Below are 57,671 nucleotides of genomic sequence, written 5' to 3'. Positions count from 1 at the left end.
GCGCAACTTTAGGGCAAAATCCAAATGTAGCAGTTGCCACAGCACAAAGCATTGGCAGTCAAGGTAACGATAGCCAAATTGACCTCAACCTTGCCGCTCAACTTGTGGAAAATCAAACTAATATATTGGGTTTGCGGGCACGCTATCAAAGCCTGGGAGAAAAACAGGAGCAGTTACGCAACAGCCTCAAACGCTTCCCCGCCCTGCTAGCTGAATATAATCGTCTGAAACCGGCGGCTGAACTCACCCGCGAGCGTTATGAGCAGTTGGTGAGAACAGAACAGCAATTACGCCAAGAACTTGATAAAGGACAATTTGATTGGAAAGTAGTTGAAAAAGCTGCACCTGGTGATTTTGTGGGTCCAAACCTCCAACAAAACTTGATGTTAGGTGGAGTTGTGGGATTAATTTTGGGTGGAATTGCCGCAGCAATGCGCGAAGCTTCTGACGACTCAGTTCACACGACAGCTGAGTTAGAAAAACAAATGGCTTTACCATTGTTGGGTACAACTCCCAAATTACCACCCGCCAAAACCAGAGAATCCATAATTAAGTTACCTTTTGGAAAACCAGAAGCCACATCACCCTGGACAATTCAAGTCCTGCAATCACCACCCCGTTGGGAGTCTTTAGATTTAATTTACAAGAATATTGAACTTGTAAATACAGTTGCGACTATCAAATCAATGATGATTACTTCAGCTTTAGCCGATGAGGGTAAATCAGCTCTGGCTTTGGGACTAGCAATGAGTGCAGCACGCTTACACAAACGTGTACTCTTGATTGACGCAAATCTACGTGAACCAACTTTGCACAAACAGCTGAACTTGCCCAACGAACAAGGGCTTTCCAGTCTATTGGCAAGTGATACCGATTTATCCCACCAAATTAATCTGCAATCATCAGGTTCGTCATTCATTGATATTCTAACTGCGGGACCAACACCTGCCGATCCTGCCAATCTTCTCAGTTCCCCTCGGATGAAACAGCTGATGGCTGCATTTGAAGAGAACTATGATTTGGTACTGATTGATGCACCTCCTGTTTTGGGGCTAGTTGATGCTTTACTCGCTGGCTCTGCATGTCGTAGTACGGTGATGGTAGCAAGTATCGGTCGTGTCACCCGCACCCAATTATCCCAAGCAACGGCAATGCTCAGTAAGTTGAACTTAATTGGGGTTGTCGCCAATGGAGTCTCAAATGCCTCTAGCACTTATATTCCCTATCCCAGACAAGATAGATTTGCTCTCCAAGAAGCGGTCGAGAAATAAAATTCCATAGTATTAATTATCACTATGGCGCGGAAGCTCCTGCCATGACAAAATTCCACTTAAATTTCGTCAGGTAGGTTTCCGTGCGATCGCTTGAGTATTAAAATATTCAAACCAGTAATTATTTAGGTTCAGCTAAGATACTGACGATATAACCAAGGTGGAGAATTTTTTAATCACAAGCTTTGGTTGCAAATATAGTGTGAGTCAGTACAAAACTCTATAAAGTATAAAAAGTGTCAACTATAAAATTAAACACTACAAAATCAACTGTTTTATTGGCAAAATTAGTATTTTTAGTTTTATCGTTTGATATTTTTTATCTCGCAAACAAGCTGAAAAACTCTTTTTGGAATTTGAAAACAAACTAATTGAAATTAATTAAATTCGTACAATTATCAAATTTTTAGTAATTAAATTTATATCTCAATAATTATTCAAACAGCTAACAATATTAACTTTCACCAATACTTCATCAATACTATGCGACTCTTGAAAATAGCTTCCAGATTGGCGGATAAACGTTACGTACTTGCACTAGTCAATGATTCATCATAACTTAATAATTTCAGTTAAAAGAGAGTTTTTGTTTAAAGACTAAATAAAGAAGCTAGCTAGCGAATGCTTATTACTACACGTTCTTATATCCTAGTTATTAAATCTACTTCTCCAAAAACCAGAGAGTAAATATTTTTTAGATAAATCTGAAAATGTTATTTTGCTTTTTGTGTATTTTTCTAAAAAGTAAAACTAGATTAGTCAACCTAATTAAGTAAAAAAGCTCCTAGAGCAAAATTGCTAAAAATACTGGTAAATATTAACACCAGATAGTTTTTGCAAAGACACAACTTGTTGCTAGCTTTCAGTTCTTTGCTTTTGAAAGCTAGCAACAAACATATCAAAAATTGACTATAGCAAGTCTATTACTTGTGTACTCTGGTTATCCATGAGCCTTCTCGGCAAGCAAAAATGGCTGCAAATCTTTGATTTGAAGGCTATCGCCATTATACGAATTATCTACATCACTATAAGTCTGAATAAATTTATGACAAGCACAATAATCGCCAATTTGCGGAATTACTATGCATCTGCCCAGCAAGAACAGAACAATTGTTCCTCTTACTGCACTTTAAAGTGGCGACGAGGACAGCTTCTTGTTCAACCTATTGGGCAAAACAAACAACCGTACTTAGCGACGCTAGATACACATGAATCTTTAGTCGAATGTCTAAAACATTCCTCGACACACTTAGTTCGCATCGATACAAGGTTAGGCGAAGCAAAACTCAGATTATGGGCAAATGCTTGCGAAGAAGCACAGAAGCCATTATTTCTGACTATCCCAAATACCCATAGTCTATCCAAACAGAATCTTGTGTTGGCTAAGTGGTTGAAGTTTGCCTTAAACTGGATTGTTGCATTTATATTTTTACTTGCAGCTAGTCCGATTCTGCTGGGATTAATGGCGATAATTCGTATGTATTCATCAGAGTCATTATTTTTGCGTGAATGGTATGTGGGAGAAAGAGGCAGATTATTTCGAGCAATTAAGTTTCGCACCGCATTTACTGAAAATACTAATGCACCTTCCTCTAAAGTTATCGCTCACTGGATGCGTAAGTCTGGTTTAGATAATTTGCCCCTGCTATTCAATGTTCTGCGTGGGGAGATGAATCTAACTGGACGACGCAACTGGAAATTAGAAGATACACTCAAACTCAGCACAACAGAGCAAAAGCAACTGAATCAAATTCCTGGTATTGCAGCTCTGTGGCAAATCGAAACAGACACAGAAACCAATATCTTACATTTAGATAGTCAAACCATGTAAAGCTGAGGATTGTTGAGAGGACGTAGGTAGAGTTAGGAAGGGTATAGTAACTTCGTAACTTATACTATTACGTCTCTCGATCACAATTTTAAGTATATCTTTCAACAATCTCTAAAATTAACGGCGTTCTCAGTACACGTAGTAAAAAATATTTCCAAAGTTGATTGATGCCCGTTATACTAGATGCCAGCCCCAACTAGTTCTATTCGACTTTGTAAAGCAATTTTGATAATTTACTTTACAAGGGTTTTTCTATAGTTATTTTGCTTATTTATCATCGGTTTTGGAAATGTTAACGCATCTCAAACTTCCGCATTCTGTTCGTAATATTCTCAAGGCTTCCACATTTTGGCAAGAAAATTATTTGATTCTCAGAGAATTTAGAAATTTTCGCAAAATTACAATCCTATCAGTAATATTTACATTATTTGCTGCCATTTTTGAAGGGGTCAGTATTAGTTTTTTACTTGCTTTCTTACAAAGTTTAACTAATCCTAATTCTCCTGCTGAACAAACTGGAATTATTGGTAAAGTTTCTATTCTGGTTTTAGGTGCTGATGCATCCCCAAATAGTCGTCTTTATTTAATATCAATTCTGATTCTTGTAAGCACTTGGATTCGTGCAGTATTCAATTATTTTTCCGGAATATACACCGAAAAATCTGAGTTAATTCTTGCAGATTGTTTGCGAAAACGAATGTTTGAGCAATTACAAGCATTACCACTCGGTTACTTTACAGAATCCCGTTCCGGAGAAATTGTCAATACCATGACAACGGAAATTGAGCGGCTGAAACAAGTATTTGGTGGAATTGGTTTTATATTTACACGAGGTCTAGTTATCCTAGTGTACTTTATCTGCCTTTTTTATATATCGTGGCAGATGACAATTATTTCTATATTTGTTTTTTCTCTCTTAGCGGCTGGACTTACCACCCTAAATCGTCGAGTTCGAGAGGCAAGTTTTGGGATTTCTGAAGCCAATGGCTTATTTAATACCAATACTCTTGAACTGGTAAATGGTATGCGTACAGTTCAAATATTTGGAAATCAAAGTTTTGAGCGCGATCGCTTTTACAAAACGAGCAATAAATTACTCAATGCTTCCATTAAGGTTGCATACGCTTGGACATTCGTGAAACCGATTGCTGAGTGTATTATCATGACAGCAATGATTTGCCTAATTATTGTTTCTTTTACTAAGTTAACTATTCCAGTTTCCTCGCTATTAACATTTTTCTTTGTACTAGTTCGAGTCACTCCCAGTATTCAAGATATTAATGGTACGCTAGCTTATTTAAGCACTTTGGCAGGTTCATTAGAAAATGTGAAAACATTTTTGAGAACTGATAATAAAACCTACTTTGAAAATGGTGAAATTCATTTTCCTGGCTTTAAGCGTTCTATAGATTTAGTATCGGTTGATTTTGGCTACGATCCCAATCACTTAGTTCTGCATAATATTAAGCTATCAATCGAACGTGGCAAAATGACTGCATTAGTGGGTCAATCTGGTTCAGGTAAAAGTACGTTAGCCGATTTAATTGCCCGTTTTTATGATCCCATCGAAGGACAGATATTTATCGATGGAGTTGACTTGCGAATGCTCGATATTAATTCCTATCGAGAGAAAATTGCTGTAGTTAGTCAAGATACTTTTATCTTCAACACTTCAATCCGAAATAACATTGCTTACGGCAAGCTAGATGCTACAGACGCAGAAATTCGAGAAGCTGCAAGATTGGCAAATGCGCTCGAATTCATCCAAGATATGCCGGCGGGATTGGATACTATACTTGGCGAACGTGGGGTGAATTTATCGGGAGGACAAAGACAGCGTATAGCCATTGCTCGTGCTTTGATTCGTAACCCAGAAATTTTGATTCTTGATGAAGCTACCGCAGCTTTAGATACTGTTTCCGAACGGTTGATTCAAGAATCAATTGAAAACATATCTCTTGGTAGAACTGTAATTGCGATCGCTCATCGACTTTCCACAATTGCTAAGGCAGATAAAGTTGTTGTTCTGGAAAACGGATATATTGTCGAGCAAGGGCAACATGCAGATTTATTAGAACTTCGCGGTAAGTTTTGGAAATATTATCAACTCCAACAAGAGTCTGGTTTGAAGGGATAATTTTTCTCTTTTCAAAGTGTAATTTTCAAGGTTTAATTTCAAGACTTCGGAGTTGAGAATCTTCAATTCCGGAGTTTTAAACATTGAAATTTCATGAGCTAAACTTTTGATTCTTTACAAAGAGCTTATATATATAAAGTTGATATTTAATATATGTATTTATACTAGTCAATCTTCAGCAGAGCGGATATACTGACAACAATCCTGTATCAAAACATTACATATTACGATTTGGCAGAAATAAAATAGAATTCTCAATTCAGAATACAGACATCAGCAGAAATCAAGAATGCGGTTTGATACGCATCTTTTCTGAGAACCTTTGAGGAGATAAATAAATTTTCTCGTCCCTTGCGAATTAAATTCCGCAAGTAGATTTCTCTGCAAAAAATTGAACAAATATCTATTTGCAGTTTCCAAAAGTTACTCAATTCCTTGCCTCGCTTTGTTGGGATGTTAAGACAAAACCAACTCTGAATAAGTGAGGTTTCTTAATACTCAATTCTTTCGCATCTCGTTGCTTAATATCACGCGATCGCTTGTACGCCAGCTTTTGAATAGCAATCCTATGAGTCAAAAAAATCCTCACTGTCCAACTCTTAAACCCGTTCCCACAGGAATTAAACGTCCTTTGTGGTCAGTAATGATTCCTACTTATAACTGTGCAGAACTTTTGCGGGAAACATTGACGACTGTCTTGATGCAAGACCCAGGAGTTGATTTTATGCAAATTATGGTGGTTGATAATCACTCAACCAAAGATGATCCGGAAGCTGTTGTTAAAGAACTTGGAAAAGGTCGGGTAGAGTTTTTTCGTCAGTCAGAAAATATAGGTAGCGTAAAAAACTTTCAAACCTGTTTGGAACTATCTCGCGGACAGTTAATTCATTTGTTGCATAGCGATGATTTGTTGTGTCAGGGTTTTTATGAAAAACTGGCAAAGCCTTTCATTGAAAATCCTGACTTGGGAGCGGCATTTTGTCGAAGCATATTTGTTGATGAAAAGTTAAATTGGGAAGGTTTTTCCTGTTTAGAATTATCTCAAAGTGGTATATTACCTCCCAGATGGATTGAAAAAATTGCCGAACTTTGCCGTATCTCAGTACCTTCACTTGCGGTTGTACGACGTGAGGTTTACGAAAAATTAGGTGGATATGATTCCCGATGCGGGATGAGCGGTGATTGGGAATTTTGGGTGCGAGTTTTTGCTAACTACCCAATGTGGTTTGAAGCTCAACCATTGGCAATGTGGAGGAGACACTCAAACTCAACTAACTCAACCAACGCCTACAAAAGCACCTTTATCCAAGAAAATTTCAATACAATCAGAGCAATATTGTCCTATCTACCGGATGAGTCGCACCAGAAACTCGCGAAAAAACTCAAACAAAATTGTGCATTTTTAGCGCTTGGTTCTGCCAAAAGCTTGAAGAAGAAGGGAGAATTAGCTTTAGCAATAGTAATGCTTCTCCAAGGGTTTAAGTACAGTACCTCTTCCCCTGTTCTCATGTCCGCGATTAAAGTTATTCTCCAAACAGGTTAAAAACGTCTATATAGCTATTAGCCGTTAGTTTTATGACAATACTAAACCAACAGATAGTAGTCCAAAGGATACTGGGTTAAATCAGTAATTAGGCAAAACCCTACGTAATTAATACTACACAGTTTGCAATTCGCTCATATTTTCTCATTCGATTCCTCACACAAATTTTGTGTATATGAAGCTATTGTTTAGGTGCGTACTCATGACTAATCAATCTACCCAAAAACGCATAAACTTGAAAAGACATTGTAATTACCATGGAAAGAGTCTGGATATTAAAACTTTATGGTCATAAAAGATGAGATAAATTTGCAACAACCTCTAGTAAGTATTATTACACCTACGTATAATCGTCTAGGTTATTTAAAAGAAGCGCTTGCCAGCGCAGTTAACCAAACTTACCGTAATATTGAAGTAATTGTTTCTGACAATTGCAGTCCCGAAAATCCTCAAGCGCTAGTTGAGTCATTTGCTGATTCACGCATTCGCTTTTCTCGCAACGAAACAAATATTGGTATGTTTGCCAATACTTTCAAAGCTTTTCAAATGGCACGGGGAAAGTATGTAGCGGCTTTGCTTGATGACGATGTGTGGGAACCTGACTTTTTAGAAAAACTGATTCCTCCCCTGGAAGCTCATCCTGATTTGAGTGTTGCTTTTTGTGACCATTACATTATTGACGCTCAAGGTGTAATTGATGACAAAGCGACACAGGAATATTCCAGCGTTTACAAACGTTCTGATTTACAAGAAGGTATTTATCAGCCATTTTATCGACTAGCACTAGTTGATAATGCGGTATCAACTGCAACTGCGGCTGTAATTCGTCACGATGCGATCGCTTGGGACAAGATTCCTGCGGAAGTAGGTGGTTCTTGGGATATATATCTCAATTACCTCTGCTGTCGTTCGGGTGCTGGAGCTTACTACTATCCAGCCAAACTCACACGCTATCGTTCCCACGAAAATACAGATACCAATCAAAGCGGGAGTGCTAATTATCAAGCAAAAATCCGTAAAGCCAAAGCAGACATCTTCTGTTATGAGCAATTTATGGCAGATGAAAACTTGCAGGAATTGCGATCGCATTTTCAAGAGCGCTGGGGGCATATCAACACAACTTTAGGAATTGGTTTACTGCGGGCTAAATTACCCCAAGAAGCCCGTCCTTATTTTTGGCGATCGCTCAATCACAGTTTTAGTTGGCGAACAATTGCAGGATTGTTATTGAGTTTTACATCTACAAAAGTAACTGCCAAATTTTAAACAGCAAACGCCAAATAGCAAATATTTATTCATATTTTTGATATTTATTACCCTCTAGATATTGGGAAAATTTTATTTTAATTGAGGTCAAGAATCATGCGAATATCAGCTTGTATCACCACTAGAAATCGTCCAGAAGCTCTTGAAGCTTGTCTCAAAGCATTATGGAATTCCACTACTCAGCCCAATATGGTTATTGTTTCTGATGACTCGCCAATTGAGGAGATTCAGCAAATTAATTCAGATATAGTTAACAAATATCCAGGGACAAAATACATTTTGGGACCTCGGATTGGGGTATGTGGGAATCGCAACAATGCAGTCAATGCAATTCCACCTTCAGAAACTGATTTTGTTGCTTTTGTTGATGATGATATTTGTGTTGAACCCAACTACTTGACACAAGCTAGAGAGATATATCAAAAAATGTCTGTGGAAGAACAACAGCAGACAATTCTTTCTGGAGTGAGTCGAAATCCTCAAGGGAAAGAAGAAATGATGGGGGGAGAACTTAATTTCCGGGGATATTTTCGTACCACCAGAAATACTCCGCAAACAGTAGCGATTCATGCGACTTTATTTCCGCGTGTTTTTTTTGAGCAAGAGCAGTGGGATGAAAATATATTTTTTGGTTACGAAGATGCAGAACTCAGCTTACGAGCATTACAACGCGGTTACAAGATTAAACACTGTCCAGAATTACGAGTCATTCACCCTGGAGAAAATGGCGTAAGTGTTTTGGATATTCCAGATATGGGTACTTTAACAAATTACGAAATCTCGATTGAAGCCGCTCGACTTTACGTTGGGATTAAACGTTATAAAGACTTATTTCCTAGTCCATTAAAATTAATTATTTTCCTAGTTATGTATTTTGTGCATATGACATTTTATTTATTTAGACGCAGAACTATTCAAGCTTTGCCAGAAATTGTCCGTCGTTCTCGCATTCACAAGTTATGGCAACCTTCTTTAAGTATTTAAAAATTCATTAATCATGACTTGATAGTTATTCAGATTTATATTGCAAGCAGGTTCAGTTATGAAATTTTGTATTGTTACACCCTATGTCATTAAAGGCGATGGTCAAGGTCGAGCGAATTATGAAATTGTTTGGGAAGCAATTCGTCGCGGTCATCAAATGACTTTAGTCGCCAGAAAAGTTGCTCCCGAACTTGAGGAACATCCTTTAGTTAGGTGGGTTCACTTTGATGTAGAAAAATATCCCACCGCATTAATTAAAGAAATGGTATTTTCGAGTCAGAGTGATGGATGGTTGCAAAAACATCGCCATGAATTTGATTTAGTGCAGGTTTATGGTGCTGTCACTTCGGCTCCTGGAGATGTTAATACATCGCAGTTCGTGCATACCTCTTGGCAACAGTCGCCCGTACATACCGCACGTATTCACAAAAATATCTACGGAATTTATCACTGGGCTTATAGTGCTTTAAATGCTCATTGGGAAAAGCAAGCATTCCAGCAAGCGAAGGTAGCAGTTGCCGTGTCAGATAAAATCAAACAAGAGTTAATTGACGACCTGGGAATTGAAGACTCACGTATTCAAGTTATTCATAATGGCGTTGATATTGAGGAGTTTACTCCAGGAAATTCCAACCGCACGGAACTTGGTTTACCGGAGGGTGTAAATTTAGCATTATTTGCTGGTGATATTCGGACTAATCGCAAGAACTTGGATACAGTTTTGCACGCTTTAGTGAAAGTATCAGATTTGCATTTAGTTGTCGTGGGGAATACTGAGGGTAGCCCATATCCGGCAATGGCAGCGACTTTGGGATTAAGCGATCGCGTCCATTTTCTTGGTTTCCGTCGCGATATGTCCAAAATTATGCAAGCTGTGGATATGTTCGTTTTTCCTTCCCGTTACGAAGCTTGCACCTTGGTGTTACTCGAAGCCATGGCATCGGGATTACCAGCGATTACAGCCACGAGTGCTGGAGGTGCGGAATTGGTGACACCAGAATGCGGGTTTGTTTTAGAAAACTCCGACGATGTTGAGGGATTGGCAACTGCCTTAAAGACTTTAGCAGGCGATCGCCAACTCAGAACTCGCATGGGGCAAGCATCTCGTGCTGTGGCTGAACGTAATACTTGGGTTAGTAAAGCCCAACTCTACATGGATTTGTTTGAGGGAATGGTTAATGACAAGCATCACCGTAATAATACCGACTTATCGCCGTCCACAAGACCTAGCACGGTGCTTGGAAGCGCTTAAACACCAAACTCGTCCAGTTAATCAAGTCATCGTCACTGTCCGCGATATTGATGCCGAGACTTGGCAATTTTTAGCCAGCTATAACCGCGAAATCACTTTGCCATTGCAAACAGTGACAGTTACGGTTGCTGGTGTTGTCGCTGCTATGAATCAAGGTTTGAGTGTTGCCAGTGGAGATATTATCGCCTTTACCGATGACGATGCTGCACCCCATCCTGATTGGTTGGAACGTATGGAAGCACATTTCCAAGCAAATGCGAAAATTGGCGCAGTTGGGGGACGAGATTGGCAGTATATCGGTACCCGGATTAAGGAAGAAGGCGAGAGGGAAGATGTTGGACGTTTGCAATGGTTTGGCAGGGTAATTGGCAATCATCACTTTGGCGTAGGGAAAGCCCGTGAAGTTGATGTCCTCAAGGGTGTAAATATGGGGTTTCGCCGGAGCGCTATCCAAGGAATGCGTTTTGATGAACGGATGCTGGGAACTGGTGCCCAAGTTCATTTTGAATTGGCGTTTAATCTTGCTTTACGACGTAGGGGTTGGAAAATAATTTTTGACCCCTTAGTTGCTGTTGACCATTATCCCGCAGTACGTTTTGATGAAGATAAGCGCGACCAATTTAACAGTGTTGCTTGGTCAAATGCGGTACACAATGAAACCCTTGTGTTACTCGAACATTTTTCCCTATTGCAACGGACAATCTTTATTTTCTGGGCATTTTTAATTGGGACACGGGAAGCATTGGGTTTGGTACAATTGTTACGATTATTACCTAGCGAAAGTAATTTGACTGTACAGAAATGGATCGCATCTATGGATGGTCGAATTAAAGGCTGGCAAAGTTGGTTAAATTATCGCAATGTCACAACACCAAAAGAAGTTGCCACCACAAAATAGTTTTTTATCCCAATCCAAAATCTCAAATCGATATGACTTACAGGCAGTCAATTCCCGGAAATCCCCACATTGGTAATATCGATACAGAACAGCAGCCTATTCTAGCTTGGTTGGCAATTTCAGCACTGGTGCTATTTACAGCAGTATGCTTAATTGGTGGCATCGGCTCAATTTTCCGTCCTGCCTACATCCTGCTATCATTTGCTGTCGGTGTTTTGCTGTACGCACGATATCCCACTTTTTACTTAGGTTTCACTTGGTGGATGTGGTTTGTCACGCCATTTGTCTCCCGTGTGATCGATTTTCGCACAGCTTTTGATGAAAGTCGTTTGCTATTGGTTGCCCCATATCTGGTTACGCTAATAACTTTATATGGTTGTTTAAAAAACTTGCCTCGATCTTATCGTGAGGGTGGGTTGCCATTTGTTTTGGCTCTGATTGGTGTTAGTTATGGTTTTTTGATGGGAATGGTAAACACTTCAGCGTTTACTGCTGCGCGAGCGATGCTGGATTGGTTAACACCAATTAGTTTTGCTTTCTATTTATTTATTAATTGGCGCAACTACCCCCGATATCGCCAAGTTATCCAGACAACTTTTGTTTGGGGTGTATTGGTGACAGGTGTATACGGCATATATCAATATATTGTTGCTCCGGAATGGGATAAATTTTGGCTCATCAGCACAAAACTAGCCAGTATGGGAAACCCTGCGCCCTTCCAAATTCGGGTTTGGAGTACGATGCATTCTCCGGGACCATTTGCTGTGATGATGATGGCAGGATTGTTATTATTACTCAATGGAAAAGGATTTTTAAATTTTCCAGCTGCGGGAGCAGGATATCTGGCATTTTTACTTTCAATGGTGCGAGTGATGTGGGGATGCTGGGTAGTGGGATTGTTAGCGATGTTTACATCAATTCGACCAAAGTTACAAATGCGCCTGATTATTACAATGCTAATTATGGCGCTTTGCGTTATCCCTTTGAGTACCATGGAGCCATTTGCAGACGCAATTAACGATCGCTTGCAAACTTTTAGTAATTTAGAAAAAGACGATAGCACCCAAGTTCGACAGAAAATTTACGAAAATGGACTGAATAGCGCTTTGAGCAATGTTCTTGGTAACGGCATTGGGAACACTTTTATTGTCAACAAGGAAGGTAAGTTAGAGTCAATAGTAGTTGATAGTGGAATTCTCGAAACTTTCATTACCCTGGGTTGGTTTGGAGCAGTGATTTATGTAGGAGGGTTAGTTTTATTACTCCTCAAAGTGTTACAAGCTACGGAATTACAATACGATACCTTCTTGGCTGCTGCCCGTGCAATTGGTTTCGGATGCGTGATTGGGATACCAATATTCAGTATTATGCTCGGCAATTCTGGAATGATTATGTGGTCTTTTTTAGCGATCGCATTGGCTGGACATAAGTATTATCAACATCAACTAATTAATCGAGTTTAAATTATTACCAAGTAAAAAATAAATAGAGACTTTGTATGAAAAGTCTCTATCTACGTCTATTTACTATATTTTGCTGTTATATCATGTTCGGATAATCACTTACAATTAAAATTTCTCCGCGTCAGTCTTAATAAGAAGTATTCAACCGGACATGATATTATTGATTATGACTATTTTGGCATTTGGTACATGATCACTTTGCCTTTAAAATCCTCTTCCAAAAATACAAGATATTCGCCATTTTTACGTCGAAAAGCGCGAACACCATAGGCAATATCAACCCATCCCAATTCACCAGAAACTTCTGCCCCTGGTTTTAAGGTGCGGACGAGTTTTCCTGTGGATGTGCTGTATACATGGGTTTCCCAGGTTTTGACGGTGGTGACAAATATGTAATCTCCAGCAATACTCATTGAAGTCGGTGTCAAAACTTCAGGAGGGGCGCTTTTATCTGTAGGTAGGACTATTCGCCAGCGAGGTTTGAGATTCCCTTGACTCCAATTATCAATGCGGACAATCTCCGAACCAATCAACTTGGCATAGTCGCCATTAATCGCGGGATGCTGTTCTGTATATCCCGATAAATACATTGTGTCTGTATCTGGGTGATATTCAATCCGCCGTAAATCGCCGATAAACTTGGGATGCGATCGCTTTTGCATCGATTTATAGCTGTATATAGGATTCCCATGACTATCAAGTCCTTGCAATGGATAATGACGAATACCTATGCCATCTTGAGTGCGTAAAGCTTTCCAAATATCCCCTTTACTATCAATCCAGCATCCGCCAATATAAGGATGGTCTTCACTGCGATCGTATTCATCTGCTTCAAATTTACCATTCCCATTTTTATCCCGCCAAATCCATTCTCCACTTTGAGGTTGAAAGGGGGGCCATGTTCCTGAAAAGGCAGGTTTTTTATCTCCGTCTCGACTACCAACGAACATGCCTGAAGGAATAGCGATTTCACCATCAGTAGTTTTGTTGAAGCGGTAAATTTGAATTTTAGTACCGTACATATCCATAAGGAACATGAACAGTTTACCTTTGATGCGACGTATAATAGCAGCATCGGGGTCAACGTGCAAGCGGGGGTCTTGGGGATATTTAAAGGGATTTAATGTATGACCTTTGTAAGTCCATTGCTTACCAGCAGGCTTGCTGTAGTCCATCACAAAGCGTTCTTGTTTGGTAAATACGCTGTTGCCGTCGCTGATGGGATCGACATCGGCATTATCAATAAAATGCAAGCCTAACAATTGCCATTGCAACTTGCCATTTGGGGATAGTTTGCGTAAGTCTACCCCAGAACGATTAAAGCCATCATTGGCAACGTAGATATTACCACTAGTGTCACTACCAACTCCGTGAATGCCGTAAAATTTGAGGTCTTTAATTTTACCAGAAATCCCTGCGTATACTCCACCTTTAACACCAAATGTACCAACTTGTTTTGGTTGATTGGTAATATTGTAAATAAGTATTTGCTGGTTCTTGCCGTTCTCGGCAACTAATAACCGACCTTGATTATCAACTGAAATGGCATTGGGATTTTCTATATCTGCAATTACCCCTGATAATTCTTTGCCTGTTGGGGAATAGTGGAGAATTTTGCCAGGTTTGGTATTATCTTTTGATTGAATTACCCATAGTGTCCCTTGTTTATCAACAGCAATTTGTCCGGGATTTTTAACGGCAAAACTTTGAATTTTTTGCAGATTGTTCTGATTGTAAATATGAACTTGATTTGCACCTTTTTCACTGACGTATAACTTATCACCTACAGTTGCCAACCCTGTCAATTCACTTTTTGTACTGACGATTAACATACTTTTATCCCAGCCACGTCCACCAGGAAATGGTGCAGATTTACCGGACAAATCATAGCGTCGCACGCAGTACCAATTAGTTTTCGCAGGTGGATAATCTTCTCCAGGATTGCCACTATGCTGTTGTTGCATAGCAAGGTAGATATACTTGCCATCGACTGTCACCGCTACACCACCCAGTCTACCCCAACCATGCAAATCTTCAAGTTTAGCGATCGCATCTCCATTTTTATATATTCCCGCTTCCCTACCTGCCTCATCCCAATAGCTATTGGTATAAACAGTGCCATCGGGTGTCACATGCATCCCATTAATCTGAATTTGCACCCACTTTTCGTTATTCCCAAAAGTATTCCCAATCCAGGATGTTTTGTGAGTTTTAGCTGGTGGAGCTTTGGCTAGTTGATTCTTTAGTGGTACTGCACTAGTCGCTAAATAGATTGCTAGTAACAATGAAGCCAGTAACCCAACAATCATCAAGATGAAAAAACTAATTCTTCGCTGACTCCCAACAATCCGAATTTTCAAAATTTTGTTGAAGAATGATTTCAGTATAGTGTTTGTATTTTTTAATTGAGAGAATAGCTGTTGTTTCATATCAAGCAATGAATAGAAACTCAAAATTGATAAGTAATCTTAGTTCAGTTTTCACTGTCAGTTGATAAAGATACGGTTAATATTTTAACAATTATTGAAAATCAAATTGCTGAGGTTCTATCCAAGTCCGAATATCCCGAACCAACTATTTGGCGTTCATCTCCAATTACCTCTGTCGCCAATAACTTCGACAAACTTTATATTTCTTCAGATAGTTTCAGGACTTATGCATGTGAAGCCAGAAACCCGGTTTTTTCGTCGATATCTGGTTGTCAAAACAACGATTTTGCATAGAAACCGGGTTTATTTGCGTAAGTCCTAAGTTTATTGCGATCGCCCAAATATACGGTTATGCTTCTGGTTGGGGAATTGAATAGACTCCCAATATTAGTTAAAGGGATAGATGATATTCGCTGATTGCGAAACACCCATCCCCAAATAGCTGCCCAGATGATTAACCTGGAACCATTACGCCCAGTGTCTAACAAACCTAGTATCTGCCGAGATTTGTCGATTGTCACTGGTGTAGATACTGAAATAGAGGATATTTGCGAAGAAATTGTAAAGGTATTGGGTAATGAAGTAGAACTAAGGGAAAATATTTAGCGGTTTGTACCCCACATAGCCAACAAGGCACTGCCATATGCAGCTTCATTATTGATTGAGGATACTATCGGTACTTGTAAGTATCCCTGGCGAATTTTTGTCCATTTGTCATTTGCAGCACCTCCACCTGCTGTATAAACCCGACTTAATTTATCTGCACCTAATTCCTGTAATAATTCATAGCCCTTGGCTTCGATACGAGCAATACTTGCCAATAATCCATGTAAAAATTCCACATCATTTTCCGGACGAGGTTCCAATCGTGGCTGTAAATTTGCATCGTTAATTGGAAAACGTTCACCAGGTTGCAACAATGGATAATAATCTAATTTGCTGCTTGTTTCCGCATGAATTTCCCGACTCAAGTTCTCTAATTCCAGGTTGGTGAAGAAATGACGTAATACTGCACCACCCGTATTAGAAGCTCCTCCAACTAACCATAAATCTTCTGGTGTTCCCAGTTTACTAAAATCGGGAAAACGGTGGCTGTAAATCCCGTATCTTGAATTCTCAATCCGGTGACGACTGAGTAATTTCACAGCGAGGGTAGAACCAAGGGATGTGACGGCTTCTCCAGGAGATGTCGCACCACTAGCAAAAAATGCGGCGATACTGTCGGTTGTTCCGGCGCAAATGAGGCAATCTGGAGGAAAATGAAAGCGAGTAGCGATTTCGGGAGTAATAGGGGCGATCGCATCTCCCGGTGCTACAATTTTCGGCAATAGAATCGCGACATCTAACTGCGCTAACCAATCTGGATATTTTAACTTTTCTACGTCGTACCCCAACTTTAAAGCATTATGGTAATCACTAATACCTAATTGTCCATGCAACAAAAACCCTAGCCAATCGGCTTGATGTAGGAAATATTTGGCTTGTGCAAAAAATTCTAACTGCGAAAACCATAGTAATTTTACTAAGCTCGAAGTTGCGCTCAATACAGTATTATTTGCTGGCGCTATCTTTTGCAGTTGCTCTAACAAACTAGCTCCCCGTGCATCGTTGTAGAGCAAGGGAGTGCCTACAGGCTTTCCTAAGCCATCGCACACCATCACGGTAGCAGAAGTTCCATTAATTGCGATCGCCTGGATTTCTTGCCTCAAATCCAGGGGAATTCCCTCTAATAGTGTCAATAGTGCTTGATACCAGCAACTAGGTAAATCTGATTCCTGTACCATATTCCAGGGATAACGCCCCTCTACTTGGACTTTTGCTTCCCCATCGATTACTGCACACCTGGCACCAGAAGTTCCAAAATCAATGCCCAAATACAAACTCATATTCTTGAATAGTATTTTAATTTTTAATAAAAAAACTTGACAAAAGTCAAATGTTTAAAATGGACAAATAAGCATTAACTATTAACAAATAACTAGGTTATGTTGCATCTTGTAACAAGCTATTCCCCAATTTTGGCAAAACAAGGAAAAGTAGTAAATGAATTCTTTAAAATAAGTTGGTAAATCTAGGAGGACTCACGCGATGTCATTATCAGATACCCAAGTCTACATTGCTCTTGTTGTTGCTCTGATCCCAGGCTTATTGGCTTGGCGTTTAGCAACTGAATTGTACAAAAACTAAAATTTACTAACATTTGCCTAATCGTAAATGTTTAGTCACCTGGCAGAAAAGCTGGTAATTTCTGGGAATTTTCGTTAATTCTAGTGAAAATACTGACTAATACTGCCAGGTTTGCTTTTTCACAGTGAAATTACCGTAGCAAAATCTGAAAAATACAGTAATATGACAGCAAAACTAAACCGCATTCGTTAGAATAAATGCTGTTTGCGGTGTAACCGTTTTCGAGAGCGAGGTTTCTCTTCTTAACAATTATGAATGCCATCCAATCTTCCAGCCCTCCGCTACAACAGCCAAAACAAAAAAGTCGCGTCACTCCCAGACCACATCGACATCTTCGCCAGCGATCGTATCGAGTGATGGCACTGGAAACAACTGTCAAAATTGGTGTGAATATTGCCATCTCAACTGCGGCTATATCAGCTTTGGTACAAATATTACCTACTCATTGGACTCAACAAGAAAAGTTACGGGCTGTTCGCACTGAAGTCAACCAAATGGAAGCTCGTGTCGATATCCTACAGGCTGAGTTTAGTCGTAACTTTGACCCGCGACAGACTCAACGTATTATGCAGCAGCAGGGATATCGTTTTGATCCCAATCAGCGCCGAGTCGTGTTGATGAATAAAGAAGTGAATGATTTAGACCAATCAAATGTATCTCCTTGAAAGCACAATACTATAGAACTAGTAGTTAGTAACTAGGTAGTTTATATCTTTTTAGTTATGTAGTTATTGTCTATTGGTGATAGCAAAATTAAAACTCCAAAAATTATTTTCAGGTTATTAAGTCATAAGAAATTGCATATTTTTAAATCAAAGAACCCCGTTTTTGCTAGTTGTGAAAACGGGGTTCTTCTAATTTGCAATTTGTAACTTTATGGCTTATCGATATGCTACTTGTGGTCCTGCCCAAACTTGTGTTGCTTGCTTGCCAAAAGTAACAGGTTGGTCTCTCTCAATTGCATTTGCGGTTTTACCGTCATCAGCAACGCTAAGTAATGACCAGTCCTCTTCACCTAGTTCACCTGTGCGGAATAATACATGGTTGGGTTGTGACTTGCTCCAGCCTAACAGGATCGAAATTTTTTCGTGTTCTTCCTTTTCCTGGGCGGGTCCAACAATATTTGTCCGGTCTTGATCACGATGCCAAATTACTGCATAGTCGGATACATCAGATGTATTCATGATCCCTTCAAATCGACGTGCCAAGAAGCGATCGCCTTTTTCTGACCAACTAATAGGAACTAATACACCGATTGTTCCTTCACCGTTAGCATCAGGTGCAGATTTGACATTAATTAATACATCACGGTTACGGGATGTTGATGTCACAACCCGCAATTGTTTAGTTTGCCGGTCTTCGATAAATAAAACACTACTGACACGACTGTTGTGCAATTCTGGATTAACTTCAAGTTGCACACGACTGTATACTGCATAACGACCGTCAGGGGAAATTACGGGAACACTTCGATAATAACCAACACCACCCCCCTTAGGTCCCATAGATTCTTGGGTTTGAGAAATCCATTTCATCGGTATGGGATAAGCACTACCTAATGGGTCTTCCGATTGCTTTTGTTCAGCAACATCAGTTTGCCCTGGTGCTGTAATTTCGGCAATATTTGCGCGGGAGCCGCGAATAACTGGGTCAATTTTGGCTGCGTGTAATGAAGTCTGATTTTCGTTTGTTAAACTCCTAGCTGCTCTTAATCTTTGGATTAAATCGTTTTGGCTCGTCTTCTCACTTAATCGCAGTTCGGAATTATTTGCTGGCGGAGCTAATTCAACAGCTGCAAATGGGTCTTTCTCTAGCTTGTTCCCCGCTTCCAAACCAGAACTAGTCCTATTTCCTAACAGATGTGGTTCGATAACAGCAGCCATTTCCATCGGCATTGGCCCCATTATTTCTGCCGATAAATTATCTTTATTTTGATTAGGTTGTAATATTTGGTTCATCGCAGAGTCACCAACACCTCCTGTTTCTACCATCGTAGAGTCGGTACTTTTGGTGACAGAAGCAGAACCACTTGTTGCTGCTTCTGACTGCGTGAGCGATGTGGCGTGACTGCTAGCTGCCACGAAAGGCGCAATGAGCATGACAACTACAACATACTTAAAAAATGGTTGTACGCGAAACCATCCTGACAACAAAAGGGTTTTCAGCATCTGTTGACTCTCTAGAAGGGGGTGTTGCTGTGTGAAGAGAAATGCCGAGACAGCTAAATCAAGACAAACCTATTACAGGTATAACAGGAAACTTTAGCTTTGAACAAAATTTTTGCATTGTTTTACATAAAAACAATGTGTATCACGGATACACCTCTTGAGACTGACTAACTATACATACAGTTTGGTATCCAGCAATTCCTGAAAACAAACGGTATTTTCCCGAATCTATATTCACTTAGTTACACTGAAAACAAAAAGTATAAAATACACCTGCAAAATAATTAGTATATAGATGTGTGGGCAAAAAATGACAAAATTAGAGCTTTTGAGACTCGCAGATTTTTTGTAAAACCTGGTTGATATTTCCGGGTTATTACATATCTCGATTCTGATTTTCTCAATTCTGGTATTGTTTGCTGCAATCACAGCATAATTCTAAGACAGGATTAGCCAAATATAAAATATACAAGCCAAGCCTTTTTTGCTTTTCAGAAATAAATATAAGATTGAAAGAATCGGAATTACTAGTTAAGTTTCAAGCAATCAATTACTAACGACTGTGTCCAAGTTTTAGTTCTGAAGTCTTAGCTTTGGCGGATTGATAAAGTAGATTCTGAGAAAGGGACTTATATGAACTATTCTTAAAAACATTTTGGAGAGCAGAAATTAGTAAAAGCAGGTGTGGTAGATGTGACTAAATCTTGTATGCAAATACATTATAGTCCTACTTGGTAGGATTACGTCACCCATGTCACAAAAAATTTTGTTTATGATTACTTCTTAGGGTCGATGTCGTAAATTCTCTACCAGGAATTGCGATCGCTCAATCAAAGTACAATCTCAAAACATATAAATTTGTAGCAAAATATACTAATTAATTGATCAATAATTTTGTGTAATTTCCAGGATGATCTTTAATTGAGATTAAATCAGCGATCGGAGAAAATTCGTAATTATGAAAATAGTATTTTTTGGTACACCACAATTTGCTGTTCCTACCTTAGAAAAACTACTTAATCATCCTAGTTTTGAAGTTTTGGCTGTTGTGACTCAACCGGATAAACGGCGCGAACGTGGGAATAAATTAACACCTTCACCGATTAAAAATCTGGCTCTCACCCATGACTTACCAATTTGGCAACCTTTAAGAATCAAAAAGGACGCAGAAACCTTAAATGAACTCAAACAGTGTGGTGCAGATGCATTTGTAGTTGTCGCTTACGGACAAATCTTATCCCCAGAAATTCTTGACATGCCCAAACTTGGTAGTATCAATGTCCATGGTTCAATTTTGCCTGAATACCGAGGTGCAGCCCCAATTCAATGGTGCTTGTATCAGGGTAAAACAGAAACAGGTATTACTACCATGCTCATGGATGCGGGTATGGATACTGGGGCAATGTTACTCAAGGCGACAACATCAATCGATTTACTCGATAATGCCAATACTTTAGCAGACAGACTGTCAACTTTGGGTGCAGATTTACTAATAGAAACTTTACTAAAACTCGAAGCAGGAGAAATTCAAGCAATTCCCCAAGATAATAATTTGGCGACTTACGCACCGTTAATCAAGAAAGGAGATTATAAACTAGACTGGTCAAAAACTGCAATTGATTTGCACAATCAAATCCGTGGCTTTTATCCCCATTGTATTACTAATTTTCGCGAACAAACCTTGAAAATTACAGCTTCTGTTCCTATTAGTGACGATAATTCCATCAAATTACCGCCACAATTTCAGGAATTACAGCAAAAATTAACAGATGTCTCAATTTCTTCATTCAAAGCTGGAGAAATTGTCAGTATTATTAAAGGGAGGGGAGCATTGGTAAAAACGGGAAGTGGCTTATTGCTACTTGAGGAGGTGCAACCAGCAGGCAAACGTCCCCAATCGGGATGGGACTTTGTGAATGGAATGCGGTTAAATCTTGGAGAAGTTTTTTCTTAGCATTCAACACTTTCATAATAGCAACAAGATTCACAAGGACCATCTGGGTTAACTGCACAGCGAACCAGTTCAGAACTTGCATTGTAGCGACATGTGGCATCGCCGATAACCCAGCGTCCTTTGACTAAAGTTTTTTCGACGGGGCGTTGTGCTGATTGAACGTAAAGCGCAATTGTCTGCAAGTGGTATCGTCCAGATTTTAATTGATATCTGTGACGACGTTCTAAAACAGCATAGGTTTTTCCTTGGAAATCGAGATAATTTCCTGGTTGTGGCATCCAATCAAGTTTGATGCTACCAAGAGATTGAAGTGGATGCGTCAAAATCACCTCGGTTGGTAAATTATCCGGCTCCATAGACTTGCATAAAGTGGTTTACATAATCATAACGTGAGTTCGACGAAACTAAAAAAGGGCAGGGGACAGCGCAGGTATGTCTTTGATTTTATAGATATATAATCTACAATTTTATCTTCTTGAACTACCAAGAATTTGACTAATTAAATATCCAAGCCAACTATATTTAACTGCGGTGGATGCTCAACTGTAAACTGGTAATAAACCTCCTGCTTCCCCTGGGGTGCTAGATTTAATAACCATTCCAATACACCCATTTCCCCAAGTTGAATTTGCGGATTGCTGCGATTTAAACTCACCTTGATTTGTTCATGACGACTCTTGGGTATTTGCTCAGTCAATATTAATTTAGTTTCTCGGCTAAGTAAATTAGTAATTACTAAGCGATAGCCAAAAGTGATTTTTCGATTACTACCAATTAATTTTTTATCAACTTGACGTTCAACCAATTCCCGTTCAATCTTTAAACCTTCATCAATACCCAAATTCACCTTAAATTCCTGTCCCGGTGCAATATTGTCTAACTGTGTCGTCCCAACAAACATATTGTCACGGAAAATGTTCGCTTTCCCAGGTAACAACGTTGCACCATTAGCAGGATTTTTCACCGTAGTTTGCAAATAAGCAAAACTTACCAAACGCGGCATTGCCACATAGGCAAAATTGCAATCAAAATTATCATTAAAAATAGTTACTTTATGCGGTGTGCGATCGCTGGGAATATTCCCACTACTATTTAATTTGAAGGATACTACACTACCTTCTCGCAGTATTTCCGCATTAATTGTTTCGGCTTCGATAAGTATTTCTTCGGCATCATTTTCCTTCATTACAGACTGAGATAATGTCCGCTTTCTTTGCACAAAGTCTGGTGTGTCTAATGATGCTGATGCTGGTGCTGCGCCTGCAAATGGCATGACTGTTCGTATATTCAAATACCAAGGCTCTAGTTTTGGAGGTAATGTCCCTAAGCCCGGTTTTGCGGTAGACAGTGTTAGCAACACATCTTCCCAGTCTTCACCGGTATTTTGTGTTACTTCTGCCAAATAACTCAAATTGACGATACTGCTGCTACTATTGACTCGGACATCATAAAGCGGTGTCCAACTGGCATAATTCACCACATAGGAAACCTCAAGCTCAAACTCTCCAATTCCCCTAGTCTCGATATCTATAACCAGCCGAAAACTCTCTTTGGGGTGTGGATTTTGGACATCTTGCAACTGTTTTTGCAGCAATTTGAGTTCTTTTTCGATTTCCTGTTTCCGGTTGCTGTAATCTCTCGTCGCAATTCCATATTCGGTAAATTGACTACCTAAAAAATTGACAAAATCCAAAGTCTCACTGAGACTAAGATTTTTCCGGGAAATACTTTGAGCAAATGGCTCTTCGGTTTTTTCTCGCAAACCTTCAATAAACCTAGACTGCAAAGCCAAACCATCAAGTTGTGCTTGCAAATAGTTCATTTCCGATTCTAACTGCTCGATGTGTTGCGTAATCTGGGAAACTTTTGCTGCGACTGGCTCACTGCTGTAAATGCGCTCCGTACTTACTGCCAATACGCCTACTGCAATCTTACCACTACCACCGACACGCACCGAGTCTGTTTGTAAGGTTGCTGGTAGATGGTTTATCACTAATTTCTGTTCTTCACCTGTTAGTTCAATAATACCCCGACGTGTGACTAAGGCTTGGTCGGTGTAAACTGTGACGACTGTAATTTTGGTTTCTACAGTTTTACTTGTAGATGAAACTTCTGAATTAACCACTGCCAATTTTCCTTGTTTTTACTTGCTATTTATTGGCTATTTTTAATTTTCAGCATGGCTGGCAAGATATTTTTTGAAATTTTCGATTTTGAGCGTAGTCAGGAGTCAGAAGTTAGAAGTCAGAAGTTAGGAGTCAGGAGTCAGGAGTCAACTTTTGCAAATTCTTGGAATAAGTCTCTGAGTGTTGAAGTTTGTCCTAATTACCCTGGTAACGACTATAAATTCTGGATTCTGAATTCTCCTGCTATTGACAACACGTTAAATTGTGCGATGTGACACCTTGATATCTCAAACTAGCTTTCACTTTGGGTTTTAGCTTTGGGCTTCAGCGTAAAGTCCCGCATTGTTATCAACAAACTCTTTAGCTGCTTCCAAAAGATAATCGCAATAAGTTCGCGCTACGATTGATAGCTGCTTCCCGTTAGGGTAAACCATATACCAATTGCGCTTGATTGGAAAATGCTCCACATCCAAAATAGCTAAATCCCCCATTTCTGGTATCAAAGTATGACGCGATAAAACTGATATTCCCAAACCACCAGCAATCGCCTGTTTTATTGCTTCGTTACTTCCCAATTCCAACTTCACTTTTACGACAACACCATTTTCATCAAATAGCTTCTGGATTGCACGACGAGTTCCCGAACCTGGTTCTCGCATAATAAAAGGCTCATCTGCGAGTCTTTGAATGGAAATATTTTTTTCTTTGACTAGCGGATGATTAATTGGTGCTAAAACAACTAGAGGATTTGCGAGAAATGGCTGAAAATTCACATCTAAATGGTCAGGAACTTGGCTCATAATGTATAAGTCATCCATATTCCCACTCATCCGATCAAGAATACCCTCATGATTGGTAACTTGTAAGGAAATATCTATACCTGGATATAGTTGACAAAATCGACCTAATAAACGAGGAATAAAATATTTTGCTGTTGTAATTACAGCCAAGCGTAATTGTCCTTGTTTTAGACCTTTCAAATCTGCTACTTTCATTTCAAATTGAGCTATTGTCTCAAAAATTTGACGACAAGTCGCAAACAATTCTCTTCCAGCTTCCGTCAGGTATAGGCGTTTCCCAACTTGTTCAAACAGAGGTAATCCCACTGATTTTGTCAGTTGCTTAATTTGCATTGAAACTGTGGGTTGGGTTAGAAATAGTTCCTCGGCAGCGCGAGTAAAACTTCCGTGACGTGCTGCCGCCTCGAACACCTTCAACTGGTGTAGGGTCGCTTGATTCAACAGTGTTTCTCCTCTAGTAGCAGTTCATATATACAGTAATTAATCCCAGTGCCTTATCTTGATTCAATTGGTGCGATTATGCGATCGCTTTTGTTGAGATTAAGTAGTTAATTCTTTGTTGCTTACTAATGATTATGTCTTGTACTCACCGGCGACAAGGATTAATGCCACGTAGTTTCTGATTTTGTTATTTCTACAAACAACAAATCTCAATCATGACAAATAATTGTCTGAGCTAACAAAGACTAGGCATTTTCGACTAAGATGAACAATCTTAAACCTCAACTAACATCACACATATCACTAGTATCACAGAACACTAACATTTAGTATAGTTATGTTGATGCAAATATCTATAAGTTTTTTCAATTATAAACAAAAGTAAATTATTGGAATCGATATTTCTAAAAATCACCAAGAGTATCTCAAGAGTGAAATGTAGATTTTTCTTCAGTTTGAGATATCTGTGGCAGTTCCTAGGGTGATGAGGACAACCTTAAATAATAAAAAACATATCAGATACGAGCTTGAAAAAGCTGACTTTGATGCCTGAGGGCTGATAAATATTCAGGATTAAGGTTTATTTAGGGACTAGAAGCACAAAAAGGTGATTTTTCAATTTTAAATCTGAAATTACCGTACGAATAATGTTTACAGTGTTTACTGTTCTTCTGTAATCTTCATGGGAAGTTTGGCTAAATCAGGTAATTGTACAACCTCAACTTCGACAATTGGTTCCTTAATATTAATTGGTAAGTTTAGTGGCTGACTTCGTGGTTGACTTAATGGCTCATCTAAAGGTTGACGCTTCTCAATCCAACAGCTAGCAACTGGAAGGGTTTGTTCGAGTTCATCAAGTGGTCGAGGAATTACCATCACTGCATTAAGTTCACCAATACGTTCAGCTTCGTTCATTCCAGCTTCTACTGCCACAGCGACATTTGCCACCGAACCGCGAATAATTGCCGTACACAAACCCGCACCAATTTTTTCATATGCTGCCAATTGTACATCGGCAGATTTGAGCATTGCGTCTGCGGCTCCTACCATCGCCGGGAAACCTCTAGTTTCAATTAATCCGATCGCTTGATTGCTCAAACGACTGTAAGAACCACCTTCGGCGAGTTCACTCAAACGGCTAGTGATGGGGAGAATAATTTCCAAGTTGGGGTAAGGACGGGGGATTACCAAGCTGGAGACAAATTCATCAAATTGTTTTGCCGTATCTTCACCAGCTTGAACAGCCAAACGTACATCAGCAATTCCACCTCTGACGATCGCAGTACAATGACCATCGCCAATTTTCTCATAACCAATTAGATGTACGCCAGCTGATTTCAGCATCATATCCGCAGTCCCAACAATTGCCGGGAAACTGCGGGTTGAAACCATACCCAGAGCAGTATCGCTGAAGTTATGGTGACGAGGTTGTTGTCGTTGTGTGTTCATCAAGCGTCGTTCATATTCCCCCATGTTCAGTTCTCCAGGATAATCAACTTAAGAGTTAATGGTTAAGGATTGATGGGTATTGGTTACTAGTTGTTTAGTTATTGGTAATTCACTACGTGGTTACAATTAAAACCAATTAAAAGAATGTATGTACCTCTCAGAGGCTTTTCTTTAATTAAACCTAGCTGTTAACCAACAACAAAGAAGAATCAATAACTAATACCTAACAATTAATTCTATTGTCACCGACATACTTAAGAATTAACACTTATTCAGATTAATCGTCCTCTGGCGAAGGTTTATTTAATGACTGCCGATGGGGGAATAAAGTAATTAACAGACGTTGTACACTACTTTGTCCGTAAACATGATTACCAAGTGTGTCAGTTGATGTAAGTGATGATTCCGGAGTTTCGCTGGTTTCAGTGGTTGTTTGAGGTTGTGTGGAATCTTCAGATGAGTGGTTTTGATTGGCAACAGGGGTAATATTGCTAGCTGGCGATTGAGATAGCGAAGGTTGACTGCCGTTATCTGTTTGAGAAGTTTTTTGAGTAATTGTCGGCGATGAATCGGGCAATCCCCATAAATCATCATTAATATCGTGCTGCTCTGGAATATTGCCTGTTGTTGGATGACTTGCAGGGATTTGGTTTTCTAGGGGATTTTCTGTAATTGCCTCAATTATCTGGCGACTATGGCGATCGCAATATGCCAAAATTGAACCTGGTTGAATTACCTGTCCTGAGGCGACAGAACACCTAAAAACAGTTGTGGCTGCACCAATACAGGCATTGGCTCCAATTTTACCTTCCCCAACCATCAAAAACCCGGCTCCTAAGTTGGCTCCTGTTTCGATTTCTAGAGTACCTGTATCAGCTTGGATAATTGAACCCATGCCAACACATACCCCAGCACCAATAATAATTTTGCTATTTGGAGCCGCTTGAAGAATAACTCCTGGCGCAATTACAGCACTCTTGTGAATTATCACCTCGCCACTGATGTATGATTCAAAGCTACTGCCTAGACGCAGTGGCGGCACAGACATAAGAAATTGATACCTAAAGTGGGAGAGTGGGAGAGGGGGGAGTGGAGAGTGGGAGACACGGAGAGGGGGAGACACGGAGAGGGTAAACACAAATAAAATTTTCTATTTCTATATGTCTTTCTTGTCCCCGCCTCCCCATGTCTCCGCGTCTTTGCGTCTCTTTCTTTATTCCATGTCCGCCTATTTTTTGACTAAGTCAAATTACGGACGCTGAATAATCAATTCCAGAACACGACGTTTGGCTTTGGGATCAATGCCAATTAAGCGCACATATTCACCTTGGTATTCAGAAAGGAATGATTCGAGTGCGGCTGCGGCATCACGATCTGAACGCGCTTCGATTTGTCCACAACTTTGCCAGGAACCTGTACGGAAGCGACGTTGGTCTACGTGTTCAGCGCTGATTTTATACCCACCAGCCAGGAGTTGACGTAAATGATCGATGACTTCCGAAGCCAGACGGGTTGTAGTTGCTGTACTACTAGAGTAGCTGCTGGAACTGCTCGATGCGCTCGTTGCTGGGGTAAAAGATTGGCTGGAACTGCTGCTCGCAGTCGTTACTACGCCATTGGGGCGCTGGATAATGCTTTCGAGGACGCGACGTTTAGCTTTGGTGTCGATGCCAATCAAGCGGATGTACTCGCCTTGATGTTGAATCATGCACTCTTCCAAGGCGGCGATAACATCGTTGGCGGAACTTGATTCGATGGGTTGACAACTTTGCCAAGAACCTGTGCGGAAACGACGCTCATCAACATGTTCTGTACCAATTTTGTAGCCACTTGATAGCAATTGGCGAATTTTTTCGATGGTGTCGCTGCTAATTTTCGCGCTACCGTTGCTGTAGCCGTTACTAGAACCGTTTCCATTATTGTAGGTACTGCTGCTGGTAGGGGCTTTAAAGCTAGTTGATGCAGGACTGTCTACCACCCCATCCGGACGCTGAATAATAGTTTCCAAAACACGGCGCTTGCCATTGTCAATACCAAACAGGCGCACATACTCACCGCTATGGTCTGCCAAACACGATTCTAATGATGCGATCGCATCGTTGAGCGATCGGACTTCAATCGGTTTACAGCTATTCCACGAACCTGTACGGAAACGTCTTTGGTCTACATGTTCCGTGCCAATTTTAAATCCCTGTTCCAACAAGTAGCGCAGTTGCTCTACTGTTTGGGCACCCAACCGATTACTCGACACCTCATCGCTCCTTTCAAATGCAAAACTAAAATCGTTACTTGTATCTGTATAAGATTTCGCTAATTCATTCCGAATCGGCGCAATGCATTTATTGTCCGCAGCACAAAGATAACCAGCCCTCAATGCTTGATTTATGCCAACTACGTGATTGGCAAATACCTTGTCTTCTGCCTGCACATCTGGTAGGCGATCGGCTTGATGCTGGCTAGTAATTACTACTCCAGAACCTACGTATTTACCCGGTGGAATTTCCACATCCTGGATTAATGCATGCATCATGACAATGCAGCCATCACCAATCTTGGCATTAAACACCGTTGAACGAAAGCCGATAAAACAGTTATCTCCCACATAGCAAGGACCATGAATCAATGCCATGTGGGTAAGGCAAGTATTTTTCCCTACCCATACTGAGTATTCTTGTTTGTTGTCGCCAATGACGCGACCTTTTTCCAAGCCGTGTATAACTACACCATCTTGGATATTGGTATTTTCACCGATATAAAACGGCGCACCTTCATCAGCTCGAATCGAAGTACCGGGAGCAATAATTACATTTGCACCAATTTCTACGTCCCCGATAATGTTGGAAAACGAATGTACAAAAGCTGTTGCATGAATACTCGGTTCAGCTAAATCTCTTGACCACGGGGTTGGGGGTGCCGCCTCCGCCGTGCTGCGGACTGCCATTACTAGATTCCTCCTGAAAAAGCACTGTCATTTGTCCGTTGCCCTTTGTTATTTGTGCTTTGTCCTTTGCCTTTTGTGATTTGTCTTTACGAGTGACCAATTACCAATGACTAATGACTCATGACCCAATGACTAGCGACTAATGACCCAATGACTAAATAACTAATAACTTATCGATATTGGTCTTTTTTACTGTAAAGCAGGCGATCTTCAACGTGAATCGTATCAATTATCGCTACGACTGCTGCGTCTAAGGGACGCTGTTCGTTTCCCTGAATTTGACGAGCGGCACTACCACGACTTACGAGTACCCACTCATCAACTCCCGCACCGACGCTATCAGCAGCCACTTCATATTTTGGCAGGAGTTGTCCTTCTTCATCGACTAATTGCAACAACAGTAGTTTGACACCCCTGAGAGTTGGTTCTTTTTGAGTGCTAACTACCGTACCGCGAACTTTAGCAACTTGCATTACTCAATTACGGTCTTCTATTACCGAAAGGACGAATCGCATTCACGTTTTCGCGGAATTGTTCGACATCTTCGGTATAGCGAATTGGGAGAACATATTCCAAGTTTTCGTGGGGACGAGCAATGATGTGGGTGGATAAAACCTGTCCACCACTAACGCGCTTAACATTTTCAACTCCGGCTGCTACCGAAGCTTGTACTTCCGATACGTCACCACGCACAATCACTGTAACGCGACCGCTACCAATTTTTTCGTATCCAACTAAAGTCACACGTGCAGCCTTTACCATCGCATCAGCCGCTTCTACAACTGCTGGGAAACCCAGAGTCTCAACCATTCCTACTGCAATTGACATTATTTTAAATCCTTAACCAGCGAGCTAAAAACTGAAAACAAGCAAAACTATTTCATTGACAAGATGGGCAATGCCCTGAGTGATTGGGGATTTTAGATTTTAGATTGTGGATTTTGGATTGGGACTTTACTTAAAAATAAAAGTACATCTTCCATGTTTGACTTCGCTTAAGTGATTCACTAACAGCTAAATCTAAAATCCATCTGCAAAAGTTGGCAATGAAGAAGAACCCTCCTGGTAATACCAGATGCTACAAGTAGCTAAAACCGCCCACTCTAAAGACTCAACTTTTGGCAAAATCATAAATCCAAAATCCCGAAACTTAAGTCCCGAAACTTAAGTCCGGAATTGCTCCACCGCTTCGGTGTAGCGAATTGGCAGAACGTATTCTAAGTTTTCGTGAGGACGAGCAATAATGTGTGTGGAAACTACTTCACCGCCGTTAACACGGCGAGCAGCTTCAACTCCAGCAGCAACCGAAGCTTGCACTTCCGATACGTCGCCACGCACAATCACTGTAACGCGAGCGCTACCGATTTTTTCATATCCTACCAAAGTTACACGAGCGGCTTTCACCATCGCATCAGCAGCTTCTACAACTGCTGGAAAACCTTTTGTTTCAATCATTCCAACCGCAATTGGCATCGCAGGACTCCTAAAAAATTTAGTGCAATTTCAGTAATCTTTGAAAATTTTTGACGGGGGTGCCGATTTTGGAAGTTCAAAAGAACTCTAAAATTAAGCATAGAAAACGATTGCACCCCTGGCAATATAAATTACTATAATAGTTTATAATGAAATAGTTTTAAAAATCTTAACGCCTTCTAAAAAAGGGCTTTTAATTGAAACTGGGGTTCTGTGCCCACTATTGATCTTCAAGGCTTTCTAGAGCGATCGCTTCTGATTTATAATTTTTTTATATTGTTTTTTCAATCCAATTTGCAAGGGTTGCAAATTTTGATTGAGAATAACTACCTAACTTGATGGGAGTGCAGTAGCAGTGTCCCAGTTTTTTTGCTGCCAACTTTACTGCCAACTCAAATATCAAGGCAATCGAACTATACACCAATCAAAGATTGTATAAGAAAAAATTATATAATCAATAAAGTGGAGTCTTGATATTAGCAAAAGCAACAGTAAATTTCCGTTTTGTAAAGAGATAGAAATATTTATTTATGAAAATGACTGTAGTCTTGCTCTCATGTTTTCCTGGAAAATCAGAAAGACAAAGCCGTTTAAAGAACATCATCAATTCCAATATTCCCACAGTATAGGTTTATAGCTGCTAGTCAAATTTGTACATTTTGTACATTTTCAAGTTGGGAATAGTTCCCAAACTGACAAACGAAAGGAAACTTAAATGAATCAATTTTTATTCTTAACAAGTGGGTGGATTCCTATTTATGGCTTAGTGGGGGCACTTTTCACCCTACCTTGGGCAGTAGGGCTAATTCGTCGTACAGGACCAAGACCAGCCGCTTATTTTAATTTGTTGACAACGATAATTGGTTTTGTCCACAGCCTACTTGTTTTTAAAGATATCTGGAATCGCGATCAGCAAAACCCAGTTATTACTTGGTTCAGTGCTGCGGGATTTGATTTATCAGTTGCGTTAGAAATTTCGCCTGTCAGTATTGGGGCAACGGTTTTGATTACGGGGTTGAGTTTGCTAGCACAAATTTATGCCCTTGGCTATATGGAAAAAGACTGGTCATTGGCACGATTTTTTGCGTTGATGGGGTTTTTTGAGGCGGCACTAAGCGGCTTGGCGATTAGCGATTCCCTGTTTCTCAGCTATGCGCTGTTGGAAGTCTTAACTTTATCGACATACTTATTGGTTGGCTTTTGGTATGCCCAACCGCTTGTGGTGACAGCAGCCAGAGATGCTTTTTGGACAAAGCGGGTTGGCGATTTGTTGCTGTTGATGGGAGTTGTGGCACTTTCGAGTATTGCCGGGAGTTTGAATTTTTCGGATTTGTACGAATGGGCACAAACCGCGCAGTTAAGCCCTGTAGTATCAACTTTATTGGGATTGGCATTGATTGCTGGTCCTGCGGGTAAATGCGCTCAGTTTCCCCTGCATTTGTGGTTAGATGAAGCAATGGAAGGACCCAACCCAGCATCGGTGTTGCGAAATTCGATGGTGGTAGCAGGTGGTGCTTACGTTCTCTACAAACTCCAGCCAATTTTAACGCTGTCACCAGTAGCACTAAATGCTTTAGTGATTATGGGGGTGATGACGGCAATAGGAGCAACTTTGGTATCTATTGCTCAAATTGATATCAAACGGGCATTATCGCATTCTACCAGTGCTTACATGGGTTTGGTGTTTTTAGCAGTGGGTTTAGAACAGGGTGGGGTTGCCTTGATGCTGTTATTTACCCATGCGATCGCCAAAGCTCTATTATTCATGAGTTCAGGTTCCATCATCTATACCACCAGCAGTCAAGATTTAACCGAAATGGGTGGTTTGTGGTCGCGGATGCCAGCTACAACTACTGCATTTGTGGTTGGTGCGGCGGGAATGGTGACAATGCTGCCTTTAGGTAGTTTTTGGGCGATGTTGGCTTGGGCTGATGGGTTAGTGACTATTTCCCCTTGGGTAATTGGAATTTTGGTATTAGTCAATGGTTTAACGGCATTAAATTTAACCAGGATATTCCGACTTGTATTTTGGGGCAAACCACAGCAAAAAACCCGTCGCGCTCCAGAAGTGGGTTGGCAAATGGCTGTACCGATGGTATCGCTGACGGTGGCGAATTTGTTAGTGCCCCTGATGCTGCAACAATGGTATTTATTACCAGCATGGGAAAGTGTAAATTGGTACGTATTAATCCTGTTAATATCATCCACATCCCTCGGTTTAATCATTGGTTCAACAATTCATCTACATAAAGCTTGGTCGCGTTCCACAGTATTTTTATGGCGGTTTATTCAGGATTTATTGGGCTATGATTTTTACGTAGATAGATTGTATAAAATGACAGTAGTTGCTGTTGTTGCCATGTTATCTAAAGTATCAGCATGGAGCGATCGCTATCTCGTTGATGGCTTAGTCAATTTAGTGGGATTTGCGGCGATATTCGGCGGACAGAGTTTGAAATATAGTATTTCTGGACAATCGCAAGGATATATGCTCACCATTTTGATTGGTGTTAGCATACTGGGTTTTTTCATTAGTTGGTCTTTAGGTCTTTTGGATAATTTGCCATTTTAAAAATTAGGAAGACGAGGAGATGAAGTGACGCGGGGATGAAGTGACACGGGGATGAAGTGACGCGGGGACGCGGGGACAAAAAAGAAAGAGGTTTCTTTTATTAATCTCCTTACTCTCCCCACTCTCCCCCTCTCCCCACTCTCCCCCTCTCCCACTCCCCCCTCTCCCACTCCCCCCTCTCCCCACTCTCTAGTTAACTATGCTCACTACTCTAATTTTATTGCCCTTAATTGGGGCTATAATTATCGGGTTTTTACCCGTTGAGATGAATGCAAAAATATCTCGTCAGGTAGCTCTTGTATTTGCTTGTATTGCGTTTGCATGGATGCTAGTTTTAGCAATCTTATTTAACCCCAAAGATATCACCCAACAGTTTGCAGAATTCTTGCCTTGGATTGATACTTTGGGTTTGAATTATCACCTTGGTATCGATGGTTTATCTTTGCCGTTGTTAGTATTGAACGGACTTTTAACTTGCATTGCCGTTTATAGTAGCGACATAGCTATTAACCGTCCGCGATTGTATTATTCGCTGTTACTACTTCTGAATATCGGCGTAACGGGAGCATTTTTAGCCCAGGATTTACTACTGTTTTTCCTGTTTTATGAACTCGAATTAATTCCTCTCTATCTACTGATTGCAATCTGGGGTGGAGAAAAACGTGGTTATGCAGCTACAAAATTTTTGATTTACACGGCATTTTCTGGAATCCTGATTTTAGCAAGTTTCCTGGGGATGGTTTGGTTAAGTGGTGCTTCCACATTTGCCCTAGAAGGTTTAAATCCATCATCATTACCTTTAGCCACACAAATCTTGCTCTTAGTGGGAATTTTAATTGGCTTTGGCATCAAATTTCCCTTGGTTCCCTTTCACACATGGCTACCCGATGCACACGTTGAAGCTTCAACACCAATATCCGTCTTGCTAGCTGGTGTACTCCTCAAGTTAGGAACCTACGGGATGCTACGATTTGGGATGAACCTGCTACCTGAAGCTTGGACATATCTTGCACCCTGGTTAGCAACTTGGGCTGTCATTAGTGTATTGTACGGTTCTTCCTGTGCGATCGCTCAAAAAGATATGAAGAAAATGGTGGCGTATAGTTCGATTGGACACATGGGTTATATCCTACTTGCTGCTGCCGCCGCTACCCCATTAAGCTTATTGGGTACGGTTTTACAAATGATTAGCCACGGTTTGATTTCCGCTTTACTGTTTTTACTTGTCGGTGTTGTGTATAAAAAAGCAGGTACTCGCGATCTAGATGTCTTGCATGGCTTATTCAACCCAGAACGGGGAATGCCATTAATTGGTACGTTGTTGGTAGCTGGAGTCATGGCAAGTGCTGGAATACCGGGAATGGTGGGATTTATCTCGGAATTTATTGTGTTTCGCGGCAGCTTCACGGTATTTCCTGTGCAAACCTTACTATCAATGATTGGAACTGGCTTAACAGCAGTTTATTTTTTGATTTTGATGAATCGAGCTTTCTTTGGACGATTATCGGAACGAGTAACGAACTTACCAAGAGTATACTGGAGCGATCGCATTCCTGCTTTTGTGTTAGCAGTTCTAATTATCATTTTTGGTATCCAACCAGCATGGTTGATGCGCTGGATAGAACCAACCACTACAGCAATGGTGAATACTCAGAATGTAGTGGCAAATATATCTATTCGTGAATAAGGATTAAGGATTTGGAGTTAGGAGTACATATGTTTTTCCTTCTCCTTTTCTCTTTTCTCTTTTCCCTATTTATTTTCCTCTGTTTCCTTTCCTGAATAAATACTATGGTGATAACTAGAAAGAAACTGCAAAATTACCCATTAGCTGAGTACGTTAAAAAACTACAAAGTGCCGAAGGTTTACTTCCAGATACTTCCCAGAATGTCATGGAGGTAGTTGGTATTCTCAAAAGTTATGGCATAGTTTTAGATGCATATTCCAAAAATCTCATTTACATCGCCGAAAATCAGTTTTTGGTATTTTTCCCATTTTTTAAATACTTTAATGGTGAAGTCTCCAGCAAAAAATTATTGCGCCATTGGTGGCATGACAGAATAAATTTTGAATATGCCGAATATTGTATGAAAGCAATGTATTGGCATGGTGGTGGTGGACTTGATACTTATTTAGATACACCAGAATTTCAAGAACGTGCCAAAGCAGTTATTCTCGCTAAATTCAAAAATAATCCCTTTGTTTTAGGACTCAATCAATTATTTCCTGATTTTCTTCTGGAACATCTGCGTGTCTCCAGTTACTATAGTGGTTTAGGTCAATTTTGGCGTGTCATGGCTGATATTTTCCTCACCATGTCAGACCTTTATGATGAAGGTAAAATTACATCAATTCCCCAAGTTATAGACTATATAAAAAATGGCTTGGTTGCTGATGCTGGTAAACCTATTACTTATGCTGTAAAAATCCAAGAACAAGTCTACGAAATTCTGCCAAAATCTTTAGGTTTAACCTTCTTGCCAGACACAGCAATTCCCTACGTTGAAGCTGTTTTCTTTAGAGGCACACCTTTCCCTGGTACTGTTTCCTACAATGCCCAAGCATATCAAATACCAGCAGATCAAGCCAGGTTCCAATATGGAGCATTGTATGCCGATCCATTACCAATTGGTGGTGCTGGTATTCCGCCAACTTTGCTGATGCAAGATATGCGACATTTTCTACCTGAATATCTGCATGAAATTTATCGCAAAAGCCTTAGGGGTGAAGATGATTTACTCGTACAAATTTGTATAAGTTTTCAAAAATCGATGTTTTGCGTTACTAGTGCAACAATTTTGGGATTAATGCCCCATCCAGCAGATACTCAAGAGCCAAGTGAGAAAACTGCAAATATAGTCTACTTTCAGAAGTGGTTGGATAGATTGGCGAATTCACGCTTATTGGAAGTGAATAAATAGGCAAATAATGTTTATATTGGCTATGAAAATTCTGTTTTTAGATCAAAGTGGTAAACCGGGTGGTGCAGAATTATGTTTAATTGATATCGCCAAACCTTACCGTCATCATTGCTTAGTCGGTTTATTCGCAGATGGTTCCTTTAAAAGCTTACTGGAACAAAACGAAATTCCTGTGCAAATTCTCACAAATCGAGAAATTCAAGTTCGTAAAGAAAGCAGTCTCAGTCAAGGATTAGCAAGTTTAACTCAACTGTTACCTCTCATTAATCAAGTAGCAACAATTGCCCGTGACTATGATGTAATTTACGCCAATACACAAAAAGCTTTAGTTGTAGGTGCGATCGCAAGTTTTATCAGTCGCCGTCCCTTAGTTTACCATCTTCACGATATTCTTTCACCTGAACATTTTAGTAAAACTAATCGAACTATTGCGATTACCCTTGCTAACCGCTTTGCTAAACTAATTATTGCTAATTCCCAAGCGAGTAAACAGGCTTTTATTGAAGCTGGTGGTAAGGAAAATATTATCGAAATTGCTTACAACGGTTTTGACTCAAATTTATATCAAATTAGTAATGATGAAAGCACACAAATTCGTCAAGAATTAGGGCTAGACAACAAGTTTATCATCGGACATTTTAGTCGTCTTTCTCCCTGGAAAGGGCAACATATCCTCATTGAAGCCCTTGCAAAATCTCCCGAAAATGCTGTAGTTATATTAGTTGGTGATGCATTATTTGGTGAACAAGAATATGTCGAACAATTGCACCAACAAGTCAACAACTTAGGTTTAGAAAATCGTGTTAAATTTCTCGGTTTTCGTAATGATATTCCCCAACTAATGTCAGCTTGCGATTTGATTGCCCACACTTCTATAGCAGCCGAACCATTCGGAAGAGTGATAGTGGAAGGAATGTTATGTGGAAAACCTGTGATTGCAGCTAAAGCTGGCGGGGCAATAGAAATAGTAGAAGATGGTGTCAATGGTTTTTTAGTAACACCAAATCAACCGCAAGAATTAGCAGTAGTAATTAATCAATGTATGCAAGAAATTGAGAAAACTCAAATATTAGCCAATAATGCTCGAAAAAGTGCGATCGCACGTTTTGATGTGGAGGTAATTAATCAAAAGATTGCTGGATTTTTACATCATTTACTACAGGCTTAAGATTAGATATCTAATCTTCAATTCCAAAATCAACATTATCGTAAATATCAGCTAACGAAATTTCAAAGGGAACCGATGTTAGCGAAAGTCTGTCATTCTCATTTTCGTATTCCGAAAAAATCCACTTATTATTATCAGTTTTGGAATATTGCTCCACATGCATTGTATATTGGTCGATTAAAATATATTCTTCAAAAGTGGAAATAGTCCGATATGCAGCAAATTTTTCATCCCTATCATTACTTTTAGTTGAGTTTGATAATACCTCAGCAAGCATCACCGGATTAACAATTGTATCTCTACGTCCTTCTTGTAATTCGATGGGTTTTGCCACCACCATGACATCAGGATAAGTATAAATTTTCTTGTTGGGAATCCACAATCTTTGGTCTGTGACAAATACACGAAAAGCTTTACCCTTCAGGGCAAAATTAAGGGTTCCGCTAAAGTTAAGAGCAAGTTGGTTGTGATTTGGAGTGCCACCTGTCATGGGAATAATTTTACCATCTACATAGTCATTACGTTCTTGAGAATTTACCTCGATTTCTAAATACTCTGCGGGCGAGTAATAGCGCTGCTCTTGGGCGATGGTCATAGATTTTTCTCCATTCCTAAGCTTGCCAATAGTAAAATTAGTAATTGTAAAATTATGAATTAATTATAAACCCCAAATATTTACAAATATGCATAATTTATCGTTATTTATTGTTAAATTTTACCCCTTCCCACTAGGGAAGAGGTATTTCTAATTAACTGGAAATTAATTCCCCATCAAGCGTGATATAGAAGTAAGTTCTATCGGTAAAACGAAAATGACAAATGACAGCTAAAAACGAAACCCAGAAATTACAAACCAACTAATTCTCGCGATTCAAAATCAGTTAATTGTTGCGCTATATTTAACCTTGCTTCCAACTTGGCAACACTAAACTGATTCCGCAAATACTCTAAATGTGCGATTGCATTTGCTTTCTCAGTAATTAATTGTACTTGAGTATCCACGGCTTTCTGATAATCCCTATCCACCAGCAGCACTTCAAACCGTCGTGCTTTACGCTGGGCATCGTTTTTTAAATCCATTTCAAAGGCAGCAATTTTATCTGCATTACCTTCAAATCGATGTACTTGTTGTTGTACTGCCATCAATTGCGAGTCAATTTCGTTTACCCTTTGGGCAGCTTGAAATATCACAGACGGGTAATGACTGAGTTGCATCATAGGTATATAAACCAAGTAACTAGATAATGTTTCTCTGTATTGATTAATGAAATAATTAGTTGCGATCAAGAATTAGAAAAGTTTTTCGCGATCGCAATTGCTACACACTCAAGATATCTTCTAAGCAGCTTCCCGCAAGTGTTGCTTCTCGTTTACATCTGTAACATTAAGAGTTAATTGTTCCACCTGAGGCGCAGGAGCTTTTTCTAATACCTGAATTTCAATATTCACACTCACCAAATAACTACCAGCATCCGCACCAACTGCATCCGCTATCATCTTGGCAATCTCAGGACGCTTTGCAGTTAATGGGTCGCGCAATATACATCTATCCCATTCATGTTTAGCAGTGGGATTCAAGCTCAAAATGTAGTGTTTCATCATTGTACTTACCCTCCTATGGCTCTTCCAAGAGATTTTTATGGGGTTGTTCCGCTTCACCGGGCTGTTTGATATTCTTCCCTTCATTATAGTACGTTTGTACTTAATTGTGTAGAAATTTGAGAATTTTAGATAATATTCACTGCTGAATGGTTTACTGGTGAACCAAAAATAGTCTCATGCCAATAACTTTTAGATGATAAACCTGGTTTCTCCTTGTGTTTCTAAAAACTATGGTTCTTGTAGTTGGAAAGTGCCGTATTGTAAGTTTTTGATAAAGTTATTGCCAGTTTGAGGAACTGTGAGCCTAAAGATACCGCAAAAAAACGGAGAACGTCATTGACATAACACTGAAGAAAAAGTGAAGCTAGTTCAGGATTCGCGATCGCCAACTAAAAATGAGCAAAATTTGTGTCATTTTGGCAGTCGTAGTCTACCCTAGTAGAGTGCGTAAGTAATTACGCCATAAAACTTAATTAACAGAAGGAATAGTTGAATGACTGCAACATCTCCCCGATTAAAGCACGAGGTTAAAGACCTCGCTCTCGCTCCCTTGGGAAGACAACGCATCGAGTGGGCTGGACGCGAAATGCCAGTTCTCAAACAAATACGCGATCGCTTTGAAAAAGAAAAGCCTTTTGCTGGTATCCGTATTTCTGCTTGTTGCCACGTTACTACTGAAACCGCGCATTTGGCGATCGCTCTGAAAGCTGGTGGTGCGGATGCAATTTTGATTGCCAGTAATCCCCTTTCCACCCAGGACGACGTAGCCGCAAGTTTAGTAGTTGACTACGGTATTCCCGTTTTCGCCATCAAGGGTGAAGACGAAGCTACCTACAGCCGCCACGTCCAAGTCGCTTTAGACCATCGCCCCAATATTATTGTTGACGACGGTTGTGACGTAGTCGCCACATTAATTCAACAGCGTCCCCATCAAATCGCTGACCTGATTGGTACAACTGAAGAAACCACCACAGGTATTGTGCGCTTACAAGCGATGTTAAAAGATGGTGTGTTGACATTCCCCGCGATGAACGTCAACGACGCAGACACAAAGCATTTCTTCGATAACCGTTACGGTACAGGTCAATCCACCCTCGATGGTGTTATCCGTGCTACCAACGTCCTCCTAGCAGGTAAAACCGTAGTCGTCGCTGGTTACGGTTGGTGCGGTAAAGGTACAGCCATGCGATCGCGCGGATTGGGTGCGAATGTAATTGTCACCGAAATTGACCCCATTAAAGCGATCGAAGCTGTTATGGACGGTTTCCGTGTATTGCCAATGGCAGAAGCAGCACCTTTAGGCGACCTCTTCATCACCGTTACTGGAAACAAACATGTTATCCGTGGCGAACACTTCGACGTGATGAAAGATGGGGCAATGGTTTGTAACTCTGGTCACTTCGATATTGAAATTGACCTCAAGACCCTTGCTAATAAAGCCTCAGAAGTTAAAGACGTTCGTCCTTTCACCCAAGAGTATAAACTCAAGAGTGGTAAATCGGTAGTTGTATTAGGTGAAGGTCGTTTGATCAACCTTGCGGCTGCGGAAGGACACCCCAGCGCAGTTATGGACATGAGCTTTGCGAACCAAGCAATGGGTGCAGAGTATCTAGTTAAGAACAAAGGTAAATTAGCTGCTGGTATTCACTCGATTCCTGCGGATGTGGATAAGGAAATTGCTCGTTTGAAGTTACAAGCGATGGGTATTACTGTTGATACCTTGACACAAGACCAAATTGATTACAGCAATTCCTGGACATCTGGAACCTAATTATTTGAAAGTTAGTAGTTCAAGGTTTTTAAAAACTTTTGGCTGCTGGGAAATAGTTTAATTTGATTGTTTTAAGGATGGGCAAATGCTCATCCTTTTTTATGGGTTGGGTGAAGGATTTGTGTTACCCAACATTGATTATTGGGAATACTTAGATCAATAGTTGTGGGTGAAGCTTTAAAGTAGATTATTTGTCAATGCAAAATATTTTTGTGGGATTCATCCACTTTTTTAGAGTGAGACACTTTTGGCTTACACAAGTATTTTTCCAAACATTTATGTGTTTATACAGATGAAGACTTTCCTAAAAAAACTACACTCAGTAGTCATGTACTAAAAAAATAGATTATGTCTAAATCAAAGACTAAAGCAGTTATTACCTTTATATTAAAAGCTGCCACTATTGCGATATCATTCAGCAAAAAATTTTGGAAGTGGTACATAGCAGGATTTGTGGGACATTCTCATAAAAAATTTTATTTTCCCAGAATGGTTCGGCTTGCTCTTGGTTTCATGATAGTTGTTATGATGATTCCAATACTATCTATTCCTATTCATTTTTTTAAACCTGACTTTTCACTAGAATATTCAACAAAAACTTCATCTTCGTCTACCTCTGGAAAAAACGGTGGTACATTGTGTGCTGCAAATTTTAATCAGGCTATGGAAGCATCTGCTAAAGCAGATTTTGATGGAAGTAGTGGGACAATGAATATAACTATATCTGATTCAGGCAGTCAAGAATTAACAAGGCAAGAATTTGAAAAAATCTCGACTAAATTTGCCGATAGCATTTTTTCAGGCTGTTATGTAGAATCTGTAAAAATTAAAAGTAATACTTATTCTATAGTAAGAAAAAGTCCGTAATTTTATTACTTGATCCGTATAAATACTAATTTTTTTGATAAAAAAGTCAGGGATAAAAATATATACATGGACTTAACTAATCTAAAGTGGACTAAAAACGTAAAGTGTCCAGATAGTAAATTATGGGCTTATCCAAATGTAAATACTGGGGACTTATTCAAACTTAGTTGGAAGGATAATACAAGTAATGCGGACAAACCTGATAAAGATGATTTAATTTTGCTAAGGCAAAAGGGTTATGTAACTCATCTTGTCAAAGTATTAGATTACAAGCATGAAAAATATCCTTGGGAAGGAGATTACAATATCTATCGAATTGTTGAAACAATCTGGGCAATAAATTGTCATCATCCGCTAATTTCTGCAAAAGCTGATATTGTCTTTGGATACCCTGAAGTTCTTAGCTATGAAGGTGGTAATGTGATGGAATTAGAAACGTTGCCTACTTTTAAAACATATTGGGATAGTAATGGTGGTTTTCAAGAGTTCAAAAATCGTGTTTGTACCATGCTTAATTTGTCTTCAAACTAGACCTTATTGAGTGAATACTGCTTTGTGAAGGTTGATTTGGAAGTGCGATCGCTTATTTGGTTACAGTTGGTTTGGTACGATTTTGTTAGGGTTGGCTTAAGAGTGCGTCGTGTTTTAGTTATTGGTTTGGGAATGCGATCATACTTCCGCGTAGCGACTGTGTTAAAAGTCAAGTGCGTAGGTTTGTTTGGGAATATGATCGCATTTTGTTTAATCTTGGTTTAAGAATGCGATCGCACTTTTTGTTAGGTGAATTGGAGAATGCGATCGCATCATAACTCACTTATCATTTCCAGTTATAATTACAACACCGAATAAGAGATTTACTTATAAACATCTCCCCTCGCACCAATTACATAAACTTCAATATCTCTAGAATCGCTATCAAGTGTAAAAATTACTCTATTTTTGCCTACACGCAACCTGTAAAAACCTTCCCAATCACCCTTCATCTTTTTGATATCCAATTCTGTGAAGGGAATAACACCCAACTCTTCAACAGCGATAGCAATTTGATTTATTTGCTCACGGATATTTTCCACATCTTCGGGATTGGCTTTTTCCAAAAATTTAATCGCTTTTTTGCGAAACCTGATTGCCATTTTTTACCCAATCCGTCATGTCGATCACTTCCTCATCCGCATCATCAAAAGGGGAGCCAAAATCCTGCTCCAGCTCGCTTTGCTCCTCATCGCTGATATGAGGTACTAAAATTTGACACAGGCGAAGTCTTTCTTCTTGTAGCACTTCACGTATTGTTTCTTTGATCAGGGCTTTGAGTTCTTGAATTTCCATGCTGATTAAATCAAATTGCTACCCATAATACTATCAATATACCATTCCTAAATGACATACACATGCGATCGCATTTTGTGAGGTGAATTTGAGAATGCGATCGCGCTTTTAGTATGTGTCGGTTTGAGTATGCGATCGCTGTTTCTGTTAGTGTTGGTTTAGGAGTGCGATCAATTATGTCCTATGATATTCCTAATATTAATCAGGGATAAATTGAGTGAGTTTTGATAATATTTGTAAAATACTAGCGGAAAAGTATCCAGCAGATTTTGTCAGGTGGTTAATTGGAGAAGAATCTACTGATATTAATGTGTTAAAAACTGAGTTAAGCTTGGAACCAATCCGTGCTGATTCGGTGATTTTTATACAAGCTGGTAATCGAATTTTACATATTGAATTTCAGACTTTAACAAAGTCTAATCCTGTGATTCCTTTCCGAATGCTAGATTATTACGTCAGGCTCAAACGTTTATGCAGGTCTTCTGTGACACAATCTGTCATCTTTTTGCAGGAAACAGATGATGAAATTGCTTTTACCGAAGAATATCGGGAGGAGTCTACCGTTCACAGGTATCGTGCTGTGAGAATGTGGGAGCAGGATTCGAGTTTATTTTTGGGCAATTCGGCTTTATTGCCGTTAGCTTCTTTATGCCGAACCGATTCTCCACGGGAGTTATTATCGCAGGTTGCCCAGGAAATCGCTACAATCGCAGATAGAGAAATAAGACAAAATACGGCAGCTTATACTGAAATTCTAGCAGGTTTGCGGTTTGAAAAGGGTTTAATTCGTCAGTTATTGAGTGAGGATATTATGCAAGAATCAGTTATTTACCAGGATATTTTGCAAAAAGGAAATAAACAAGGTGAAGAACGTGTAATTATACGTCTACTCAATCGGCGTTTGGGTGAAATAGATTTGGTATTACTTGAAAGAATTAAAACTTTATCTATAGATAGATTAGACTTATTGGCTGAAGCTCTGTTAGATTTTTCAAATGTTTCCGATTTAGTTACTTGGCTTGATCGTAATGTCAGCAGTTAGTTATAAATAGGTTAACTAAATTTTATGATTTTTGGGATGGGCGATCGCGCTCATCCTTTTTATTTACTTGCAAATAGTCAGAGTAATCAAGAGCTTTACAGTAAAGCTAAAAGAATTTTAGATCGATCATTTTAATATTTCGGTTCCTGTAATAATAAGGGAGAACAAAGTGAAACCCAACATTTATTGTTTTGACTAGCAGAATAATAAATGTTGGGCTTTGTCACAGTTAATCTGGCTTCAACCTATTTCTTTTTACCGCCAAAAAGTTTGTATATCCCATATCCGATCGCACCAGCAGCCACAACAGGTGCAGCAGCAACGATCGCAGTACCAGCGATCGCGCCACCACCAACAACGCCACCAATACCTGCTAGTGTACTCATAATTGCCGCACCGGATGCACCACCAGCAACTGTCACCATACCTGCGCCAGCAACACCAGCAGCCGCCGTTTGTAGCAGTTCTGGCAGCAGAACGAGCATCCCGCTCTTCTTCGGATAAATTCTCTTCATCTTTGAAAAGAGTATTGTTGAGTATCTTTGCCCCAGCATAAGCGGGACCAGCAGCAAGTACAGCAGGAGCGGCAGCCATTCCACCACCAACAACACCACCAGCCGCAGCTAAACCGGAAGTAATCCCAGCACCTGAAGTCGCTGCGACAGTTAAACCTGTTGCTGCACTAGCAGCAGCACCTACAGCAGCACCAGTTTCGGCAACAGCTTTGACTACTTTAATATCACTACCACTGACACCTAAAGTCTTTTCAGCTACTTTTTCCACAGCTTTATCTTTCGCTTTATCGACAACTTCTTTGGCAATATCTTCAAAATCCATAAATCAATCTCCTTATTTTATTAATCAAGCATTTATGAACGTGAAATAACTTCAAATAATCCTGTTTCGCATGTTTGCGTATTTATCGACATTCTTAAAAATATTTAAGAAGACTTATATTTATAATTATGCGTAGTCAGAGAATAATAGCTGTGATTAAAATCACTGCGGTTTGCGTGTGGTGCGATTTTGTTGGGGTTGCTTTGAGATTAAGTCGTGTTTTAGTTATTGGTTTGGGAATCCGATCATACTTCCGCGTAGCGACTGTGTTAAAAGTCAAGTGCGTAGGTTTGTTTGGGAATATGATCGCGTTTTGTTATTGCTTTGGGATTGCGATGCTCCTTCATGAAATGTCTACGAGGATCGTGTTATGTTTTGAGGAGAATGATGGAGGTGCGATCGCTCAACTATCATCATCTAGAAACAAAGCATCAAAATTACAGCATTTTAAGAACTACAAATTTTCGATAAATTCTTCATCCGAAACACCAGCTTGACTCAAAATACTTTTGAGCGTTCCTATTGCGATCGCTTTTTTGTGTAAGGGTGCAACACATCCAATTTCGCTGGTTTGTCCATTTTCATCAAGAATCTGTTTTTTTAAAATTACATGACTACCCCTTTGCCTAACTTGATAAAACCCTAACTGTTCCAAAGTACGAATGACTTCAGAGCCTTTAATTCGAGGTAATCTAGGCACATGCTACCTCAAATGTAGTAAATAAACGAGGAGTAGTTTTCGGCAGGGGAAATTCTTCTAAGTATAATTCTGTAGCTTCTTTAAGATTGCTAATTGCTTCTTCAATTGTTTCACCCTGACTTGCTGTACCAATCTCCGGGCACTCAGCGACGTATACATCATCTTCCCAATAAACGATTGCTGTGAATGCACGATTCATAACGTTTGAGCCTGCGCTATTTCAATCTATATCTTATTACAAACCAGATTTTACTGCTTTATTATCATTTACAGATATGATCGCATTTTGGGTTGTGGTGATGGCGTAGCCGTAAGGCTTGTCGTCAGACATCGCGTTTACTTGGTTTGAGGATTGCGTTCGCGCTTTCAGTAGGTGTTTGTTTGGGTGCGATCGCGCTTTTTGTTAGGTTAATTTGAGAATGCGATCGCGTTTGCTTTTAGCGTTCCCGTAGGATAGCTGAACGAAGTTCTAGCTTGTGTGACGTAAACTGTTCGCACGTATGAACCGACTTGAGAAAAGCTATGATCATATTTTCACATAGTAGGAAATAGTATATATGCCTTACAAAGTAAGTATTATTATCGAAAAAGATGAAGATGGCTACTACGCTTATTGTCCAGAACTTCCAGGGTGTCAAACTCAAGGAGACTCATTAGAAGAAGTCAGAGAGAATATTCAAGAAGCTGTCGAACTTTATTTAGAAACACTATCAGAATCTGAGAAGCAGGCTCTTCAAAACAAAGAAATATTCACTATGACTTTGGAGGTAAAAGTTGCCTAAGTTACCTCGAATTACTGCAAAAGAAGCAGAAAAATTATTATTAGATGCAGGTTTTATTCAAATTAGAAGTAAAGGTAGCCATAGAATTTATGGTTTAGCAGAAACTAGAGTTGTAGTTCCTTTTCATCCTGGGAAAATATTGCATCCAAAGATTATTAGACAAATTTTCGCTGCAATTCAACCTACCGAAAATAATATTACTGATGATATTGCTTTTGATGAGAGTAATGAGTCAATCGATGAGTAAAATAGTGCATTAGCGTACTGCTCCGCAGAAGCAAGCTACGCTTTTAGCGTTCCCGTAGGGTAGCTGAACGAAGTTCTAGCTTGCGTGATGTAAGTACCTTGCGCTGGTCAGTTCGCGTTATGAGAAAATAGGCTAGGAGTTACAAACACTGATGCCGAGAAAAATTCGAGAATTTAAAGCTGAAATACAAAGGGAAGGATTTGTTTATCTACCAAAGCGTGGAAAAGGTAGTCACGAGCGTTGGAGACATCTTTGATTGAGAAAAGCATTAACAATTCCAGGCAAAGATGGGGATGATGTGCCACGCTATTTAGAGAAACAGTTAGAAAAATTATTAGTCGAACTTAAGGAAGTACAAGAGGATACAGATTTATGAGTCGCTATAGTATGGTTCTTCAGTGGAGTGATGAAGATGAGCTTTTTCTAGTTACCATTCCAGAATTTAGCGATCGCGTAGTTATGCCTTGTACTCATGGTAAAACCCGTGAAGAAGCAATTAATAATGGAGAAGAAGTAATCGAAATGTATTTGGAAGCTTGGGAGACAGAAGGTGAACCCATACCGGAACCTTCTACACTTCTAGTTGCTTGATACTGATAGTAGAGTTGGGGCTACGAAGCTTGTGTGATCGCGCTTTTTGTTAGGTGAATTTGGGAATGCGATCGCTATTTTTATCAACCTTTATAATACTTATACAAGTAATTAATATACTTCATCATGAGAACCGAGGGTTAACAAAAATATCTCTTCCTCTCCCGAATCTGAATTGACTACAAATTCAAATAAAATTCTATTATTGTAATCTAGCGAACAAGACCAGACCCCATCTAAATCACCCTTTAATTTACGAGTTCGCAGGCTAGAATTAAAAGGGTCTTCTATTAGTAAGTCTAATGTTTTTTCAACTTGAATTCTCAACTGTAGATTTTTCTTTATTAGACGCTTGAATTTACGTACAAATCCCGCACTCCAAACCAAACTTTTCACTCATCCAACTCCGTCATTAAATCGGTAACAGAGCCGCGTTTCGTATTACATTTTTGGTAATCATCTCTCGCTTGTACGACATCTATTATTAGTTCATCGCGACGTTGTTGACTTAAAAGCTTGCTAATAATATCAAGTAACATTGCTTGTTCTTCTGGTTCGAGTGCTTCCACAACATCAATTGCTTGCTGGAGCGTCGATATTTTCTCTACCATAGGTTTTATCTGAAATTTCAATAATATAAATTATATCTTTGATCGATATTTCAAAAAGATAGACATCGTATAAATTCAACAATTCCATTACGATCGCTGTTTTAGTTAATGCAGGTTTGAGAGTGCGATTTCTACTAATTCTAAAAGATTGTGGCGGTTTCCTGCATCTTTTTGTTTGACTTCTTCAATCAAACTTCTTGCTCGTTGTACCGCTTCATCTTCAGGTGCAAATAACCTGTTGCACTACATTAGCGCCACTGTCAGCAGACTGAAGTAATATGTTACGATTTAGGTAGGAATACTTTTACTACCAATGGTAAGAATATGAACGTCGAAAAGCTATCAATTTCCTTACCAATATCCTTAGTTGAGTTTATCGAGAACTACAAGCAGAAAAAAGGATGCCAATCTCGCTCTCAGGTAGTCGAGAAAGCATTGAAATTACTGCGAGAACTAGAACTAGAAGAAACTTATCGCTTGGCTTCCCAAGAAGTTGAGAGTATTTGGGATGCGACTATCACAGATGGATTAACAGATGAAACGTGGTGATATATTTTATGCAGACCTCAGTCCTGCGATCGGTTCGGAAATGAATAAACGTCGTCCGTTGCTGGTAATAAGTAATAATGCCAATAATCGTGCTTCTACTACAATCACAGTATTGCCTCTGCCGCTTACTTCTAACGTCACTCGCGTTTATCCATTTGAGGTTTTAATTAACCCAGAAGATAGTGGCTTACCGAAAGTTTCTAAAGTGCAAGCTCAACAAATAAGAACTATTTCTAAAGAACGCATCATTGGTGAAGTTGTAGGTATTTTAAGCGAAGATTTAATGATTTCGGTTGATGCCGCATTAAAGTTACATTTGGGATTAGATTAATTTTGATTGAGATTAGTGCGTAGCCGTAAGGCTTGTTGTCAGACATCCCAGTTCTGATTATGTTATTTTGGGAGAGCGATCGCGGTTTGGGTTAGCAATTATGCGTAGGTTGGCGACAGTTTCCTGCATCTGCTGGTTTGGCTTCTTCAATTAAACTTCTTATTTAAGATACATGGCAATAAATGACAAAAACTGCCATAATTATGAATGTAGTCAAACAAAGGTATTGCAGCAATGAAAAGCATGAATATCTCCCTACCCGAAACGATGCGGGACTATATAGAAGAACAGGTAAAAACCTCCGGTTACAGTAGTGTTAGCGAATATTTCCGCGAGCTAGTACGTCAAGACCAAAAACGCAAAGCTAACGAACGTTTAGAAGCAATGCTCTTGGAAGGTTTAAATTCTGGAACCATGAGTGAAATGACACCTCAAGATTGGGAAGAGATACGTCAATCGGTACATCAAAAAATAGTAAAGCGCAAAGGGTCGAAATAAAAATTAATGGCTAGGATAAATAAACATCCTCAAGTTATCCGCGATTTAATTGATTTAGCGACTTACATTTCAGAAGATAACTTGGATGCTTCAGATAAGTTTCTGGTAGCAGCAGAAGAAACTTTTCGACAACTTGGTAAAATGCCAGGGATGGGAAAGCCTTGTAATTTTGATAATCCCAATTTAAAAGGTATTCGACAACAAGCAATAAAGGGATTTAAGAAATATCTAATTTTTTATCGTGCTTCTGATTTAGATGTGGACATTATCCGAGTTATTCATAGTGCGCGAGATATTGAGGCTATTTTAGAGGATGATTCATAAAAATCATTTTATCAAAGCGAAGCTTGCGCGACGTAAATGCGATCGCACATCTGAAACTAAGTTATCAAAATAATCAAATAATAAAATAAAAAAAAGCTCTCGTAATCAACGAAAGCCCAAGAAAGTAGCATAAATTGGAAGTATACAAAAGTGTCTAATTTAGGATTCCGAGCGCAGAGGCTCGGTATTCCCATCTATTTAACGCGATTCGGTTCCTTGGTTAGGGCTGCCGGCAACTGTGTCATTTTCTGGTGCTTCGGGTGTAGCGCTTGTTTTTCCATCGCTGGCGGATGCTACGCCTGTTTTACGGTTTTCTTCTTCAAGGGTAGTTTGATATCCACCAGAAGTATTGGTGTCATTTTTCTTCTGTTGATTTTTGTTTTTTTCTTCTTGACTCATGGCTAAATTTCAACCTTCACTGATGTACTTGTTGTATTGATAGTAAGAGTAATGAAGGGGTATTTTCCTCTACCCAAGATATGGTTATGGGTGGGAAATTTGTCTATCTAAAGGCTAATGATATTAAGTCCATTTCTAGACTTATTATTTAGGTTGAGCAATTGATATTAATTGTTAAATAATATGATTTTAGACGAATATTCTCAATTTTCGGGTTGCAATTGCGATCGCGTATCCATAAAAATCGTAAAATATTAACTTATGTAAAGTAGATCATTTGTCTTTCAGCAAAAACTTATGTAGCCCTAAATCAAGTCTCAGATATCAGGATTAATTTATAAAGCAATGAGGAGCAAAAGCCTTAGAAATGTGTCGTTTACTAGCTTACATTGGCTCAAGCGTTTCCCTAGAAACACTGATTTCCGAGCCGGAACATTCGCTGGTTGTTCAAAGTTATCAACCGCGTGAAATGCTTTCGGGGGTAGTGAATGCCGATGGGTTTGGTGTGGGTTGGTATAATTTAATCAAGGATAATAATCCTTTTATTTATAAAAATACTTTACCCATTTGGAATGATGTTAACTTACCGAGTCTTAGCCGCTATGTGGAATCGGATAATATTTTAGCTTATGTTCGTAGTGCTACAGCAGGTCAGGCTCTAGATTTGAGTAATTCTCAACCCTTCCAATATGATAACTTACTATTTATTCACAATGGTAGAATTGATCAGTTTCGACAGACTTTATATAGACCAATTCGCAGTATATTAAGCGATGAAATTTACAATTGGATTAGTGGAAACACTGATTCAGAACATATGTTTGCAATGGTGCTGAATTACTTGTTGGCAAATCCTGGAAAAAGCATCGCCCAAGCTTTACATCTAGCATTAATTGAACTCAATCAATTAGCACAAAAATTTCAAACCTATGCTTTAGCAAATTTAATTATCAGCGATGGTAAAAGCATTATTGCTTCGCGATATGCGACGAAATCACCAGCACCATCTTTATATTGGTTGAAAAATGCTGAAAATTTGCCAAATTCCGTAATTATAGCTTCCGAACCGCTATTTAATGGCGATTGGAATGCATGTCCAGAGAATAGCATTATTAGTGTGGGGGAAGACTGTGAGATTAGAATTGAACAAATCTAGTTCCAAGCTAACAGATTTACGAGAAAATAATGCGATCGCCAAGTCTACTATACTTGCAGCTTTTCAGCAATGTCGTCAACAAACATTAGCCTTATTAGAGCAAATCGATGCAGGCAGTTTTTGCAGTCAAGTCCATCCCGATTTTAGTCCGGTTGGCTGGCACTTTGGACATATTGCATTTACAGAAGCCTTGTGGTTGTTAGAACGTAGTGCGGGTGGAAAATGCATATTTCCCCAATATCGTCAGTTATATGCTGCGGATGGCTTACCAAAGTCGGCAAGAGTTGAATTGCCTAGCATTGAGGAAACTCGTGATTATTTGAATGTAGTTCGGGAAAAAGTTGTAGATTACTTGGAAGTTGCAGACATGGCAACAGACGCAAAAATTTGGTTTTTTCTGCTTCAGCACGAAAGCCAGCACTGCGAAACTATTTCATTAGTCTTGGAATTGAACAAAACTCAAAATTATCCTTCTCTTTCCCCTTCTCCTTCCCTCTCTTCTGCAACTACATCACCAGCTTTAGCTAATGACATGATTCAAATTCCTGCGGGAGAATTTGAGATGGGAAGTAATGACATTGACGCACTTGATAATGAAAGCTTTGCTCATCAAGTGTATTTAGATACTTACTATATTGACCGCTACCCAGTTACTTGCCAGCAATATCGCGAATTTATGCAAGCTGGTGGTTATGAAAATGCTCAGTATTGGTCTGATGCTGGTTGGAGATGGTTGCAGTCAGAACAAGTACAACAACCTTTAAAACAACCTCTATATTGGCATGATAATGCAGCTTGGGATAATCATCCGGTTTGCGGTGTCAGCTATTACGAAGCGGAAGCTTACGCCAAGTTTGTCGGTAAGCGATTACCAACGGAAGCAGAATGGGAAAAAGCAGTCAGAGGAGAAAAAGAAGAAATTACAGAAGGAAATGGAGAATTAGCTGGCAAGACTACCGCAAGGCAAGGCTACCATCAACGCAAGTATCCTTGGGGAAATGAAGAACCAACAGCAGAATATTGTAATTGTGCTGTCAGTATTTTTGAATCTCAATCTCAGTTCCAATCTCAATTCCAATCTCAAACCACTCCAGTTAATGCTTATCCCCAAGGGCAAAGTGCATACGGGATGTACGATGCTTTAGGAAACGTTTGGGAATGGACAAGTTCTTGGTTTGATGCTTATCCGGGTTTTATATATTATCCCTATATTGGTTACTCCCAAGTATATTTTGATGGTAAACACCGCGTTTTGAAGGGTGGTAGTTTTGCCACTCGTATTTGGGCAATGCGTGGCAGTTTTCGCAATTGGTATCATCCCCATGTTCGCCAAATTTTTGCTGGTTTTCGATGTGTAAGTGATGAGAGATAAAGGTTTTATATCAGTTTCTTCTAAATACTGACGATAAAACTGGCGCAAAGATGGGGAGATGGGGAGATGGGGAGATGGGGAGAAAAATTAATGATGACTGAATTTGTCTGACTTGATATCTCGCCTGAAGCCCAATTATGTCAAAAATTAGGCAATTTGGTGTAAATATCACTGAACATTATTGAAGTCAATCTAGCCACAGCACGATGCTTTCAGATATGGCTTTGTGTTTCATTGTCTGATTATTTACCCTGAAGATTTGTTCTGAGTAATTTGTTTTGAACGTAAAAATATAATCAATATTTGGAGATGAAATGACTGTTTTTAAAACTAACAACAAGACTAACAGCCAAACTACAAATAACTTGCAACGTTTAACTATTAAACATTTGCATGAAGTGGCTTCAATTCTGGCTGTGGCTGGAAGTGATGTGGTGAAGGGATTGTCTCAAATTGACAAAACTTTACCTCCACGTTATTTTTATAGCGATCGCGGTTCGGAGTTATTTGAACAAATTTGCGAGTTACCCGAATATTATGTGACACGCACTGAGACTGCAATTTTACAGCAATGTGCGACGGAAATAGTCAAAATCACGGGTGAATGTGAACTGGTGGAGTTGGGTAGTGGTAGCTCGACAAAAACCCGAATTTTACTTGATGCTTATCAACAGCTAAATTTGCCATTACGGTACTTACCTGTGGATGTGAGTGGCGGCATGTTGGAAAACACCGCCAAACAGCTATTAATAGACTATCCCAGCCTGGGAATTTATGCACTTGCTGGTACTTATGAATTCGCATTACAACAACTGCCAGCGAAGCAATTAGCAACAAGAGCGATCGCATTTATTGGTAGTAGTTTAGGTAATTTGAACCCGCAAGAATGTCAAATATTTTTCTCACAAATCACTGAAGCATTACAACCTGGAGAATACTTTTTATTAGGGGTAGATTTGCAAAAACCTAAACATATTTTGGAAGCTGCTTATAATGATAGTCAGGGTGTGACAGCAGAATTTAATTTGAATATGTTAGAGCATCTGAATCGATTGTATGATGGTAATTTTGATACTACACAATTTGAACATTGGGCATTTTATAACGAAACTGAAAATCAGATTGAAATGCATTTACGCTCTTTAAAACAACAAACTGTAGAATTACATGCTCTCAATCTTCGGGTTAATTTCGCTGCCGGAGAAACCATCATGACTGAAATTTCCCGCAAATTTGATATTGATGCACTTCAAGAAGACTTAAAATCCTACAATTTAGTGACTAAAAAAGTTTGGACTGACGTAAATAACTGGTTTGGTTTATTTCTTTGTCAGTTGCAATAGTGCTGAAAAGTGAGTTAGCACCTTGATTTTCCATTCTCAACCAAAAATGGCTATTAGCGATTAGCTTTTAGCTATTGGCTTTGAGAATCAATAGCATATAGACGATTAAGTCTTATTCTTACCCTTTTCCTACCTAACTGAAGCGTATTAGGGGAGGCAGGAAAGTGGTGTGGATACTCCGCCGTTGTCTTAGCAAGGAGAGTACGGCACATTTATAAGGGTTTGCTGCGTTACGAGCTTCTGTATAACTCATCTTACTAGCTTGGCAAAACTTGGTAAGCAGGTAGGTTTAATTGGCGAAAAAAGTATCGGAGTTTCGCAGCCATATTTAAAATCAAGCTATAAAGTAGGTGTAGTAGAAACGTAAATGTAAGGTGCAAACATTATGACAAGTTCTCAGCTTAGTTTTGATACCATACCGAATGGCGAATCTGTTGACGAGTTAATTGCCAACAACACCACCATTAACCATATAGAAGTAATTGAAAACGTTATTGGTTCTCTCGAACAAGATGACAGTGCCATGATTAGCCATCCTTCAGAGGGTGGTTATTTATGGAAATTTAAATATGGCAGCGTCGAAGTATTTGTCCAATTAACGGGTACTACCGATGAAGATACCCTCACAGTTTGGGCTACCGTACTCAAATTACCTGCCAAAGATGAATCCCAATTGATGCGGAAACTATTGGAAATGAACTGTTCTAGTACCTTGGAATCTCGTTTTGGGATTATTGAAAATCAAGTCGTTGTCATTTCTACTCGTACTTTAGCCGAATTATCTCCTGGAGAAGTTTCCCGACTAATCACTATTGTGGCAACGATCGCCGATAATAATGATGATGAGTTGCGATCGCAATTCGGTGCCAGCTAAAATTTCACACTCTATATTCCCATATCCTCAATTCCATTGACAGCAACTTGGAGACTAATACCTTTACTCGAAACATCTGGTAATATGCAGATGGCGATCGATAAATGGTTACTCGCACAACATCTGGCGGGAAAACATCCCCCATGCCTACGATTTTATACATGGATGCCAGCAACAATTTCTCTGGGATTTCATCAAAATAAATATCCCGATAACTGGAAAAATCTTTATTGGCAAGGAGAAAGAGTCGATTTAGTTAAGCGTCCGACTGGTGGTAGGGCTGTGTTACACCAGGGTGATTTAACTTATATGGTGGTGACAAATACACTCAGCAACAATCGGATGCAAGCATATCGGGATATTTGTGAATTTTTGATTGTGGGATGGAAACAATTAGGGATATATTTAGATTATGGAATGGCAGGGCGTGGTTATATCCATAATCCCAATTGTTTTGGTACGGCGACAAGCGCAGATTTAGTCACTAATGAAGGATATAAGTTAATTGGTAGCGCTCAGTTACGCAAGGGTAATGTCATTTTACAACATGGTTCTATGCGATTGCGCTCCGATTCGGAATTATTTTCTCAAGTATTTGGAGAAGGATTTTATTCGACAGATGTCTTCAAAAATTTGAATTTTCAGACTCTGATTGATATTTTAGTTATTGCTGCTCAAACTTGTTTTGATGTCGAATTTGAGGTTCAATCATTCAGCCAAGATGAATGGGATACGATAATTGCGACAATGTTCTAATTTCGGCATTTCTAATTTCGGCATTGTTGAATTGAGGGATGAAATTGAACAATCAAGCATTGAAAAATCTTATCCTCTGATATTATGTTCGGCTAATCACTTACAATTAAAATTTTTCCGTGTCTCTAAGTCTCCGTTTCAGTCTTAATAATAACTATTCAACCAGACATGAATATGATATGGTGAAAGACCATTTATAAAGTAAATATTAAGGATAGTCGCGCAGGGAAAAACCGGGTTTCTCATCAAAAAGTCAGATGATGCTCGATACTTAAATCCAACAAACCGGGTTTCTTTGGTCTTAAGGTTTACTTTATGCATAGCCTCTGAATTAAATCAATCTAAATTCATCAAATTTAATCACTTTGCCCGCAAATTTGCGAGTATCAAACTTATAACTACTAACTGTCCCTGTGCCCGTATCAAAAATACTAAAAACTGTGATTTCATTACTGGAAATATAAGGTATAGCTTCCCTGTCTTCACCTAAAATAGGAGCAATGGTTGGCGTTACTGGTTTCAATCCATTGGGATCACCAATTAGGATATAATCTTCGTGATTAATGATATTACTATTTGTAGCTGGTATATTCTGGCGTTGCCGACTTCCATACGCTGCACCATAGGAGTTTCCCACATTGGAAGTTTCCAGAAAATGCATACCTGAATCACTAGTAAATCGATTCCACAGATGGGAATGTCCAAAAAATACTAGTTGCACCTTTGCAGCTTCTAACAATGGCATCACATCACGAATCAAATAATCTTTATCCTTAGGATATTGATAATAAACAGCTTGAATATTTCCTTCCTGATTGCGATCGCAAATTTGGATGGGATCGGCGTAAGCTGGAATAATGTTGTCACCAAGGGTATGGGGTGGATGGTGTAACATGACAACTTTGTATTTTGCCTGTTGAAATTCAGCGCTATGTAATTCTTGTTGCAACCAGTTGTATTGTCTACTACCTTGATGAATTGGTTCGTAAATAATTTGTCCGTAACCCCAGTTTTCCGGGTTCTGTAAATCAGTTGCGACTTCCCCATATTTTCCCTTACGCCCATTTTCGGTAGTAGGAAATCGCCACATATTGGTAGCATAAAGGACTACTAATCGTACGTCGCCAAAAGTCACTGCATAATAAGTTTTTCCACCCTCTCGACTTTCAGGTAGCGTGAAAATTTCTTCATAGGTATTAGTGTTAAAAGAGTTAGCTTGAATATTTTCATCGCCATATATCTTTTTAGCAATATCGCGAGGAATCGTGTCATCAAATTCACCATTCAAACTATCTTTCCGTGCAAACCTGCCCATGACTTCGTGATTGCCAATACAGGTAAACATGGGGGCATTTTGAATAATTTGTCCACCTGTATAAGTTATTTTTCCCCCATCCCCATCCATCTGATAATTAGCTTTTCCTTGCAAACAGGGAAAAAATGCATTCCCACGATTATCGTCAAACCATTCGCTTCCCCTGTCGGAAATATTTACCAAATCGCCTGCAAACCAGACAGCATCAACTTGTTCAACTATTTCCATGACTTTTTGGAGATTTGCCGCCACCATTGGTTTGATTTGATGGTCGGATGTGAGTAAAATCTTCAGGGGAGTACCAGGATTTGGTGTGGGTGTCAGGCTAAATACATCACTGCTGATGCTTTGATTGTCTTCGGTGAGGCTAGTCACACGATAATCCACACGTACACCAGGAGTTAAGCCCGTCACTTTTGCTTCGTGTCTCCAAATATCACGGATGACGGGTTTTTGATACAACTCTCCATCTTTAGTTTGGCTACCGACTCGCGATTTTTGGTCTTCACGAATACGAGTGAGTTTGCTAGTATTGGCAATAACCGTATTTTTGAGATGTTCGCCACAGCTAACGGTATGTTGTATCCCCAGGAACTCAGTAAACCACACTACGCAGATAGAGTCTGAGGTTGGGAGTTGTAAAAAAGGGTCAGTTAATAGTTTTGTGGTAGATGCCATGGGTAAAATAAGATATCAGGCAATTGTGAAATTATCCGTATTTATTCGTATTTATCTGCGGTCAATTAAAATGAGAAAGGCTTAATTAGCCCTCCTTTTCGTGTTTCAATTACCTAACTTTCTAGTCCCTTTCCTAACTAAGGAACAGGAATTTAATAACTTGCAATTCTGAACGAATATGAAATGGTGCGTTACGCTGCGCCAACAACACCCTACTTTTGCACTTTATTTAATTCACATTCCTAAGGAAGGGATTGGCTTTAAGTAATCCTTTTACCCATACCCATAGTTGTTGGTATTTTGAACCACAGATAAGTAAGTAGGCGTGAATATTTATCATTGGGATTAGGCAGGAGGCAGAGGGTAGGAGGGAAGAGGGTTTTAGCCTTGTTTATCTTTCTTAACATAGTTGTGTTTGTTCCCAC

58 protein-coding genes and 1 pseudogene (1 of these 59 only partly in view) are annotated in these 57,671 nt (G+C 39.5%); 34 read left to right on the top strand and 25 right to left on the bottom strand.

The window, feature by feature from the left end:
* From VB733_RS11075 to hepA, 3 genes are all read left to right on the top strand, one after another.
* Window positions 1–1,271, top strand: the 3' portion of a protein-coding gene (locus tag VB733_RS11075) for a polysaccharide biosynthesis tyrosine autokinase (RefSeq protein ID WP_323340140.1). 967 nt of this gene lie to the left of the window's left edge; only the last 1,271 of its 2,238 coding nucleotides appear in the window; its start codon lies beyond the left edge, outside the window; it ends in the stop codon at window positions 1,269–1,271.
* A gap of 1,045 nt (window positions 1,272–2,316) precedes the next feature.
* Window positions 2,317–3,102: a heterocyst development glycosyltransferase HepC gene (gene hepC, locus VB733_RS11070; protein WP_323340139.1), complete on the top strand. Its 786-nt coding sequence runs from the start codon at window positions 2,317–2,319 to the stop codon at window positions 3,100–3,102.
* Window positions 3,103–3,391: 289 nt separating this feature from the next.
* Window positions 3,392–5,239, top strand: a complete 1,848-nt coding sequence (hepA, locus tag VB733_RS11065; protein ID WP_323340138.1) for a heterocyst formation ABC transporter subunit HepA — start codon at window positions 3,392–3,394, stop codon at window positions 5,237–5,239.
* A gap of 427 nt (window positions 5,240–5,666) precedes the next feature.
* Here the strand turns inward: hepA and VB733_RS11060 are convergent, their stop codons facing one another.
* Complete coding sequence (locus tag VB733_RS11060) at window positions 5,667–5,816, bottom strand: hypothetical protein (protein WP_323340137.1); 150 nt, start codon at window positions 5,814–5,816, stop codon at window positions 5,667–5,669.
* Between VB733_RS11060 and VB733_RS11055 the strand changes: the two genes are divergently transcribed.
* The 6 genes from VB733_RS11055 to VB733_RS11030 all read left to right on the top strand — a co-directional run bounded on the left by VB733_RS11055 (window position 5,808) and on the right by VB733_RS11030 (window position 12,645).
* Window positions 5,808–6,782 carry a glycosyltransferase family 2 protein gene (locus VB733_RS11055; RefSeq protein ID WP_323340136.1) on the top strand — a complete coding sequence of 325 codons (975 nt, stop codon included), beginning with the start codon at window positions 5,808–5,810 and terminating at the stop codon, window positions 6,780–6,782. The two genes, VB733_RS11060 and VB733_RS11055, sit on opposite strands and share 9 nt — an antisense overlap.
* 285 nt (window positions 6,783–7,067) lie before the next feature.
* Window positions 7,068–8,048: a glycosyltransferase family 2 protein gene (locus VB733_RS11050; protein WP_323340135.1), complete on the top strand. Its 981-nt coding sequence runs from the start codon at window positions 7,068–7,070 to the stop codon at window positions 8,046–8,048.
* Window positions 8,049–8,144: 96 nt separating this feature from the next.
* The gene (locus VB733_RS11045) at window positions 8,145–9,032 is read left to right on the top strand and encodes a glycosyltransferase family 2 protein (protein WP_323340134.1); all 888 of its coding nucleotides are present in this window, start codon (window positions 8,145–8,147) and stop codon (window positions 9,030–9,032) included.
* 58 nt (window positions 9,033–9,090) lie between these two features.
* Window positions 9,091–10,284: a glycosyltransferase family 4 protein gene (locus VB733_RS11040; RefSeq protein WP_323340133.1), complete on the top strand. Its 1,194-nt coding sequence runs from the start codon at window positions 9,091–9,093 to the stop codon at window positions 10,282–10,284.
* On the top strand, window positions 10,211–11,182 hold the full coding sequence (locus VB733_RS11035; RefSeq protein WP_323340132.1) for a glycosyltransferase: 972 nt from the start codon (window positions 10,211–10,213) through the stop codon (window positions 11,180–11,182). Before VB733_RS11040 ends, VB733_RS11035 begins: the two co-directional genes overlap by 74 nt.
* A 32-nt stretch (window positions 11,183–11,214) precedes the next feature.
* The gene (locus VB733_RS11030; RefSeq protein WP_323340131.1) at window positions 11,215–12,645 is read left to right on the top strand and encodes an O-antigen ligase family protein; all 1,431 of its coding nucleotides are present in this window, start codon (window positions 11,215–11,217) and stop codon (window positions 12,643–12,645) included.
* A gap of 170 nt (window positions 12,646–12,815) precedes the next feature.
* Here the strand turns inward: VB733_RS11030 and VB733_RS11025 are convergent, their stop codons facing one another.
* Window positions 12,816–15,074, bottom strand: coding sequence for a hypothetical protein (locus VB733_RS11025; protein ID WP_416336311.1), 2,259 nt, complete (start codon window positions 15,072–15,074; stop codon window positions 12,816–12,818).
* A gap of 477 nt (window positions 15,075–15,551) precedes the next feature.
* On the opposite strand from VB733_RS11025, the gene VB733_RS11020 reads away from it, so the two are divergent.
* A complete protein-coding gene (locus tag VB733_RS11020) occupies window positions 15,552–15,680 on the top strand; it encodes a hypothetical protein (protein WP_323340130.1) in 129 nt (42 codons plus the stop codon).
* Here VB733_RS11020 and VB733_RS11015 read toward each other — a convergent pair.
* A complete protein-coding gene (locus VB733_RS11015; protein ID WP_323340129.1) occupies window positions 15,677–16,960 on the bottom strand; it encodes an FGGY-family carbohydrate kinase in 1,284 nt (427 codons plus the stop codon). The two genes, VB733_RS11020 and VB733_RS11015, sit on opposite strands and share 4 nt — an antisense overlap.
* A 202-nt stretch (window positions 16,961–17,162) precedes the next feature.
* On the opposite strand from VB733_RS11015, the gene psaM reads away from it, so the two are divergent.
* Window positions 17,163–17,261 carry a photosystem I reaction center subunit XII gene (psaM, locus tag VB733_RS11010; RefSeq protein WP_096612209.1) on the top strand — a complete coding sequence of 33 codons (99 nt, stop codon included), beginning with the start codon at window positions 17,163–17,165 and terminating at the stop codon, window positions 17,259–17,261.
* Between the two features lie 251 nt (window positions 17,262–17,512).
* Window positions 17,513–17,926 carry a hypothetical protein gene (locus VB733_RS11005; RefSeq protein ID WP_323340128.1) on the top strand — a complete coding sequence of 138 codons (414 nt, stop codon included), beginning with the start codon at window positions 17,513–17,515 and terminating at the stop codon, window positions 17,924–17,926.
* Between the two features lie 216 nt (window positions 17,927–18,142).
* On the opposite strand, the gene VB733_RS11000 is transcribed toward VB733_RS11005, so the two are convergent.
* Window positions 18,143–19,429, bottom strand: a complete 1,287-nt coding sequence (locus VB733_RS11000) for a hypothetical protein (RefSeq protein ID WP_323340127.1) — start codon at window positions 19,427–19,429, stop codon at window positions 18,143–18,145.
* Window positions 19,430–20,387: 958 nt separating this feature from the next.
* Between VB733_RS11000 and fmt the strand changes: the two genes are divergently transcribed.
* Window positions 20,388–21,383, top strand: coding sequence for a methionyl-tRNA formyltransferase (gene fmt, locus VB733_RS10995; RefSeq protein ID WP_323340126.1), 996 nt, complete (start codon window positions 20,388–20,390; stop codon window positions 21,381–21,383).
* On the opposite strand, the gene VB733_RS10990 is transcribed toward fmt, so the two are convergent.
* The 9 genes from VB733_RS10990 to VB733_RS10950 all read right to left on the bottom strand — a co-directional run bounded on the left by VB733_RS10990 (window position 21,380) and on the right by VB733_RS10950 (window position 30,613).
* Window positions 21,380–21,739: a DUF6464 family protein gene (locus tag VB733_RS10990; protein WP_323340125.1), complete on the bottom strand. Its 360-nt coding sequence runs from the start codon at window positions 21,737–21,739 to the stop codon at window positions 21,380–21,382. The genes fmt and VB733_RS10990 overlap by 4 nt on opposite strands.
* A gap of 143 nt (window positions 21,740–21,882) precedes the next feature.
* Window positions 21,883–23,508: a mucoidy inhibitor MuiA family protein gene (locus VB733_RS10985; protein WP_323340124.1), complete on the bottom strand. Its 1,626-nt coding sequence runs from the start codon at window positions 23,506–23,508 to the stop codon at window positions 21,883–21,885.
* Window positions 23,509–23,820: 312 nt separating this feature from the next.
* On the bottom strand, window positions 23,821–24,750 hold the full coding sequence (locus VB733_RS10980) for a LysR family transcriptional regulator (RefSeq protein WP_323340123.1): 930 nt from the start codon (window positions 24,748–24,750) through the stop codon (window positions 23,821–23,823).
* 660 nt (window positions 24,751–25,410) lie between these two features.
* Entirely contained in the window at window positions 25,411–26,199 is a 789-nt protein-coding gene (locus VB733_RS10975) for a carbon dioxide-concentrating mechanism protein CcmK (RefSeq protein ID WP_323340187.1), read from the bottom strand.
* Between the two features lie 277 nt (window positions 26,200–26,476).
* Window positions 26,477–27,247 (bottom strand): transferase, encoded by a 771-nt coding sequence (locus tag VB733_RS10970; protein WP_323340122.1) that lies wholly within the window; start codon window positions 27,245–27,247, stop codon window positions 26,477–26,479.
* 201 nt (window positions 27,248–27,448) lie between these two features.
* Window positions 27,449–29,140 carry a ribulose bisphosphate carboxylase small subunit gene (locus VB733_RS10965; protein ID WP_323340121.1) on the bottom strand — a complete coding sequence of 564 codons (1,692 nt, stop codon included), beginning with the start codon at window positions 29,138–29,140 and terminating at the stop codon, window positions 27,449–27,451.
* A gap of 170 nt (window positions 29,141–29,310) precedes the next feature.
* Entirely contained in the window at window positions 29,311–29,613 is a 303-nt protein-coding gene (locus VB733_RS10960) for a EutN/CcmL family microcompartment protein (protein WP_323340120.1), read from the bottom strand.
* A 7-nt stretch (window positions 29,614–29,620) separates the two neighbouring features.
* Window positions 29,621–29,968, bottom strand: a complete 348-nt coding sequence (locus VB733_RS10955; protein WP_323340119.1) for a BMC domain-containing protein — start codon at window positions 29,966–29,968, stop codon at window positions 29,621–29,623.
* Between the two features lie 336 nt (window positions 29,969–30,304).
* Entirely contained in the window at window positions 30,305–30,613 is a 309-nt protein-coding gene (locus tag VB733_RS10950; RefSeq protein ID WP_009457333.1) for a carbon dioxide-concentrating mechanism protein CcmK, read from the bottom strand.
* 715 nt (window positions 30,614–31,328) lie between these two features.
* Here VB733_RS10950 and VB733_RS10945 point away from each other — a divergent pair.
* The 4 genes from VB733_RS10945 (at window position 31,329) to VB733_RS10930 (ending at window position 37,275) form a co-directional block, all read left to right on the top strand.
* Entirely contained in the window at window positions 31,329–33,185 is a 1,857-nt protein-coding gene (locus tag VB733_RS10945; protein ID WP_323340118.1) for an NAD(P)H-quinone oxidoreductase subunit F, read from the top strand.
* Between the two features lie 199 nt (window positions 33,186–33,384).
* Window positions 33,385–34,872, top strand: coding sequence for an NADH-quinone oxidoreductase subunit M (locus tag VB733_RS10940; protein WP_323340117.1), 1,488 nt, complete (start codon window positions 33,385–33,387; stop codon window positions 34,870–34,872).
* 104 nt (window positions 34,873–34,976) lie between these two features.
* On the top strand, window positions 34,977–36,107 hold the full coding sequence (locus tag VB733_RS10935) for a CO2 hydration protein (protein WP_323340116.1): 1,131 nt from the start codon (window positions 34,977–34,979) through the stop codon (window positions 36,105–36,107).
* Window positions 36,108–36,129: 22 nt separating this feature from the next.
* A complete protein-coding gene (locus VB733_RS10930; protein WP_323340115.1) occupies window positions 36,130–37,275 on the top strand; it encodes a glycosyltransferase family 4 protein in 1,146 nt (381 codons plus the stop codon).
* Window positions 37,276–37,285: 10 nt separating this feature from the next.
* Here VB733_RS10930 and VB733_RS10925 read toward each other — a convergent pair whose 3' ends face one another.
* The 3 genes from VB733_RS10925 to VB733_RS10915 all read right to left on the bottom strand — a co-directional run bounded on the left by VB733_RS10925 (window position 37,286) and on the right by VB733_RS10915 (window position 38,877).
* On the bottom strand, window positions 37,286–37,870 hold the full coding sequence (locus tag VB733_RS10925; RefSeq protein ID WP_323340114.1) for a Uma2 family endonuclease: 585 nt from the start codon (window positions 37,868–37,870) through the stop codon (window positions 37,286–37,288).
* A gap of 251 nt (window positions 37,871–38,121) precedes the next feature.
* Window positions 38,122–38,493 carry a hypothetical protein gene (locus VB733_RS10920; protein ID WP_096612243.1) on the bottom strand — a complete coding sequence of 124 codons (372 nt, stop codon included), beginning with the start codon at window positions 38,491–38,493 and terminating at the stop codon, window positions 38,122–38,124.
* A gap of 120 nt (window positions 38,494–38,613) precedes the next feature.
* Complete coding sequence (locus tag VB733_RS10915) at window positions 38,614–38,877, bottom strand: hypothetical protein (protein ID WP_323340113.1); 264 nt, start codon at window positions 38,875–38,877, stop codon at window positions 38,614–38,616.
* 493 nt (window positions 38,878–39,370) lie between these two features.
* Here VB733_RS10915 and ahcY point away from each other — a divergent pair, with 493 nt between their 5' ends.
* The 3 genes from ahcY to VB733_RS10900 all read left to right on the top strand — a co-directional run bounded on the left by ahcY (window position 39,371) and on the right by VB733_RS10900 (window position 42,046).
* Entirely contained in the window at window positions 39,371–40,648 is a 1,278-nt protein-coding gene (gene ahcY / locus VB733_RS10910) for an adenosylhomocysteinase (protein ID WP_323340112.1), read from the top strand.
* A gap of 348 nt (window positions 40,649–40,996) precedes the next feature.
* Window positions 40,997–41,515, top strand: a complete 519-nt coding sequence (locus VB733_RS10905) for a hypothetical protein (protein WP_323340111.1) — start codon at window positions 40,997–40,999, stop codon at window positions 41,513–41,515.
* A 66-nt stretch (window positions 41,516–41,581) separates the two neighbouring features.
* On the top strand, window positions 41,582–42,046 hold the full coding sequence (locus tag VB733_RS10900) for a hypothetical protein (protein WP_323340110.1): 465 nt from the start codon (window positions 41,582–41,584) through the stop codon (window positions 42,044–42,046).
* Window positions 42,047–42,369: 323 nt separating this feature from the next.
* On the opposite strand, the gene VB733_RS10895 is transcribed toward VB733_RS10900, so the two are convergent.
* Both VB733_RS10895 and VB733_RS10890 read right to left on the bottom strand, forming a co-directional pair.
* On the bottom strand, window positions 42,370–42,648 hold the full coding sequence (locus VB733_RS10895) for a type II toxin-antitoxin system RelE/ParE family toxin (protein WP_323340109.1): 279 nt from the start codon (window positions 42,646–42,648) through the stop codon (window positions 42,370–42,372).
* Window positions 42,617–42,841, bottom strand: a complete 225-nt coding sequence (locus VB733_RS10890; RefSeq protein ID WP_323340108.1) for a hypothetical protein — start codon at window positions 42,839–42,841, stop codon at window positions 42,617–42,619. The genes VB733_RS10895 and VB733_RS10890 overlap by 32 nt, the downstream gene beginning before the upstream one ends.
* Before the next feature lie 217 nt (window positions 42,842–43,058).
* Here VB733_RS10890 and VB733_RS10885 point away from each other — a divergent pair, with 217 nt between their 5' ends.
* On the top strand, window positions 43,059–43,883 hold the full coding sequence (locus VB733_RS10885; RefSeq protein WP_323340107.1) for an Rpn family recombination-promoting nuclease/putative transposase: 825 nt from the start codon (window positions 43,059–43,061) through the stop codon (window positions 43,881–43,883).
* Between the two features lie 255 nt (window positions 43,884–44,138).
* Here VB733_RS10885 and VB733_RS10880 read toward each other — a convergent pair whose 3' ends face one another.
* From VB733_RS10880 to VB733_RS10870, 3 genes are all read right to left on the bottom strand, one after another.
* On the bottom strand, window positions 44,139–44,720 hold the full coding sequence (locus VB733_RS10880) for a hypothetical protein (RefSeq protein ID WP_323340106.1): 582 nt from the start codon (window positions 44,718–44,720) through the stop codon (window positions 44,139–44,141).
* A gap of 454 nt (window positions 44,721–45,174) precedes the next feature.
* On the bottom strand, window positions 45,175–45,420 hold the full coding sequence (locus tag VB733_RS10875; RefSeq protein ID WP_323340105.1) for a type II toxin-antitoxin system HicA family toxin: 246 nt from the start codon (window positions 45,418–45,420) through the stop codon (window positions 45,175–45,177).
* Window positions 45,413–45,619, bottom strand: coding sequence for a type II toxin-antitoxin system HicB family antitoxin (locus tag VB733_RS10870; protein ID WP_323340104.1), 207 nt, complete (start codon window positions 45,617–45,619; stop codon window positions 45,413–45,415). The genes VB733_RS10875 and VB733_RS10870 overlap by 8 nt, the downstream gene beginning before the upstream one ends.
* 358 nt (window positions 45,620–45,977) lie before the next feature.
* Here VB733_RS10870 and VB733_RS10865 point away from each other — a divergent pair, with 358 nt between their 5' ends.
* The 4 genes and pseudogenes from VB733_RS10865 to VB733_RS10850 all read left to right on the top strand — a co-directional run bounded on the left by VB733_RS10865 (window position 45,978) and on the right by VB733_RS10850 (window position 47,040).
* A complete protein-coding gene (locus VB733_RS10865; protein ID WP_323340103.1) occupies window positions 45,978–46,202 on the top strand; it encodes a type II toxin-antitoxin system HicB family antitoxin in 225 nt (74 codons plus the stop codon).
* On the top strand, window positions 46,195–46,449 hold the full coding sequence (locus VB733_RS10860) for a type II toxin-antitoxin system HicA family toxin (RefSeq protein WP_323340102.1): 255 nt from the start codon (window positions 46,195–46,197) through the stop codon (window positions 46,447–46,449). Before VB733_RS10865 ends, VB733_RS10860 begins: the two co-directional genes overlap by 8 nt.
* A 151-nt stretch (window positions 46,450–46,600) precedes the next feature.
* Window positions 46,601–46,825: pseudogene (locus tag VB733_RS10855) on the top strand (type II toxin-antitoxin system HicA family toxin).
* Window positions 46,822–47,040 carry a type II toxin-antitoxin system HicB family antitoxin gene (locus VB733_RS10850; RefSeq protein WP_323340101.1) on the top strand — a complete coding sequence of 73 codons (219 nt, stop codon included), beginning with the start codon at window positions 46,822–46,824 and terminating at the stop codon, window positions 47,038–47,040. Before VB733_RS10855 ends, VB733_RS10850 begins: the two are co-directional and overlap by 4 nt.
* A gap of 111 nt (window positions 47,041–47,151) precedes the next feature.
* Here VB733_RS10850 and VB733_RS10845 read toward each other — a convergent pair whose 3' ends face one another.
* Both VB733_RS10845 and VB733_RS10840 read right to left on the bottom strand, forming a co-directional pair.
* Complete coding sequence (locus VB733_RS10845; protein ID WP_323340100.1) at window positions 47,152–47,436, bottom strand: type II toxin-antitoxin system RelE/ParE family toxin; 285 nt, start codon at window positions 47,434–47,436, stop codon at window positions 47,152–47,154.
* Window positions 47,433–47,651: a hypothetical protein gene (locus tag VB733_RS10840; protein ID WP_323340099.1), complete on the bottom strand. Its 219-nt coding sequence runs from the start codon at window positions 47,649–47,651 to the stop codon at window positions 47,433–47,435. Before VB733_RS10840 ends, VB733_RS10845 begins: the two co-directional genes overlap by 4 nt.
* Before the next feature lie 324 nt (window positions 47,652–47,975).
* Between VB733_RS10840 and VB733_RS10835 the strand changes: the two genes are divergently transcribed.
* From VB733_RS10835 to VB733_RS10820, 4 genes are all read left to right on the top strand, one after another.
* The gene (locus tag VB733_RS10835; RefSeq protein ID WP_323340098.1) at window positions 47,976–48,200 is read left to right on the top strand and encodes a CopG family transcriptional regulator; all 225 of its coding nucleotides are present in this window, start codon (window positions 47,976–47,978) and stop codon (window positions 48,198–48,200) included.
* Window positions 48,187–48,531 carry a type II toxin-antitoxin system PemK/MazF family toxin gene (locus VB733_RS10830; protein ID WP_323340097.1) on the top strand — a complete coding sequence of 115 codons (345 nt, stop codon included), beginning with the start codon at window positions 48,187–48,189 and terminating at the stop codon, window positions 48,529–48,531. The genes VB733_RS10835 and VB733_RS10830 overlap by 14 nt, the downstream gene beginning before the upstream one ends.
* A 243-nt stretch (window positions 48,532–48,774) precedes the next feature.
* Window positions 48,775–49,029, top strand: coding sequence for a type II toxin-antitoxin system ParD family antitoxin (locus VB733_RS10825; RefSeq protein WP_323340096.1), 255 nt, complete (start codon window positions 48,775–48,777; stop codon window positions 49,027–49,029).
* A gap of 6 nt (window positions 49,030–49,035) precedes the next feature.
* Window positions 49,036–49,353 carry a type II toxin-antitoxin system RelE/ParE family toxin gene (locus VB733_RS10820; protein WP_323340095.1) on the top strand — a complete coding sequence of 106 codons (318 nt, stop codon included), beginning with the start codon at window positions 49,036–49,038 and terminating at the stop codon, window positions 49,351–49,353.
* Window positions 49,354–49,551: 198 nt separating this feature from the next.
* Here the strand turns inward: VB733_RS10820 and VB733_RS10815 are convergent, their stop codons facing one another.
* The gene (locus tag VB733_RS10815) at window positions 49,552–49,752 is read right to left on the bottom strand and encodes a hypothetical protein (RefSeq protein ID WP_323340094.1); all 201 of its coding nucleotides are present in this window, start codon (window positions 49,750–49,752) and stop codon (window positions 49,552–49,554) included.
* Window positions 49,753–50,119: 367 nt separating this feature from the next.
* On the opposite strand from VB733_RS10815, the gene egtC reads away from it, so the two are divergent.
* The 5 genes from egtC to VB733_RS10790 all read left to right on the top strand — a co-directional run bounded on the left by egtC (window position 50,120) and on the right by VB733_RS10790 (window position 55,253).
* Window positions 50,120–50,908: an ergothioneine biosynthesis protein EgtC gene (egtC, locus tag VB733_RS10810; protein ID WP_323340093.1), complete on the top strand. Its 789-nt coding sequence runs from the start codon at window positions 50,120–50,122 to the stop codon at window positions 50,906–50,908.
* 34 nt (window positions 50,909–50,942) lie between these two features.
* Complete coding sequence (locus tag VB733_RS10805) at window positions 50,943–52,280, top strand: ergothioneine biosynthesis protein EgtB (RefSeq protein WP_323340186.1); 1,338 nt, start codon at window positions 50,943–50,945, stop codon at window positions 52,278–52,280.
* A 314-nt stretch (window positions 52,281–52,594) separates the two neighbouring features.
* Window positions 52,595–53,623 (top strand): L-histidine N(alpha)-methyltransferase, encoded by a 1,029-nt coding sequence (gene egtD / locus VB733_RS10800; RefSeq protein WP_323340092.1) that lies wholly within the window; start codon window positions 52,595–52,597, stop codon window positions 53,621–53,623.
* A 385-nt stretch (window positions 53,624–54,008) separates the two neighbouring features.
* Entirely contained in the window at window positions 54,009–54,497 is a 489-nt protein-coding gene (locus VB733_RS10795) for a YbjN domain-containing protein (protein WP_323340091.1), read from the top strand.
* Window positions 54,498–54,581: 84 nt separating this feature from the next.
* Window positions 54,582–55,253, top strand: coding sequence for a biotin/lipoate A/B protein ligase family protein (locus tag VB733_RS10790; RefSeq protein ID WP_323340185.1), 672 nt, complete (start codon window positions 54,582–54,584; stop codon window positions 55,251–55,253).
* A gap of 331 nt (window positions 55,254–55,584) precedes the next feature.
* Here the strand turns inward: VB733_RS10790 and VB733_RS10785 are convergent, their stop codons facing one another.
* Window positions 55,585–57,246 (bottom strand): metallophosphoesterase family protein, encoded by a 1,662-nt coding sequence (locus tag VB733_RS10785; protein ID WP_323340090.1) that lies wholly within the window; start codon window positions 57,244–57,246, stop codon window positions 55,585–55,587.
* Between the last annotated feature and the right edge of the window lie 425 nt (window positions 57,247–57,671).

The sequence above is a fragment of the Calothrix sp. UHCC 0171 genome (assembly GCF_034931845.1).
In the GTDB taxonomy this organism is placed as follows: domain Bacteria; phylum Cyanobacteriota; class Cyanobacteriia; order Cyanobacteriales; family Nostocaceae; genus Brunnivagina.
This window is presented reverse-complemented; position numbering and strand designations above follow the sequence as displayed.

What these genes read in the sequence shown, in the direction of transcription:
- VB733_RS11005 (WP_323340128.1), top strand. Translation starts at nt 17,513, where the DNA reads ATGAATGCCATCCAATCTTCCAGCCCTCCGCTACAACAGCCAAAACAA.
- VB733_RS10930 (WP_323340115.1), top strand. Translation starts at nt 36,130, where the DNA reads ATGAAAATTCTGTTTTTAGATCAAAGTGGTAAACCGGGTGGTGCAGAA.
- VB733_RS10915 (WP_323340113.1), bottom strand. Translation starts at nt 38,877, where the DNA reads ATGATGAAACACTACATTTTGAGCTTGAATCCCACTGCTAAACATGAA.
- VB733_RS11045 (WP_323340134.1), top strand. Translation starts at nt 8,145, where the DNA reads ATGCGAATATCAGCTTGTATCACCACTAGAAATCGTCCAGAAGCTCTT.
- VB733_RS10830 (WP_323340097.1), top strand. Translation starts at nt 48,187, where the DNA reads ATGAAACGTGGTGATATATTTTATGCAGACCTCAGTCCTGCGATCGGT.
- VB733_RS11040 (WP_323340133.1), top strand. Translation starts at nt 9,091, where the DNA reads ATGAAATTTTGTATTGTTACACCCTATGTCATTAAAGGCGATGGTCAA.
- VB733_RS11035 (WP_323340132.1), top strand. Translation starts at nt 10,211, where the DNA reads ATGACAAGCATCACCGTAATAATACCGACTTATCGCCGTCCACAAGAC.
- VB733_RS10975 (WP_323340187.1), bottom strand. Translation starts at nt 26,199, where the DNA reads ATGAACACACAACGACAACAACCTCGTCACCATAACTTCAGCGATACT.
- VB733_RS10905 (WP_323340111.1), top strand. Translation starts at nt 40,997, where the DNA reads ATGTCTAAATCAAAGACTAAAGCAGTTATTACCTTTATATTAAAAGCT.
- VB733_RS10895 (WP_323340109.1), bottom strand. Translation starts at nt 42,648, where the DNA reads ATGGCAATCAGGTTTCGCAAAAAAGCGATTAAATTTTTGGAAAAAGCC.
- VB733_RS11000 (WP_323340127.1), bottom strand. Translation starts at nt 19,429, where the DNA reads ATGCTGAAAACCCTTTTGTTGTCAGGATGGTTTCGCGTACAACCATTT.
- VB733_RS10920 (WP_096612243.1), bottom strand. Translation starts at nt 38,493, where the DNA reads ATGATGCAACTCAGTCATTACCCGTCTGTGATATTTCAAGCTGCCCAA.
- fmt (WP_323340126.1), top strand. Translation starts at nt 20,388, where the DNA reads ATGAAAATAGTATTTTTTGGTACACCACAATTTGCTGTTCCTACCTTA.
- VB733_RS10790 (WP_323340185.1), top strand. Translation starts at nt 54,582, where the DNA reads ATGCAGATGGCGATCGATAAATGGTTACTCGCACAACATCTGGCGGGA.
- VB733_RS11030 (WP_323340131.1), top strand. Translation starts at nt 11,215, where the DNA reads ATGACTTACAGGCAGTCAATTCCCGGAAATCCCCACATTGGTAATATC.
- VB733_RS10955 (WP_323340119.1), bottom strand. Translation starts at nt 29,968, where the DNA reads ATGTCAATTGCAGTAGGAATGGTTGAGACTCTGGGTTTCCCAGCAGTT.
- VB733_RS11015 (WP_323340129.1), bottom strand. Translation starts at nt 16,960, where the DNA reads ATGAGTTTGTATTTGGGCATTGATTTTGGAACTTCTGGTGCCAGGTGT.
- VB733_RS11055 (WP_323340136.1), top strand. Translation starts at nt 5,808, where the DNA reads ATGAGTCAAAAAAATCCTCACTGTCCAACTCTTAAACCCGTTCCCACA.
- VB733_RS11050 (WP_323340135.1), top strand. Translation starts at nt 7,068, where the DNA reads ATGGTCATAAAAGATGAGATAAATTTGCAACAACCTCTAGTAAGTATT.
- hepC (WP_323340139.1), top strand. Translation starts at nt 2,317, where the DNA reads ATGACAAGCACAATAATCGCCAATTTGCGGAATTACTATGCATCTGCC.
- VB733_RS10990 (WP_323340125.1), bottom strand. Translation starts at nt 21,739, where the DNA reads ATGGAGCCGGATAATTTACCAACCGAGGTGATTTTGACGCATCCACTT.
- VB733_RS10900 (WP_323340110.1), top strand. Translation starts at nt 41,582, where the DNA reads ATGGACTTAACTAATCTAAAGTGGACTAAAAACGTAAAGTGTCCAGAT.
- VB733_RS10820 (WP_323340095.1), top strand. Translation starts at nt 49,036, where the DNA reads ATGGCTAGGATAAATAAACATCCTCAAGTTATCCGCGATTTAATTGAT.
- VB733_RS10825 (WP_323340096.1), top strand. Translation starts at nt 48,775, where the DNA reads ATGAATATCTCCCTACCCGAAACGATGCGGGACTATATAGAAGAACAG.
- VB733_RS10960 (WP_323340120.1), bottom strand. Translation starts at nt 29,613, where the DNA reads ATGCAAGTTGCTAAAGTTCGCGGTACGGTAGTTAGCACTCAAAAAGAA.
- VB733_RS10880 (WP_323340106.1), bottom strand. Translation starts at nt 44,720, where the DNA reads ATGGATTTTGAAGATATTGCCAAAGAAGTTGTCGATAAAGCGAAAGAT.
- psaM (WP_096612209.1), top strand. Translation starts at nt 17,163, where the DNA reads ATGTCATTATCAGATACCCAAGTCTACATTGCTCTTGTTGTTGCTCTG.
- VB733_RS10970 (WP_323340122.1), bottom strand. Translation starts at nt 27,247, where the DNA reads ATGTCTGTGCCGCCACTGCGTCTAGGCAGTAGCTTTGAATCATACATC.
- VB733_RS10835 (WP_323340098.1), top strand. Translation starts at nt 47,976, where the DNA reads ATGAACGTCGAAAAGCTATCAATTTCCTTACCAATATCCTTAGTTGAG.
- VB733_RS10925 (WP_323340114.1), bottom strand. Translation starts at nt 37,870, where the DNA reads ATGACCATCGCCCAAGAGCAGCGCTATTACTCGCCCGCAGAGTATTTA.
- VB733_RS10850 (WP_323340101.1), top strand. Translation starts at nt 46,822, where the DNA reads ATGAGTCGCTATAGTATGGTTCTTCAGTGGAGTGATGAAGATGAGCTT.
- VB733_RS10945 (WP_323340118.1), top strand. Translation starts at nt 31,329, where the DNA reads ATGAATCAATTTTTATTCTTAACAAGTGGGTGGATTCCTATTTATGGC.
- VB733_RS10795 (WP_323340091.1), top strand. Translation starts at nt 54,009, where the DNA reads ATGACAAGTTCTCAGCTTAGTTTTGATACCATACCGAATGGCGAATCT.
- VB733_RS10950 (WP_009457333.1), bottom strand. Translation starts at nt 30,613, where the DNA reads ATGCCAATTGCGGTTGGAATGATTGAAACAAAAGGTTTTCCAGCAGTT.
- VB733_RS11025 (WP_416336311.1), bottom strand. Translation starts at nt 15,074, where the DNA reads ATGAAACAACAGCTATTCTCTCAATTAAAAAATACAAACACTATACTG.
- VB733_RS10890 (WP_323340108.1), bottom strand. Translation starts at nt 42,841, where the DNA reads ATGGAAATTCAAGAACTCAAAGCCCTGATCAAAGAAACAATACGTGAA.
- VB733_RS10840 (WP_323340099.1), bottom strand. Translation starts at nt 47,651, where the DNA reads ATGGTAGAGAAAATATCGACGCTCCAGCAAGCAATTGATGTTGTGGAA.
- VB733_RS10815 (WP_323340094.1), bottom strand. Translation starts at nt 49,752, where the DNA reads ATGAGTCAAGAAGAAAAAAACAAAAATCAACAGAAGAAAAATGACACC.
- ahcY (WP_323340112.1), top strand. Translation starts at nt 39,371, where the DNA reads ATGACTGCAACATCTCCCCGATTAAAGCACGAGGTTAAAGACCTCGCT.
- VB733_RS10935 (WP_323340116.1), top strand. Translation starts at nt 34,977, where the DNA reads ATGGTGATAACTAGAAAGAAACTGCAAAATTACCCATTAGCTGAGTAC.
- VB733_RS10785 (WP_323340090.1), bottom strand. Translation starts at nt 57,246, where the DNA reads ATGGCATCTACCACAAAACTATTAACTGACCCTTTTTTACAACTCCCA.
- VB733_RS10865 (WP_323340103.1), top strand. Translation starts at nt 45,978, where the DNA reads ATGCCTTACAAAGTAAGTATTATTATCGAAAAAGATGAAGATGGCTAC.
- VB733_RS10870 (WP_323340104.1), bottom strand. Translation starts at nt 45,619, where the DNA reads ATGAATCGTGCATTCACAGCAATCGTTTATTGGGAAGATGATGTATAC.
- VB733_RS10965 (WP_323340121.1), bottom strand. Translation starts at nt 29,140, where the DNA reads ATGGCAGTCCGCAGCACGGCGGAGGCGGCACCCCCAACCCCGTGGTCA.
- VB733_RS10940 (WP_323340117.1), top strand. Translation starts at nt 33,385, where the DNA reads ATGCTCACTACTCTAATTTTATTGCCCTTAATTGGGGCTATAATTATC.
- hepA (WP_323340138.1), top strand. Translation starts at nt 3,392, where the DNA reads ATGTTAACGCATCTCAAACTTCCGCATTCTGTTCGTAATATTCTCAAG.
- egtC (WP_323340093.1), top strand. Translation starts at nt 50,120, where the DNA reads ATGTGTCGTTTACTAGCTTACATTGGCTCAAGCGTTTCCCTAGAAACA.
- egtD (WP_323340092.1), top strand. Translation starts at nt 52,595, where the DNA reads ATGACTGTTTTTAAAACTAACAACAAGACTAACAGCCAAACTACAAAT.